Genomic DNA, 56,424 nt, shown 5'->3' on the forward strand with positions numbered 1-56,424 from the left:
CGTGGGAACGAAGCACGAATCGCCCGAGCGCATCCGCGAACGCGTGCCGGCGCTGGCGGAAGGCAAGGTGCCGGACTTCGACCAGGCACAGAAGGAATTGACTGCGCTGAACGAAGGGGGCCGCCGCCAGGTGATGCCGCTGGTGCGCGAGGGCCAGGTGCCGGGCACGATGGATGTGGACCTGCAGGTCGAGGAGAAGTCGCCGTGGCGCGCCAGTGCGGCGCTCAACAACGACCACAGCGCCGATACCGAGAAGCTGCGGCTGAGTGCATCGCTGGCCCATGACAACCTGTGGCGGCGTGGGCACAGCGCGAGCATCGGCGTGTTCATCGCGCCGGAAGACATGGACCAGGCAAAGGTGTTCTCTGCCTCCTACACGGTGCCCTTCGAGGGCACGCCGTGGAGCCTGGAGGCCTCGGGCTACAAATCCGACAGCCGCGTACTCAATGCGGGTGGTCAAGGCGGTGCAGGCGCGGGTACCGGCACCAATGTGATCGGTAACGGTCATTCGATCGGCCTCAAGCTCAACTACCGCCTGCCCGGCAGCGGTGCCTGGTGGCGACAGCTCAGTCTCGGCGTGGACTTCAAGGACACCGAGGAAGACACGCAGATGGGCAAGGACAGCCTGAAAACGCCACTGAAGTACGCACCGATCACCCTGGCCTTCGTCGGCGTGCGCCAGGGCGAGCAGGATCTGCTGAGCATCAACACCCAGCTGGTGGCTGGCACCCGCCGCCTGTTCGGCTACGGCAGCGACGCCATTGCCTTCGACCAGAAGCGCTACTGGGCCGACCCGAGTTTCGTGGCCTTAAAGGCCGATGTGGCCAACACCCACACCTTCGGCAGCGACTGGCAGTGGTACGCACGCGGCTCGCTGCAGGTGACCGATGCGCCCCTGGTGTCGGCCGAGCAGTTCGCCGCCGGTGGCATGTACACCGTGCGTGGCTACCTGTCGGCCGAGGCGATCGGCGACTACGGCGGCCTGGCCAGCCTGGAATGGCGCACCCCGGCGTGGTCGCTGTGGAGCGGCACCGACCTGCGTGTCTACAGCTTTGCCGACGCGGCCTACCTGCGCCTGCGCCAGCCGCTGCCCGAGCAGCGTGACAAGTACAACCTGGCCTCGGTCGGCCTGGGCGCGCAGCTGCGCCTGGGCGAGCACCTGCAGCTTCGCCTGGACTACGCCTGGCCCTACGCCGATGGCCCGGTCACGCGCAAGGACGACCCGCGCCTGCATTTCAACATCAGCACCAGCTACTGACCCTTCCCTTGAGATGCGTTCTCCGGAGACCCTTTGCATGGACCGTCTGCTTTCCCGAATGTTGCTGCTGCTGGCTGCGCTGATCGCGCTGCCCGCCGCCGCGGCCGATGCCAACTGGTGGCAGGCCGAATGGAAGTACCGCAAGCCGATCACCGTCGACGCCGGCCCACAGGGTGCGGGGTTGGCCGGTAACCCCGGGCGGACACCGCTGCTGCTGCGCCTGCATACCGGCAACTTCGGTTTTGATGGCACCCAGGAGGGCGGCAATGACCTGCGCTTCGTTTCTGCTGACGGACGCACCGTGCTAGCCCATCAGATCGAACAGTTCGACCCGAACCTGGGCCTGGCCCTGGTCTGGGTGGACGTGCCGGCACTGACCGCCAGCGCGCCGCAGACAATCTGGATGTACTACGGCAACCCAAAGGCACCGGCCAGCGGCAATGGCCAACAGGTGTTCGATCCGGACTACACGCTGGTCTACCACTTTGCCGAAGCCAATGCGCCGGCGCGCGATACCACGGCCTACGGCAACACGGCCGGCGCGGTGGTGCCCGCAGCGGAAAGCACGGTGATCGGGCGTGGCGTGCAGCTCGGGACCGGCCCGCTGCCGCTGCCGGCCAGCGCTTCGCTGGCACAGGAAGCGGGCGCGCCGCTCACCGTTTCGGCCTGGATCAAGCCGGGCGCGCTGACCACCGCGCAGGCGATCTATGCCCGGCGTGATGGCAGTGCCGAGCTGGTGGTGGGTATCGACAACCGTGTGCCGTTCGTGCAGCTCAACGGCCAGCGCAGCACGCCGGCACAGCCAATTCCGGAAGGGCAGTGGGCGCATCTTGCGCTTACCGCCGAGAAAGGTTCGTTGCAGCTGTATCTGAACGGTCGCGTGGTGGCCCAGCTCAGTGGTGAACTGCCGGCACTGACCACCGCAGCGGTGGTGGGTGCCGACGCACCGGGTGCGACGCAGGCGCTGGCCAACTTCGATGGCGCGCTGGATGAACTGCGGGTCTCACGCGTCGCGCGCCCGGCGGCACTGCTGTTGGCCGATGCCACCGCGCAGGGCGCCGACTCGCGCCTGATCAGCTACGGTGCCGACGAGCAATCGGCGGGGCAGAGCCACTTCGCCTTCATCCTCAAGGCGATGCCATTCGACGCCTGGGTGGTGGTCGCCATCCTTGGCCTGATGATGCTGCTGTCGTGGGCGATCATGATCGCCAAGGGGCGCCACTTCGGTCGAACCAGCAAGGCCAATGCAGTGTTCACCGAGAGCTTCAGCAAGCTTTCCGGCGTGCCGCTGCGCACCTTGTCCGAGATGAACCAGCAGGGGAAGGTGCCGACGGCGATGCACGACGGTTCGCTGTGGCGCATCTACCAGGTCGCCATCGATGAAATGCAGCAGCGCCACCAGCGCGATGGCAACAGTGGCTACCTCAGTGGCGCCACCATTGCGGCGATCCGCGCCTCGATGGATGCGGTGATGGTGCGCGAGCAGGAATCGATGGCGCGGCGCATGAACTGGTTGTCGACCACCATCGAGGGCGCGCCGTACGTGGGCCTGTTCGGCACCGTGATCGGCATCATGCTGGTGTTCGTGGTGGCGGCGATGGCTGGCGCGGTGGACATCAACTCGGTGGCGCCGGGCATGGCCGCGGCGCTGCTGTGTACGGCGGCTGGCCTCGGCGTCGCGATCCCGGCGCTGTTCGGCTACAACTATCTGGGTGCACGCGCCGAAGCGATAGGCGCGGACATGGCGGTGTTCATCGACGAGTTCGCCGCGCGCCTGGCCGAAGAGCAGGACGGGCGCGGCCCGGCCGCGGTCCAGGGCTGAGGGGCGCGCCATGGGCCAGAAGGCGAAGTTCGGCATCAAGAAGCGCGAGAAGGGCATCAACGTGACGCCCTTCGTCGACGTGCTGCTGGTGGTGCTGGTGATCTTCATCCTGACCAGCAACGCCTCCATCCCCGGCATCGAGGTCAACCTGCCGAAGGCCAGCAACAGCGTCGCGCTGGAGAAGCCGAAGACCAAGGCGATCACCATCGACCCCAGCGGCCAGGTGTTCCTGGATGCCTACCCGGTGACGATGGCCGAGCTGGAAGACCGGCTGCGCACCGAGCGCGCGACCACGCCGGATTTCCCGGTGATCGTGCGCGGTGATGCGCAGGTGCAGTACGCCCGCGTGGTCGAGGTGCTGGACCTGCTGCGGCGACTGGAGCTGGCCCAGGTCGGCCTGGTCACCGGCAAGGCGCAGGGCTGAGGCATGACGGCCCATCAACCCCCTCGGCCGGAGCCCGGCATGCGCGGCCGCCAGCTGTTGGTGACCGTCGCGCTGGTGCTGGCTGCGCTGCTGGTGCTTGGCATTGCCGTGTGGTGGATGCTGTTCAAGGACACCGCCAGCACCCGCAGGCCGGTGGTGCAGCCGCCGATGCTGGCATTGCCACCACCACCTCCGCCGCCGCCACCGCCGCCGGAAAAGCCGCCGGAGCCGGAGACGCCGCCGGAAGAAACGATGCCCGAACCGGAGCCGCTGGATCAGCCGACGCCCGCTGAAGAGCCCACACCGACGCCGGACAATGCAGACCCGGTAACGATGAATGCCGACGCGCAGGCCGGTGGTGACAACTTCGGCATCCAGTCCGGCAGCGGCGGCGGTTCATCCGGCGTCGGCCGTGGCGGCGCCGGCAATGCGACATATGGGCGCTACCTCGGCTACCTGATGCAGCAGGCGATCTCGCGCGACGACAAGGTCAAGCGCCTGGCCTTCCAGCTGCAGGTGAACGTCTGGCTGGCCACGGATGGCCGCCTGGAAAAGGTCGAGCTGGTGCGCGGCAGTGGCAACGAGGAGGCCGACGCTGCCGTGCTCGATGCGCTGCGACGCATCGGAAAGGTTGACCAGGCACCGCCACCGTCGCTCGATTTCCCCGCCCGCGTGCTGATCCAGGGCCGCCGTCCCGGCGCCTGATTCCCGACTTCCGTGATTTCCCTTCTTTGGATGAGAACCGTGATGAACGACCACGACCGCGCACAAACCGATTCCCGCCGCCCGCGGCCGGCCCGACGGGCGCTGCTGTGCTGCGCCGTGCTGCTCAGTCTGGCTGCCCCGACCGGTGCGATGGCCGCTGAAACCACCATGGTCAAGCTGATCAAGGGCCTGATCGCCAGCGGCGCGCTGAAGCCGGAAGATGGACAGGCACTTCTGGTGCAGGCCGAGGCTGAAGCAGCGGCCGAATCGCGCATCGCGACCACTGCACCTTCGGCCGCCAGCGGCGGCGTGGCTCTGGAAGCCGGCGACGTGCGCGTGCCGTACGTGCCGCAGAGCGTGCGCGATGGCATTCGTGACGAAGTGCGCCAGGACGTGATGGCGCAGGCCAAGTCCGAAGGCTGGGCTGCACCGAACGAAGTGGCCGAATGGACCAAGCGCATCAAGGTCACCGGGGACATGCGCGTGCGCAGCGAGTCGCGCTTCTATTCCGAGCGCAACAGCGACATCGTGAGCAATTGGGCGTCGATCAATTCCGGCAACGGCTTCGACACCAATACCAACACCAATCTGCAGTTGCCGCCCCTGCTGAACACCCGCCAGGACCGTCGCAACCTGTGGCGCATCCGTGCCCGCCTTGGCATCGAGGCAACCATCGGCCAGCACACCACGGCCGGCGTACGCCTAGCCAGCGGCAGCAGCAATGGCCCGGTGTCGACCACCGAGCAGCTGGGCGGTGGCCTGAGCAAGAAGGACGTGTGGCTGGACCAGGCCTGGCTGGCCTACAGCCCGGCCGACTGGGTGACAGTGCGTGGTGGCCGCTTCGGCAATCCCTTCTGGACCAGCGACACGCTGTTCTCCAACGACCTCAACTTCGATGGCCTGGCCGCGAACCTGAAGTACGACTTCAACGGGGGGGACGTCGACCTGTTCGGCAACCTCGCGGTGGTGCCGCTGGAGTACACCTCCGACAGCTCGCCCAGCCAGAGCCGGGTCAAGGCCCCGAACGAGAACAAGTGGCTGTCCGGTGCGCAGATGGGTGTGAACTGGCGCTTCAATGACCAGAATTCGTTGCGCGCTGCATTAGGCTACTACGACTTCAAGAACATCAGCGGCCGCCTGTCCTCGCCGTGCGCGCTGTACGCAGGCGCGGTCGGCTGTGACACCGACTGGTCGCGCCCGGCCTTCATGCAGAAGGGCAACACCCTGATGCTGATCCGCGACATCGCGCGCAATCCGCTGGACCCGGCCAACACGCCGACCCCGCAGTATGTCGGCCTGGCCTCGGCCTTCCGCCTGGCTACCTTGAACCTGCGCTGGGACACGCAGCTGGCCCAGGGCATCGCTCTGCGCCTGGATGGCGACTACATCCGCAACCTGGCCTACGACAAGCAGGCCATGTTCAGCCGCGCCAACAACGGCATCGTCAACAACTACGGTGCCGGTGGCACCGCCAGCATCGATACCTTCCGCAGCGGCGACACGGCCTGGATGGTGCAGGCCACCTTCGGCGCCACTGACCTGAAGGAGAAGGGCCAGTGGCAGGCGCTGCTGGGCTACAAGCACATCGAGGCCGATGCGCTGCCGGACGCTTACAACGACCCGAACTTCCACCTCGGCGGCACCAACGCCCGTGGCTACTACGTGGGCGGCGCCTACGCGCTGGACGCGCGCAGCTGGATCAGTGGCAAGTGGATGGCGGCCAAGGAAGTATCCGGTGCGCCGCTGTCGATCGATGTGTTCCAGCTGGAGTTCAACACCGGGTTCTGAGCGGCGGGCGTGATGCGGATCACGTCGTGCGTGGCGGGGGTGCAGCGATGCGCACGTCTAAGGAAAGGAGACCACGCGTTGCACATAAGGAGAAGTGGATGAGCCGTCGCAAGCTGTTCGAGAGTCCCGAACCGTCCAGTCAGTCGCTGGGCATCGGGCCGGCCTACGTCTCGGTGGAGGGGCTGCGCCAGCACCTGGCGGAGTTCCTGCTGTATGCGGGACGGCCGGTGGTGATCATGCGTGGGCGCAGCGAAGTGGGGTATTTCCTGCCGGCGCGCTTCTGGCGCCAGCGTGACGATGATCCGCTGGCAGCGGCTGCCGCCGACCAGCTGCTGGACGCGGCCGGTTTCCAGGCCGAGGACATCCAGCAGGTGGAGCAGGAGTTCAACGCGATGCGCCAGCGCACCGTGTTGCATTCACGGCGCTGAGCGGAATGTAGAGCCGAGCCCACGCTCGGCTGCATGCTGCGGAGCGGAGCATGGGCTCGGCTCTACAGTAGATCCACGCCATGCGTGGACGGGGTTACGCGGCGGCCCCGCGTTCACTGGTGATGCGCGCACCCTCGCGCATCACCAGCGTAACCGGGGTCTTCTCCACGACTTCCAGCAACCGATGCCACTGTGCATCGCTCAGCTCGGCGCTGGCATGCAGCACGCGGTGCACATGGAAGCGTCCATCCTCGTCACGGTCCGAGCGCAGCTCGGCATGGAACTCGCCCAGCTCCCAGCCCTTGCGCTGCGCGTACATGCGCAGGGTGATGGCAGTACATGCCGCCAGCGAGGCCAGATACAGATCGAACGGCGCGAAACCCTTGCCCTGACCGCCCAGCGAGGCAGGCTCGTCCGCATCCACCTCGAATGTGCCGTTGCTGATGTGGTGCAGGTAGTTGTCGGCGCTCGAAACAATGCGTGCGTAGGCCATCGGGATCTCCTGTTGTCTGTAGGGCCGAGTCATGTTCGGCCAATCCCACCGTAGCGTCGAGCCATGCTCGACTGCTTCCGAAGGCGGCGCCAGCCAGAACCGGCGCCGTCACGACGATCGTATGAGAACGGGATGCCGCAGCCTTGCAGGCCAGTACACGCGTTGATCGATTACCTGGTCGAGCGTTTCGATGCGTTGGACGAGCCGTAGCCTCCCATCCGCGCGTGGCGTGGATCCACTGTAGAGCCGAGCCGATGCTCGGCTGCCTTTGGCGCAGGCACAGCCGAGCATGGGCTTGGCTCTACAAGGCGTGGCTTGCCGCCTGCGGCTGCGCAGCCCACAATCCACGTCCGGACCGTCGCCATCACGCCCATCATTCCCCGGTCCGGCCTTGGCACCTATGTCTCCCAATGCCCTGGCGCTGGTCGAGCTGCTGATCCGCGAGCGCCGTGCGTTGTCCCGCTTCATCGCGCGCTACCTCGACCCAGCCAGTACCGAGGACACCCTGCAGAACCTGTACCTGAAGGCCAGCAGCGTACCCGGCGATCCCCCCATCCTCGAGCCGCGCGGGTATCTGTACCGGATGGCCTACCACCACGCGCTCAACCGCAGCCAGGCTGACGCCCGCGAGCGGCGCGCGATGGCCGAGTACGCCGTCGACATGGCCGATGCACGCCATGATGGCGAGGCCCAGGCGCTGGACCAGGCGCAGCTGCGCGAGATCACCCAGACCATCCTTGCCTTGCCAGCGCAGGTACGCGAGTGCTTCGTGCTCAACCGTTACCTGGGCCTGAGCGAGCGCGAGATCGCCGCGCGCCTCGGCATTTCCAAGAGTGTGGTGGGCAAATACGTACTGCGCGCGGCATTGCTGATCCAGCAGCACCAGCAGGGAACACGCCGATGAGGCGCGATTGCCGTGGGCAGATCGCGCCCGCCGTTGTCACAACAGGAAAGCGCATCCGTTCGCGGTGCGGCAGGCCACAACCATGACCACGTCCGAACCCTCGCCGCGTCAGGCCAGGCAGGCGTTGCGCTGGGTGATACGGTGCAGTGCGGGTCCGCTGCCGGATCGCCAGCAACGAACCCTGCAGCGCTGGCTGCAGTCCGATCCGCGCCATGCGCTGGCATGGCGCCGGCAACAGGCCTTCTGGCAAGGGTTGGATGGCGCTGGGCCCGACGTACTGGCCGCGTTGCCCGGGTTGACGGCTGATCGCGAAGGGCTGCGTCCGCTCGCGCCGCGCCGCCGGCTGCCATGGCTGCTGGCCAGCGCTGCGGCGGTGGTGCTGATGGTTGCCGCTGCGCCACACGCGCTGCTGCTGGCACGCAGTGACCTGCGCAGCAGCGATGCACCGCGCGTGGTGCAGCTGGAGGACGGCAGCACCGCTGTACTCGACGCCGGCGCCGCACTGGCGATTGAATTCAATGGCCAGCAGCGCCGCCTTCGCCTGCTGCGCGGCCAGGCCTGGTTCCAGGTGGCGCACGAGGCGCGCCCGTTCCAGGTGGAGGCGGCGGGCGGGCTGGTCCGTGATATCGGCACTGCCTTCAGCGTGTCGAGGCTGGACACCACGGTCACCACCCGGGTCAGCGAAGGCGCGGTCGATGTGCGTCCGGGCGATGGCAGCGTGCAGCGCCTGCATGCCGGGCAGGCGCGCATGTTCCGCGACGGTCGCTGGCTGCAGCCGGTGCAGCTGGAGGATCCCGAGGCCATGGCGCCGTGGCGGCGTGGCGAGGTGGTGATCGACGATCAACCGGCCGCGCAGGCCATCGCCGATCTGGCGCGCTACCGTCGTGCCCCGGTGTGGGTGCTGGGCGGGCAGGGCGCACGCGTGCGGGTGAGTGGCCTGTTCCACCTGCAGCAACCGGAGACCGCCATCGATGCGGTTGCCGCGCAGGCGGGACTGCGCGTGCAGCGCCTGCCGGGCGGGGCCATGGTGCTGTGGTGATACGGCCCTGGCGCATGGACGAACCGGCCGCATGAAAAAAACATGAAAAAACCGTGGGCAGCCACTGTGCCCTGCTGTCTATAGAGGTATAGCCAGAGCGAAACACCGTTTTTCCTCAAGCCAGACACACCACCGGCACCGGATGTGCCCGTGGTCCCGCCCCGCTTGAGGAGTTCCTGTCCATGCCGTCCACGGCATCCGCCTGTCATCGTCGCGCCACCGTCCTGGCCCTGTCCATCTCCACCGCACTGCTGCCGCTGGCCTGGGTGCCGGTCGTGCATGCGCAACCGGCGATCGTCGCACCGGTGCGCCAGTACGCCATTCCGGAGCAACCACTGGCCGACGCGGTGCGTGCCTTTGGCCGCCAGGCTGATGTGCAGGTGGTGTTCCGCAGCGACATTGTGGAGGGCCGCCGCTCCAGTGCGGTGAGTGGCGAGTACAGCCAGATGCAGGCCCTGCAGCAGCTGCTGCGGGGCAGCGGCGTGCGCGCGCAGCGCGGCATGGACGGCACCTGGAGCCTGCGGGCCGCAGCGGAGGCGGGTGAGGGGGAAGGGGTACGGGTGACCGAGACACTGGACGTGGCCGGTCGCCTGCAGTCGGAAGGGGGAGAGGCCCGTGATCGGCGCGGCTACGATGATGTGTTCGCGCTGGACCTGACCACGGCGTATTCGGGGCGCGACCGGGTAGAGCGTTACCGCGGCTCCAACCCGGCCGATGTGGTCAAGGATCTGGTCGGCGTGTTCAGTGGCGATGCGCGCAACAGCGGCGCGCTGGACATCAACATCCGTGGCATCCAGGGGCCGGGGCGGGTGCCGGTCAGCATCGACGGTGGCGAACAGGCGCTTACGGTCTGGCGCGGCTACAACGGCGTCAGCAACCGCAACTACATCGATCCCAACCTGATTGGTGGCATCCAGGTCATCAAGGGGCCAGGGCTGGTGCGCGATGTGCACAGCGGGATCGGTGGCGCGCTGGTGATCAAGACCATCGATGTCGATGACATCGTTGCGGCCGGCGAGCGCTTCGGCGGGGAGCTGAAGATCGAAGGCAGCAGCAATGCCGTGGCGCCGCGCCTGCCACGCCTGCACACCGGCGAGGACTACCGCATCGTGCCGGGATTCCCGCAGGGCTCGCCGAACTCGCCCTATGACGACCGCACCCTGGTGGTGCCGGTGAAGTCGCGCAGCGGCAACAACCCCTTCAACGGCGAAGACCAGGCCTGGCGCCTGGCACTGGGCTACCGCGGCGATACCGTCGACCTGATGGCGGCCTACGCCTGGCGCAAGCGTGGCAACTACTTCTCCGGCAGCAAGGGAAGTGGCTACTACGACCAGGATCCGCGCGAGCAGTTCGAGTACCAGGGCATCGATTACATCACCACGCTGGCACGCTACTTCAAGCCCGGCGATGAAGTGCCCAATACCTCCAGCGAACAGGAGTCGTGGCTGGTCAAGGGTGGCTGGCAGATCAACGACGACCAGCAGCTGAAGGCCACCTGGCGGCGCACGCTGTCGCACTACGGCGAGATCATGCCCTCGCGCATCCTGTCCGCGCCGGATTACGGGCGCATCCAATGGCCGCTCAGCCGCGTCGCCTCCGATGCCTGGAACCTGGAGTACCGCTTCCAGCCAGCCGACAGCCGTTGGCTGGACCTGTATGCCAATCTATGGCGCACCGAGACGGACAGCGACACCTACACCGCAGGCGGCTTTCCGAACTTCGCGCCAGGCAACCCGGCGTGGAACCCGGACGCCAGCCCGATCCTGCGCAACACCGCGTTGGCCAATGCGCGCAACGACCGCACCGGCCTGACCCTGAGCAACCGCTTCGCGCTGCATTCCACCCTCGACCTGACCGTGGGTGGCAACTGGCAATACGAAAAGCTCGGCTCGCGTGACCCGTACTTCGGTCCCTCCGATGGCTGGCGCATGTACCCGCGCGCCGGCCGCCGCCAGGAAGGCGAGGGCTATCTGAACCTGGAATGGCGCCCGGTCGATTTCCTCACCCTCAATGCCGGCGTGCGCTACAGCCGGTACTGGGCGTTCGACGACTTTCTGCAGGCGCATCCGGAGCTGCTGACCAAGGGCGTGGGCAGCAGGGAGGCGACCTACCGGACCAACGAGCTGCCCGAGCGGCCGGCCAGTCTGCAGGCGGAGATCGACGCGCTCGAGGCCGAACGTGAGTTCTGGGAGAGTATCGGCATGGGTTCGGTGATCGACGATGCATTGCATGGCCTGCTGGCGTACTACGAGACGCCGCAGGCGGTGGAACACCGCATCGCCTGGCAGCCTGATGCCAGCGGCAACTACAGCCGTGCCACCAACCCCTGCCTCAATGGCCATGTGGCGGCGATTCCCGGTGCGCTGCCGCTCTACGCGGGCAGCGACCTGGTCTGCAGCATCGGCAGCACTCTGCAGTCGCGACCGGTGGATGGACGCAATGAACGCCGTCGTGACCATGCCTGGCTTCCCAGTTTCTCGGCCACGGTGAACCTTTCGCCGGCCGCACGCGTCTACCTGCGCTACAGCGAGGCGGCGCGCTTCCCGAGCATGTTCGAAAGCACCATCGCCTTCTCCAGCAGCCTCAACCCGCTGTATGCGCTCAAGCCGGAACACGCCTACAACTACGAACTGGGCTACGTGCACAACCTTTCCGGCCTGTTCGGCAACACCGCCGATGCCGACGTCAAGCTGGCCTATTACGTGCACAAGACCCGCAACGTGATCGAGCGTGATGCGTATTTCATGTTCGACAACATCGACAAGCAGACCATTCGCGGCATCGAGCTGCAGGCGCGCTTCGACAACCGGCGCTTCTTCACCGACCTGGGCATCACCCGTACGCTGGAAAACGAGGTGTGCGACGAAAGTACGGCCGTGCTGCTGGACGCCAATCGTGGCCTGGTCCCGAACTGCGTGCAGGACGGCTTCGTCAGTGGCTACCTGCTGACCCAAGCGATTCCGAAGCTGTCGGTGAACCTGTCGCTGGGCACGCGCCTGTTCGATGAGCAGTTGGAACTGGGGAGCCGCATCGTCCACTACCAGCGCCACGAGAACCCCGATCTGCAGGCGTACCGCGACCGGCTGCTGGCCGGCGGCAGCAGCCTGCTGTGGCAGAACGTGCCGTTCACCTGGGGCAACATCACCACCGTCGACGCCTATGCGCGCTGGCGCTTCAACCAGCACGCCAGCGTCGAGCTGGTCGGCAGCAACCTCGGCAACCGCTACTACGTCGACCCGGCCACGCGCTCCACGCTTCCGGCGCCGGGCCGCACGATCAAGCTCGGCGTCACCGCGCGCTTCTGATGTATCCGTTTCACGTGTTGTACCCGTAGTTCCCTCAACCCAAGGAGCAATACCATGAAGATGATTTCCCGTTCGGTTCTCGCCGTTGCGGCAACCTTCGCCCTGGCCGGTTCCGCGCAGGCAGCCGATATCGTCGGCGCAGCCAGCCCGGTGACCGATGCCGAGCTGTACGTCGCCGTCGGTGAATCGCAGGTCAACGGCGGCCCGCACCAGGCTGGCAAGGCCGGCATCGGCGTCGGCACCGTCTCCGGCGCCCGCCGTGTCGACTTCCAGGGCCTGTCAGCGTACTCGGTGCCGACCACGGTCAACGGCACCACCGTGCGCACCGTGGCCATGCCGATCACCGGCGCGCCGGGCAGCCACTCGGGCATGGGCCACTTCAACTTCGTCAAGGTCGGCAGCGGCGATGTGTGGTTCGGCGAGTGGTCCAAGGATGGCGCCGCCGGTGGTTTCAACAACCGGCAGGTCTACTTCGTCGGTGATCGCGCCGGCACCACGCTGCCGGCCGGTGTGGCCACCTACAGCGTGGCGGGCCTGAACAAGTTCAACGGCAGCAACCTGCTGTCGGGCACCTTCCGCGCCAACTTCGGGAACGGCACGCTGCTCGGTGGCCTGACCGGTGGTGGCCTGGCAATCAACGTCAACGCCAACATCAGCAGCGCCAACGCCTCGTTCGCGGGCACCGCCACCGCCAACGGCAGCGTTGCCGGCACCACCCAGGGCCAGTTCTTCGGCGCCAACGCGGCCACCCTGGCCGGTATTGCCACCTTCAGCGGCAACAGCCAGTACGACACTGCCTTCGGCGGCAGCAAGAACTGATCGCCACGCCCCTGACGGGGCAGGGCAGGGACAAGCCGCGATCCGCCAGTCCCTGCTTCGGCCCGTTGCACGCCCCACCACGGATCGACCATGCGCCACCCCATCTTCCTACTCGTTCTGCTGCTGGCCGCCGCCGATGTGCGCGCCCAGCAGGACGATCTGCGCCGTGTGCTGGAACAGGGCAGCGAACTACGCCACCAGCGGCAGGACCAGCAACGCCTGCAGCAGGCCGAATCGCAACGGCCGACCATCACCATCGACGGTCAGACCCTGCGCGTGGAGCGCACCGTCGATGACCTCGGCCAGGCCTTGTACCTGTCGTTGCAGCACCAGCAATGGCAGGCCGCCGCCGCGTTCCTGGACGAATACATCGAGCTTTCCGGCCATGATCCACTGCTGCGCCACTATGCGCAGGGCGCGCTGGCCCGGGTGGCCGGCGATCATCATCGTGCGGCCCGTGAATACGAAGCGCTGTTGACCGCGCAGCCGGATTTTCTGCCAGCGCGACTGGAACTGGCGCGTGTCTTTGCCGAAGACCAGCGCGACCGCGAGGCCACGGGGCTGTTTCGCGCGATCGCCTCTGGCATCGATGGCGACGACCCTGCCACGGCCGGCGTGCGTGCGCGCGTCGACGGCTATCTGGCGGCGCTGCAGGCACGGCAACGCTGGAAGGGAGCGGTCGCGGCCGGGCCCGCCTGGAGCGACAACATCAACCGCAGTTCGGCCAGCCGCACCTGTCTGTTCGGCGTGGGCGACACCTGCATCATCCAGCGCAATCTGCCTGATGCCCAGCACGCAACGGGCCTGGACTACGATGGCAGCCTGGAACGTCGCTGGGCGCTGGCCGGCCACCATGGCGTGTATGTGCGCGCGCTTGCGTTCGGCCAGGCATGGCGCGGGCACAGCGCCTACAACGAACTCAATGCGAGCGTGCAGGCGGGCTACAGCTGGCGCAGTGCACGGCACACCGTGCAGATTGCCCCGAGCTATGACTACCAGGGCCTGGGCAACCAGACCCTGCAGGGCGGCAGCGGGCTGCATGGCGAATGGCAATATGCACTGGACGCGCGCAGCCTGCTCAAGCTGGAGGCCGACTGGAAGCGCCAGCGCTATCGCCAGCACGGCCTGGCCAGCAACTACGATGGCGAGCTGGCGGCGGTGTATGCCACCTGGTTCCGCGCGCTCAATCCGCGCTGGACGCTGTTTGCCGGCCTGGACCTGAGTGACAGCAGCGCCGCCAATCCGGCCAACGGTTACCGCCAGCACGGCCTGCGCCTGGGGGCGGCGCGGCAATGGAGCGGCACCACCGCCACCGTATTCGTCTCGTTGCGCGAGCGTGATTACGATGCGTTGAGCCCGCTGCTGGAAGCTCGTCGCCAGGACAGCGAGCAGAACCTGATCGCTATCGTCCGCAGCGAGCGCCTGGCCGTGGCCGGGCTGGTACCCAGCCTGAGCCTGCGCTACGCGCGCATCGACAGCAACGTCGGCTGGCTGTACAGCCACGACCGCAGCCTGCTCAGCCTGAAGTGGGAACGGGCCTTCTGAACGCGCCGTTGCAACGCGGCGGTGAACGTGCCGTGGTCGCGATCTTCATCCATCATCACGCGCTCTTGTAGCCCGGTTCGCGCATCCTGCGGGCGTTGCGGCAGAGGTGGGCCGCGTGTATCGAGGAGCGCCGGTCGTGCTGGAAGCGGGCAACAAACCAGAGGGCCTGAAAGGGCTGCGCGTACTGGTGGCGGAGGATGAATTCGCCATCGCGATGTTCCTGGTCGACTATCTGGAGCTTGAAGGCGCACAGGTGGTGGGGCCTGCCGGTGACCTGCAGGCGCTGGGGCAGCTGGTCGATACCCATCCCATCGATGTGGCATTGCTGGACATCAACCTGGGCGGTGAGCAGGTCTATCCGCTGGCCGATCGGCTGGCCGAGGCGGGTACGCCCTTCCTGCTGACCTCCGGTTACGACGACAACCTGCCCAGCCGCTTCGCCAGCGCGCCGCGCTGTACCAAGCCCTATCACATCGAAACCCTGGTGCAGCAGCTGGCCGGGCTGGTGGCGGCGCCGCAGGTCGCTGCGGGCATCGCCTGATTGCGCGGCATGTCGCGCCGTCCTGAAGGCATCCACGCCGCCAAGCTGCGTGGCCAGATGCCACCTGCACCGCAGCTGCATGTGCGCCACGATGGCATGGCCGCGCGCATCGCCCGCCACGACTGGTCATCCACGCCGTTGGGTGCCTGCGAGCAGTGGCCGCCCCACCTGCGCGCCACCGTCGACCTGATGCTGGCCCATGGTTTCCCGATGATCGTGCTGTGGGGTGAGCAGCTGGTGCAGCTCTACAACGATGGCTATGCCGAGATTCTGGCCGACAAGCATCCCGGCGGGCTCGGCCAGCCGACCCGCGAGTGCTGGCCCGAGGTCTGGCATATCAATGGACCGATCTACCAGCGCGTCTGGCAGGGCGAAACCATCACCTACGAGGACAAACTCTATCCCCTGGCGCGCCGCGGGCGGTTGGAGGATGTCTGGTTCACCATTACCTACAGCCCGATCCGTGGCGAGGAAGGGCGCATCAACGGCGTGCTCGTGACCATGTTCGAGACCACAGCGGCGCATGTGGCCCAATCGGCACGCGAGCGCGAAGAGCAGAAGCGGCGGGAGGCGGACCGGCGCCTGGCATTGGCCTTCAAGGTGCTGCCGGTGGGCGTCTGCATTGTCGACACCGAAGGGCGCCTGCAGCTGTCCAACGACCAGATGCGTGCCTATCTGCCCAGCGGCAAGGTGCCCTCCACGGATGAGGTGAACCTGCATCGCTGGCGTGGCTGGCATGCGGACGGCAGCGCCATCGGGCCGGAGGATTTCGCCATCGCCCGTGCGATGCGCGGCGAGACCGTGGTGCCGGGGCTGGAGTTCCAGTATCTGCATGATGATGGGCGCGCGCGCTGGACCCGGGTCGCGGCCGCGCCCCTGCGCGATGGCGACGGTGAGGTCAGCGGCGTATTTGCCATCGCCGTGGACATCGACGATCTCAAGCGTGCCACCGAGCGCCAGTCTGTATTGCTGGCCGAACTGCAGCACCGGGTGCGCAACATCATGTCGACCATCCATGCCATTGCCTGGCGGACCCGCGAGTCGGTCAGCAGCGTGGATGAATACGCTGAACGGTTGTGCGGGCGACTGATGTCGCTGGCACGCACGCAGAGCCTGCTGACCCGTGGCGCCAATGCCGGGGTCTGCCTGCGTGGCATGATCGATGAGGAGATCGCGGCGCTGAGGCCGGCAGCGGCCGCCTACCGCCTGCAGGGCGAGGACGTGTTGCTGCCGCCGAAGGCGGCCGAAGTGCTGTCCCTGGCGATCCACGAATTGGCGACCAACGCCCTGCGGCATGGCGCACTGAGCCATGAGGATGGCCGGATCGAGGTGACCTGGCACCTGCATGTGCAGGGCGGGCAGCCGTGGCTGGGGCTGCACTGGTGTGAACGCCATGCCGCTGTGGAAGACTGGGAGCTGCCCCGGCAGCGTGGGCTTGGCCGGGCGCTGATCGAGCAGCGCGTGCCCTATGAACTGGCCGGCAGCGGTGAACTGCGCTTCGACCCGCAGGGACTGGATGCCTGGATCCGCTTCCCGCTGCGCGAGCGTGACAGCCTGCTGCAGACCGATGCGCCGTGCGCTGCGGCGGACGGCTCCGGCAGGTAAAGGTTCATTTATATCCAATTTGACCAAATTGGGTATAGTGGCCATTATCCACCCTGCCCGGAGCCGTGCCATGACCCTGCCGCTGGATCTGCCTGGCCTCGAAAAGGCCCCCGCGTCGTCGGTGAAGACCCGTGGCTGGCCGAGCCTGATGCGCACCGTGCGCGAGAAGCAGGCGCTGGTCATCACCAACCACAACCACCCCGAAGCGGTGATCGTGGACATCCGCACCTACCAGGAACTGCTGGCCAAGGCCGCTGGCGGCGATGCCGGTGAGCGCAGCGAAGAACTGCTGCGCCTGCGCGGTGAGTTTGACCAGACCCTGGCCAGCCTGCAGCGCGGGGAGGGGCTGGGCAAGGTGCTGGGCCAGCCGATCCGCCGCGGTCGCAAGGTCACCCTCGGCCGTCCGCTCTGACCGATGGGGCGGATCCTGGTGCTTGCCGGCGTCAATGGCGCCGGCAAGAGTTCGCTGCTGGGTACCTGGCTGGAAGCCGAAGGGCTGGGCTGGTTCAACCCCGATTCGTTCACCCGGCGCCTGGTGGAGGCTGGCTGGCTGATGCCCGATGCCAATGCCGAGGCGTGGCAGGAAGGCACCCGCCGCCTGCGCCAAGCCATGGCCGAGGGCACCGACTTCGCCTTCGAGACCACACTTGGAGGAAACACCATTCCGCGCCTGCTGCGCGAGGCCTGCGCCCAGCACCAGGTGGCGATCTGGTTCTGCGGGCTGGCATCGGTGGAGCTGCACATTGCCCGCGTTGCAGCGCGGGTGGCGGCGGGCGGGCATGACATTCCGGTGGAGAAGATCCATGCCCGTTTCGACTCGGCGCGCGAGAACCTGCTGGACCTGCTGCCGCACCTGGCCGAACTGCATGTCTACGACAACAGCGCCCCGGCCGATGCCGAGGGCTGTGTCGAACCGCTTCCGGTGCTGGCGATGGTCAATGGCCAGCTGCAGTACCCGGTCTCGGTGGCCGAACTGCTGCACACCCCGGACTGGGCCAAGCCCATCGTGATGCGCGCGATGGAGTTGAACACCTCCCGGTAGATCCACGCCATGCGTGGATGGCGTATCGCCGCTCCCTTGCAGCGCCGAGCCCATGCTCGGCTGAGCCCCCCCAAGAGCAGCCGAGCGTGGGCTCGGCTCTACAGGGCCGGCTTCACCTGCTCGGGCTCGGCAACGTCCGGCAGCGACGGCAAGGTCGGGTCCACCGTCACCGGTACATCGCTCTTCAGCAGGGCGGCCGCTTCCTTGTCGCTGCCGACCGCCGGCGGTGAACCGCGCAGCGGCAGGCCGGCGGTTTCCTTCACGAACAGCATCGTCACCAATCCGATTACGGCCGCGCCCATCAGGTAGTAGGCCGGCACCAGCGGATCGCCGGTGCGCTCCACCAGCCACGCGGTCACCAGCGGCGTGGTGCCGCCAAACAGCGACACCGACACATTGAACGCGATCGACAACGCGCTGTAGCGCACCGGGGTGTAGAACAGCGCGGGCAGCGTGGACGGCATCGAGCTGGTGAAGCACACCAGCGCCAGGCCCAGCAGCATCAGGCCCATGAAGATCAACCCGTCGTTGCCGCTGCCGACCAGCAGCAGGCACGGAATCGGCAGCACCAGCAGTGCGATGCAGGCACCAATGATCATCGGTCGGCGGCCCAGCCGGTCACTGAACAACCCGCCGACGATGTTCAGCGGCATCATCACCAGCATCACGATGATGATCAGCAGCAGCCCCTTGCTCTCGGCATAGCCCATGGTGACGCTGAGGTAGCTGGGCATGTAGGTCAGCAGCATGTAGTCGGTGACGTTGAACACCAGCACCAGGCCCATGCATACCAGCAGCTGGCGGCCATGCACCTGGAACAGTGCGCCCAGCCCGGGACGATCGTGCTCGCGCTTCTCGGCTTCCTCGGCGAAGGCGCGGAACGCCGGGGTTTCCTCCAGTTTCATGCGCATGTACAGGCCGAGCAGGCCGAGCGGACCGGCCACCAGGAATGGGATGCGCCAGCCCCAGTCCAGCATCTGCTCGCTGTTCAGCACCATGTGCAGTGCGGTCACGGTGCCCGCGCCGGCGATGTAGCCGCCCAGTGTGCCGAACTCCAGCCAGCTGCCCATCAGGCCGCGGTTGCGGTCGGTGGAGTACTCGGCGATGAAGGTCGCCGCACCGCCATATTCACCGCCGGTGGAAAAGCCCTGCACTACGCGCGCGAGCAGCAACAGCACCGGGGCCCATATGCCGATGCGCTCGTAGGAAGGAATCAGGCCGATGGAGAAGGTGCCGAGCGCCATCAGGATCATGGTGAACGCCAGCACCTTCTGGCGGCCATAGCGATCGCCCAGCGGGCCGAATACCAGGCCACCCAGCGGCCGGACCAGGAACGCCACGGTGAATGTCGCGAAGGCAGCGATCACCTGTGCAGTGGGATTGCTGGACGGGAAGAACACCTGGCCGATGGTGACGGCCAGATAGCCGTAGACACCGAAGTCGAACCACTCCATGGCATTGCCCAGTGCGGCGGCACCGACGGCGCGCTTGAGCATGGGCTTGTCGACGACGGTGATCTCGTCGACCTTCAGGTGGCGGCGGCGCTTGAACCAGCCGAAATGGGCATGTGCCTCGGGCGTGTCCTGCATGGGGGCTCCCTTGGAGATGTGGAATGGGAAAGGCAGCACGCGTGGATGCACGCGCACGGCAAAGCACCGCCGTTGCGGCGGAAACATGGCAACGCGACTACGGCGGCGCAGTCAGCGGCCGGGAATCACAGCGATGCGGGAAGTGGCAGGCGAAGTGCCTGCGGGCGTCATCCGCCAGGATCCAGCGCGAGGCGGTGGATGGGCGGAGCAGAAACATGCGTGGCAAGCGAAGCGCCGGTCGGCAGTGCTTTCCACGTAACAGGTGCGCCCGTCACGTAGTGGGTCGTGTCGATCATCGGTTCATCATAACGGCACGCGCGTGAGCGTGCAGCGAAGCGGACTGATCTGCATGCTGTGTTCCACCGTGCTTGTTCATCTTCACGGCGGTGATGACATGCGTTGAACGGAATCTGGCCGCACTGCTCACACGTCGCCCTCTACGTTGGAGGCGAACGCAACAGAGAAGGAGCATCGCATGACCCGTCGCATTCCCGAAGGTACGCTCGTGGTTGTCGCCGATGGTGGCTCGGCCCGTGTATTCACCAACGTTGGCAGTGATCACCAGCTGGCCTTGAAGCAGGAGGGCGAACTGCGGATGCAGGACATCAGCGAGCAGGGCGTTTCCGGGCAGGGACCGGCCGGTGCGGTGCCGAAGGACATGTCCATCTCCCAGCTCAACGAAGCCACGTTTGCCAAGCAGGTGGCCGAGCAGCTCAACGATGATGCGTTGAACAACCGCTACGCACACCTGGTGCTTGTGGCCGACCCGACCACGCTGGGACGCATCCGCCCGCTGCTGCACAAGGAGACCCAGGCACGCTTGCTGGGTGATATCGCCAAGGACCTGACCAATGCACCGCTGGCGGATATCCAGAAAGCAGTTGCAGCCTGATCCTGCCGGTTCTGCCACAGCGGTTGTGGGGCCGAGCCCAGGTTCGGCCCCACGGTGAAGCGTTCACCAGCTGTAACTGACACCCAGCTGCGCACTGGTCTGGTGGAAGCCACTGGCCTTCTGCAGCGACAGACCGCCCCAGGCGCCCACGCCGTTGGCGAACTTCAACGACGCACCGGCACTGAACTCGCCGCGATTACGCGGAATGCGCGCGTCCACCACCTCATCGTCCATGCGGATCTGCGATTCGCTTCGGGTATGCAGCCAGTTGGCGGCCAGGTACGGCTGTACATCGGTGGTGCCGCTGCCCCATCGGGTCACCCCGGACAGGCGCACCCCCGCACGGCCGAACAGGCCATCGGCATTCTCGGCACTCACCACCGTACCGTTGGTTTCGGCGTGGCGGTAGCTGTCCCAGCGGCTGTAGCCCACCTGCAGCTGCGGCTCCAGATAGATGCCACCATGGCTGGCGCCACCCACGCGGAACGCATAGCCGGTCTCCACCGCACCCTGCCAGGCGCGGCTGGCATAGCGCTCGGTGTCCAGGCCGATGCCTTCCACACGGTTGCGGAACTGTGCACGCTGCACCGAGCCATCCACGTAGAAACCGGCATACGGGTCGCCATCGTTGCCGCCGCGCCAGGTGCCGTACACGCCCAGGGCTTCGCCCTTCACCTTGCCGCGCGCGTAGTAGCCGGTCAGTTCATTGGTGGAGGTGCTGGTGGCATTGCCGCTGGACAGCATCACGCCCACGCTGCTGCCTGAATCGTGACGCCATAGATCGGCACCGACGGTCAGCGCCTGGCTGTTACCGCGGATGTCAAGCTGGCGGCTGATCGCATCGAAGCCATTGCGGGAGCCATCCACGCGCGCCCAGGCACGGCCTGCGTTCTGGCCGGCATGGCGGTCGTGATAGCCAATGCGGAACATGGTCTGCGCGGCCTGCAGGTTGGCCAGGTAGGCGCCCGGTTCGGGACGCAGCACCGGGTCCGGATCCGGGCCGGGCAGCACCGGGTTGCATTCGGGCAGCGCCGGGTCGGTTTCGCACGGGTCCGGCTGGGTCGGAAGCTGCGAACGCAGGTACCAGTTGCCATCGGCCCCTGTGCCTTTGAACAGGAAGTACTCGTACTGCCCGCCCACGGCACGACCGGCCAGGTTGAACTGGCCATTGGAGGCGCCACCGACCGAGATCAGCTCGATGCCCTGGCGGGTCTGCGCACCGGCACCACCCACGTTGTTCACGCGCACGTTCGCAGTACCAACGGTGTCGCCCTCGATGACCAGCCTGTCAGTGGCGGCACTGTCATCGGCCAGCACGGTGTTGAACACGATCGTGCCATCGTTGCCGATGAAGTCTCCGGCCACGGTGAGGGTGTTGAACGTGCTGCCATCGCCCAGCGACACCGTGCCATTGCCCAGGTCCAGACGGCCCAGGGAGGAATCGCCGTTCATGACCCAGGTGGATGCATCCAGCGCGAGGCTGCTGACGTTGCTCATCGCCCCGGTCAGGCGTGCCTGGTTCTGCAGGCGAACGTGAGTGGTGGCTCCTGCGCCGTTGACGATGTCACCGGCCAGCACGCTGTCGTCCACGGTCAAGCTGACATCGACGTCACCGTTGGTGTCCAGCAGCACGCCGTTGCCCGCCGAGACCGTCGTACCATTGCGGAGCACGATGTCTGCGCCAAACTGCGCCGGGGTCACCCACTCGGTGACATGGATGGCCGAGCCGGTTGAGCTGGCCAGATGCGAGCCGTCGACCGACAACAGGCTCCTGCCCGGAGAAGGGCCGCCGAATCCCCGTGGGTCATTGGTGATGGTCACTGCGTGATCGTCACCCTGGACCAGGCTGCCGCCACTGACGCTTGCCTGAGCGGTACGACGGAAGCTGATCCCCGCTGAACCAAACAGGCTGGAGCCGGATGCCGTCACCCGGGAACCCACAAGACTGAGAATCCCTCCCTCGGTAAGGCGGATCGCATCGCCACTGCCGTTGAACTCGGAACTCGTGGCGTGCAGCTCTGAACCCGAGCCCACGATGGCTGCAGCGCCGGATGAGTTGTTAACCAGCGCACTATTGAAGGTTCCAACCGAGCCATCGCTCAGCTGTGCGGTGCCGCTGATGGACGCGCCGTTGACCTGCAGTCGGGAGCCGTTCGCTGCGGTTATGTCTTGTGTCGTCGCGCCCGGCGCGAGCATCAATGTGGCGCCGTTCAGTGTCCAAGCCTCTACAGGATCGCCCGAGTTCACCGTGGCGGACTCACCGGGGATGAGGTTTCCCGCCTGGGCGGACAGGGTGATGCAGAGTGCACTGGCAATTCCCAGGGCGAGCGAACTACGGACTGCAATGGACATGGCAGACTCCTGTTTGATGAGCATTGGAGGCGCGGCCGCATTCACGTTGCTGGGATGAATAAGACGCGCGCGGAGGGTGAAGGTTGTGTGACCGCGTGGGGCTGCGTGGCAGCGAGAAATGGATGAGACGGGAGGATCTCGGTCGGGTTCCGACCCGCCTGCCGCTTTCATCCTTGCTGTTCCATAACGGTCATGGCAGGAGTGTGCTGCCTGCCATTGGATCGATCCATGCAACTTGTTGCATACGATCCCGCCATAGGGCGTCGCTTTCGGAACCGTTCAGCTGCAGCGCAACATGCCGCCACGCAAGGCCGGTGCTAGGATCCAGTCACCATCTGAATCGATCCAAATGCCGATGCCCATGCTGGACCGTCGTCTCCTGATCGCCTTCGCCGCCACCGCGATGCTCGCCTCGGGTGCGGCCCTTGCGGCCACGCCGAAAACTGCCGCCGAACGTGCCTATGCCGCGGTCGATCCGTTCATCGGTACCGGCGGGGAGGGGCACACGTACCCGGGCGCGACGGTTCCGTTCGGCATGGTCCAGCTCAGCCCGGATACGCGCATCCAGCCGCGCGAGAAGGCCTATGGCTGGGCAGCCGGGTACCGCTACGACGACAGCAGCATCGTCGGGTTTTCGCACACGCATTTTTCCGGCACCGGCCATTCCGATCTGGGTGACATCCTGGTAATGCCGTTCACCGGCAACCCCGGGCTGGAGCGCGGCGACCCGGAAAAGCCGCGCAGCGGCTACGCATCGCGTTTCCACCATGACGATGAGAAGGCCGAGCCGGGCTACTACGCGGTCACCCTGGACGACTACAAGGTGCGCGCCGAGCTGACCACCAGTGCGCGCGTGGGCGTGCATCGCTATTCGTTCCCGAAGGGTGCCGACGCCAAGGTGCTGCTGGACATGCGCACCAGCATGTACGACTACCCGGGCAAGATCCTGTGGTCACGGGTGCGGGTGCGTGCCGATGGCACGGTGACCGGCTTCCGCGAAACGCGCGGTTGGGCGCCCGGCCGTCAACTGTTCTTCGCAATGCGCTTCTCGCGTCCGATGTCGGGCCACGAATTGCACAGCACCGAGCAGGACATCGTCTACAAGGGGTTCCCGCCGCCGGGCGAGAAGGATCCGGCGCAGCGTGCACAGATCGAGGGCCGGCAACTGGTCGGCACGTTCGCATTCGGCAAGCTGGATGCACCGTTGGTGGTGAAGGTGGCGATCTCGCCGGTCAGCGAGGCCGGCGCCATCGCCAATCTTGATGCGGAAGTGGCCGACTTCGATTTCGACCGCGTGCGCGTGCAGGCGAAACAGGAATGGACGCGGGCCTTGTCGGTACTCGATATCGATGCGCCCGAGCACGCGCGCCGCAGCGCATATACCGCGCTGTACCACACCCTGCTGGGCCCGACGCTGTTCATGGATGCCGATGGCCAGTACCGCGGGCCGGACAATGCGGTGCACAAGGCTGATGGCTTCACCCACTACTCCACGTTCTCGCTCTGGGACACCTACCGCGCGCTGCATCCGTTGCTGACCCTGGTGCAGCCGGAAAAGCGCAACAGCGACTTCATCAATTCGATGCTGGCCCACCATGAGCACAGCCCCTACGGCATGCTGCCGGTGTGGTCGTTCCATGGCCTGGAGGACTGGTGCATGATCGGCTACCACGCGGTGCCGGTGATCGCCGATGCCTACGTGAAGGGCATCCGTGGCTTCGACGCCGACAAGGCACTGAAGGCGATGGTGGAGACCGCCAATTACGGCCCGTATGACGGTATCGCGCAATACCGCGAATTCGGCTATGTGCCGATCGACGAAGAAGGCGAGGCCGCCAGCAAGACGCTGGAGTACGCCTTCGACGACTGGACCATCGCGCGCATGGCTCAGGCGATGGGCAAGACCGATGTGGCGGCGACCTTCGACAAGCGTGCCGGCAACTGGCGCAATGCCTTCGACAAGGACACCGGCTTCATGCGCGCGCGCAAGCGCGATGGCAGCTTCCGCACACCGTTTGATCCGAGCGCCAGTGGCTATGGCACCGACTACACCGAAGGCAATGCCTGGCAGTATTCGTGGTATGTGCCGCAGGACGTGGCTGGACTGGCTGCAGCACATGGCGGCAGTGACAAGCTGCTGGCGCGCCTGGATGAAGTGTTCAATGCAAAGGTTGATCCGTCCATCTTCGAGCACATGGAAGACATTACCGGCCTGATCGGCTGGTATGCGCACGGCAACGAGCCAAGCCACCACGTGGCCTACCTCTATTCGTACGCCGGTCAGCCCTGGCGCACGCAGGCGCGCCTGAAGCAGATCATGGACACCCAGTACGCCGATCGCCCCGATGGCCTGGCCGGCAATGACGACGTGGGCCAGATGTCGGCGTGGTACGTGTTCACCGCGCTGGGTTTCTATCCGGTGGCGCCAGGTTCGGGCGAGTACATCCTGGGCCGTCCGTTCCTGCCGAAGACCGCGATGCGTCTTCCGAACGGGAAGACCTTCACCATCGTGGCCGAGGGGTTGGACGACGCGCATACCTATGTGGGCAGTGTGAGCCTCAATGGCAAGCCGCTGCAGCGCACGTTCCTGCGCCATGACGAGATTCTGGGCGGTGGCGAACTGCATTTCACCATGCAGGCCGAGCCGAACAAGGATTGGCCGGGGCAGGGCGCACAGGCACCGTATTCGATGAGCCGGTGATGCGATCCTGGCAGGTGCCAACCTTGGTTGGCACACGGGACGTCAACGGCGCCAAACAAGGTTGGCGTCTACCCAAGCACCGCGCCAACGGCAGCCGAGCGTGGGTTCGGCTCTACAGGGCAGGTTCGGCAACGGTCAGGTGAACCGCAATCCCACCCGCGCGCCACCGATCGGTGCCGTATCAATCACCATAGCCGCGCCGTGCCGTTGCGCGATCTCGGCCACGATCGCCAGCCCCAATCCACACCCATCGCCTTCGCTGCTCACGCGGTAGAAGCGTTCCGTGACACGGCCGCGCTCGGCCTCGGCGATGCCGGGGCCATCATCGTCCACCCACACTTGCACGCGGTCGGCATCCTGCTGCACACCCAGCGTGATCACGCCGCGCACTGCGCCATAGCGCAATGCGTTGTCCAGCAGGTTGCCCAGTGCCTCGCGCAACAGCTGCGGGTCACCCTGCACCGGCACCCCGTCATCGGGCCCGTCGTAACCCAGGTCCACGCCTGCGGCCAGTGCCCGGTCGGCGTAGCGCTCCACGACGCCACGCGCCAATCCGGCCAGTTCCACCGCCTGCAACGGCAGCGCACCGCCGTGCGAATCCTCGGAACGGCTGAGCATCAACAGCTGGTTCACCAGATGCTGCAGCCGCGCCAACCCCGCCAGCGTGCCGGACAAGGCCAGTTGCTGCGCCTGCGGATCATGCTGGCGCAATGAGCTTTCAAGTTCGACCTGCATCGCCGCCAGGGGCGTGCGCAGCTGGTGCGCGGCATTGCTGACGAAACGTCGCTGCGCAGCCTGCATGGCGTCCAGGCGTTGCAGCAGCGCGTTGTAGGCCTCCACCGCAGGCCACAGTTCGCGCGGCGCTTCCTGCGCCGGTTCCAGCGGCGCAAGCGGATCCGGCCGCGGGCTGGCCAATCGCCGCGCGACCTGGTTGGCGTGCCGGGCGGCGGCGCCGGTGCCCGACCAGGCCAGCCATGCGGCCAGTGCCAGGATCGCGGTCTGGAACGGGATGCTGGTCATCAGCAGCTTGCGTTCAAGGCGATGGCGCTTGCGCAGCGTTTCGGCCACGCGCAGGCGGATGTCATGGCCTGGCCCGGCGCTGACCACCACTTCCACCATGCGCACCGCCTGGCCGCGCAGGCGTGCGTCGTAGTAGACCGCGTCGTTGCCATCGGCGGCGACCGTTGGGCGCGGCAATGCTCCGGGCAGATCGCCATACAGGCGCCCGCCCGCGGCGTCGACTACCTCGCCATGCACTTCGTCGGCGGTGTCCCAGGTGAACATGCGCGAGACCGCCGGCGTGATCTCGATGGAAACTTGGTCGTCCTGCACCTTCACCAGTTCGGACAACGACATCGCCGAGTCCAGCAGCCAGCGGTCGTAGACCTGGCCGGCATAGAAGCGGGCCAGCGCGAACGAGCCGACCGCGCTGCACAGCATCAACACCAGCAGCGGCAGCCACAGGCGACGCAGCAGCAGGCCGCGAAGGCTGTGCACTCGCTCAGTCACCACCGGCCTCCAGGCGGTAGCCGAGGCCGCGCAGCATGCGGACGCCAACGCCGGCACGCGCCTGTTCCAGCTTGCGGCGCAGGCGGCTGACATGCACCTCGATCACCGACAGGTTGGCTTCGTGGTCCCAGCTGTACAACGCATCGAACAGGCGCTGCTTGGTGACAGTGCGACCGGGATGCTGCATCAGGGCATCGACCAGCGCCAGCTCGCGCGCGGTCAGTTCGATGCGCTGGCCATCCACCTGTACTTCATTGCGGATGCTGTCGAAGCACAGGCGCCCGAGCCGCTTCTGCGCCGGCGCGTCGCTGCGCCGGCGTGACAACGCGCGCAGGCGTGCTTCCAGCTCACCCAGTGCGAACGGCTTGGCCAGGTAATCGTCGCCACCCCGGTCCAGCCCAAGGATGCGGTCCTCCACGCCGTCGCGTGCCGTCAGGATCAGCACCGGCAGGGTGACGCCATCGTTGCGCAGCCGCGACAGCAGGTCCATGCCATCGACGTCGGGCAGCGAGAGGTCCAGCACCATCACGTCATACGGTGCGCTGGCCAACGCTGCGGGCGCGTGCAACCCGCGCGAAAGGTGGTCGCATAGATGACCGGCGCCCTGCAGGGCGCGGATCAGTCCATCGGCCAGAGCGGCATCGTCTTCGATCAGCAGGATTCGCATTGCAAGCTTCGTGCAAGGTTGGGGCAAGTTTGGCGCAAGTGCATCACCTTACCGTGACGCGCATGAACTTCACCTCTTGTCTCGTGGCCGTACTCGCCACTCTTTGGTGCGCGCCCTCGGCTTCGGCGTTGTCCCTGCAGGAAGCACAGCGTGCAATGGAAGCACACAACCCGGACCTGCGCGCGGCGGCGCTGGAACTACGCGGGGCGCAGGGCGATGCGCAGACAGCGGCATTGCGCCCGGCCACCGAGCTGTCGATCGGCACCAGCAAGATCAGCCCCAAGCAGGGCATCGGCCCCGGGCGCTGGCAGGACAAGCGGATGGACAGCACCGTGGGCCTGGGCTGGACCTGGGAACGCGGTGGCAAGCGCGCGTTGCGCGTCCGCCAGGCTGATGCGCTGCTGGAAGTGGCCGGGCTGGAGATGCTGGATACCCGGCGCCGACAGCAGGTGGCGCTGCATGAAGCCTACTTCGGCCTGAAGGGCGCACAGGAGCGGGCGCAGATTGCCGAGGCCAACCGCCAGAGTTCGGCCGAACAGATGGCCGCTGCCGACAAGCAGGTCGCAACCGGAGCGATGGCGCCGGTGGATCGTGCGCGGCTGGCGGTGGACGACCTTGCCGTAGCCGACGCGGCGCGCGAGGCGGCGCTGGATCTGCGCGATGCGCGGCACACGCTGGGCCTGTTGCTCGGTCGCGATGACAGCGGCGAGCTGAGTGCCGATGACGCGTGGCCGGACGCCGCCGGTGTGGCCGGTACGCCGGCATTCGATCCGCAGCAGCGCGCCGATCTGCGCGCGGCGCGCTCGCGCCTGGCCGCCGCCGATGCCGGCGTGGCGCTGGCACGCAGCGAGCGCCACCGCGATATCCAGCTGGGCGTGGAGGCGGAGCGGGAGCCGACCGATATCAACGGTGTCACCTGGGGCGTGTCGTTGACCATTCCACTCGGCGGCCCATCGCGTGCGCGCGGTGCCATCCAACGTGCCGAAGCCGACCGTGACAGCGCGGCGCTCGAGCTGCAGGTGCGGCAGCGCGAAGCGCGCGCCGAGCTGGACCAGTTGCTGGCCAGCGCGCAAGCCGCCACGCAGCGCCGCACCGACTATGAAGGCCTGCACGCCGACGCCGCGCGCAAGGCGGTGCAGGGCATCGAGCTGGCGTACCGCCGTGGCGCCGCCAGCCTGACCGACCTGCTGGATGCGCGCCGTAGCTGGCGCGACTTCGAGGGCGCGCTGATCGAAGCACGCGCCGACCATGCCATTGCCCTGGCGCGCTGGGAAGCGGCCACATCCGTTGCTGAAGGAGAATCCCGATGAAGTCCACTGTCGCCCATCGCCTGCGGGCGCGACATGCCGTGCTGCCGGCGTTGCTCGCGCTGGCCCTGCTCAGCGGCTGTGGTCGTGAGCCGGCCTCGTATACCGAGGATGCGCCGCAGGTCAGTGCCGGGCAGATCCAGTTCCCGGCCGACAGCCGCCAGTTGGATGTGCTGCGGAGCGAGGCGGTGACCGCTGGTGCCAGCGCCAGCCTGCAGCTGCCGGGCCGGGTGGTCTGGGATGAAACCCGCTCCAGTGCATTGCGTACGCCGCTGCCGGGGCAGGTGGCGCGGATCGAGGCGAAGCCGGGGCAGCAGGTGAAGGCCGGCCAGGTCATCGCCTGGATCACCTCGCCGGAATTCGGCCAGGCCCAGTCCGAAGGCGCGCGTGGTCGCGCCGAACTGCAGCAGGCGCGCAAGGAGCTGGAGCGCACCCGCGAGCTGCACGCCGCGGGCGTAGCATCCGGCCGCGAACTGGATGAGGCCGAGGCCAACTTCGCCGGCAGCCAGGCCGATCATGCGCGCGCGACCGCCTTCGCCAAGGCCTATGGCAATGGCCAGCATGTCGACCAGCGCCTGCCGCTGCGCGCGCCCATCGACGGCGTGCTGGTGGAGCGGCGGATGAGCCCGGGCATGGCGGTCAGTCCCGACAGCGAGCAGCCGTTGGCGGTGATCGGTGACCCGGATCGCCTGTGGCTGTTGCTGGACATTCCCGAAAGCCTGGCCGGGCGACTGAAGGCCGGCATGCAGGTGAGCGTGCGCGGCGCCGACGGCACGCCCCTGCAGGCCACGCTGCAGCACGTGGACGACTTCGTCGACAGCGAGCGCCGCGTGGTGCAGGCACGCGCTGAGCTGGACAACCGCACCCGCGGATTCAAGGCCGGGCAGTACGTGCGCGCACAGGTGGCGTTGCCGGCGGAGGGCGGCGTCAGCCTGCCGGATGCGGCGGTGCTGCTGATCGATGGCAGGCAGGTGGTGTTCGTGGAAGAGGGCAAGGGGCGCTTCGTGCGCCGTGCCGTGCATGCCGAAGAACTCGGTGACGGCCGCCTGTGGGTACGCGATGGCCTGGTTGCTGGCAGCCGGGTGGTGGTCGAGGGCGGGCTGCTGCTGCAGCAGCTGGTGGACAGCGCACCGATTGCTGCAACCACCGGCAGCGGCACGGGGCACACCGCGCCATGATCGATCGCCTGATTGCCTATTGCCTGCGCCAGCCGTTGATGGTGATGCTGGCGTTGCTGTTGTTCATCGGCGCCGGCATCGCCGCGTTCCGCGTGTTGCCGGTGGAAGCCTTCCCGGATGTGTCCGACACCCAGGTGACGGTGGTCTCGCTGCATCCCGGTCGTGCTGCCGAGGAAGTAGAACGTGAGGTGACGATGCCGTTGGAGGTGGCGTTGTCCGGTATCCCGCATTCGGTACGGGTGTTCTCGCATACGCAGTTCGGCCTGTCGATGATCATCCTGACCTTCGATGACAAGGCCGATGACTATTTCGCGCGCCAGCAGGTGCTGGAGCGGCTGCAGGGCGTGGAACTGCCGGAAGGGGTGACGCCGGAGCTGGAGGCGATGAGCTCGGCGGTGGGCGAGATCTACCGCTACGTGCTGAAGGGACCGCACATGACGTCCACCCAGCTGCGTACCACCCAGGAATGGGTGATGGAGCGCAGCCTGCGCACGGTGCCGGGCGTGGCCGATGTGATCAGCTTTGGTGGCTTCGCGCGCACGTTCCAGGTCAAGCCGGATCTGGACAAGTTGCGTGACCGCGGTATCAGCCTCGGCGAGTTCGCCGAAGCGCTGGAGAAGGGCAGTTCGAATGCGGGCGGCGGCTACGTGGAGCGCGGCCAGCAGCAGTTCCTGATCCGCGGCGTGGGCCTGATGCGCTCGCCGGCCGACATCGGCAACGTGGTGGTAGCGCAGCGTGGCGGAACGCCGATCCTGGTACGCGATCTTGCCGGCATCACCGACACCGGCCTGCCCCGGCAGGGCCTGGTCGGCCAGGACGACAACGACGACGCGGTGTTCGGCATGGTGCTGATGCGCAAGGGCGAGAATCCGTCCGATGTGCTCGACGCCCTGCATAAGCGCATCGCCGAGATCGAAGCGAACCAGCTGCCGGCCGGGGTCAGCATCGAGCCGTTCTACGACCGCTCGTGGCTGGTCTCGACCACATTGAAAACCGTGTTCCGCAATCTGCTGGAAGGCGCGGTGCTGGTGTTCCTGGTGCTGTGGCTGTTCCTGTACAACGCCCGCGCGGCGCTGATCGTGGCGGCGATGATGCCGCTGGCGTTGCTGTCCACCTTCCTCGGCCTGCACCTGTGGGGCGTGCCGGCCAACCTGCTGTCGCTCGGTGCGATGGACTTCGGCATCATCATCGATGGCGCGGTGATCGTGACCGAGCACATCGTTTCGCGACTATCGAAGCTGCCGCCCAACGCCGACAGGAAGACACGCTTCTCGACCATCCTGTCGGCGGCATCCGAAGTGGGGCGACCGACGTTCTTCTCGATGATGATCATCATCGCCGCGCACATCCCGATCTTCACTCTGCAGCGCCAGGAGGGTCGCATGTTCGCGCCGATGGCGTACTCGGTGACCTCGGCGCTGATCGGTGCGTTGATCCTGGCGTTGACCGTGGTGCCGCTGTTCTGCTTCTGGTGGCTGCGGCGCGACCGCATGCGTGACGGCAATCCGCTGATGGACCGCCTGACCGGTTGGTACAAGCCGGTGCTGGAGCGCGCCCTGGCGCGACCACGTGCAGTGGTGCTGACTGCGGTGGCGCTGCTGGTCGCCACGCTGGCGCTGGGCACGCGGCTGGGCTCGGAGTTCCTACCGGAGCTGGACGAGGGTTCGATCTGGTTGACAGCCACGCTCGACCCCAGCACCAGCCTGGCCGAGGCGCAGCAGCAGTCGCGGCGCATCCGCGAGCTGGTCGGCACCTTCCCGCAGGTGTCGACGGTGGTGGCCAAGCTCGGCCGCCCGGAAGACGGCTCCGATGCCAAGGGCGCCAACCAGATCGAGGCACTGGTAGCACTGAGACCAGAGAAGGAGTGGCCGAAGGGCGTGGACAAGCGGCAGCTCGTGAGTGACCTGCAACGCACCTTGGAGCAACGCATTCCGGGCCCGGAGTTCTCGATCTCGCAGCCGGTGCGCGACAACATCCTGGAGAGCATTTCGCAGATCAAGGGCCAGGTGGTGATCAAGGTCAGCGGCTCGGACCTGGAGGTGCTGAACCGGCAGGCGCAGGCCATCCTGGCCCAGGTGCGCGGCGTGGAGGGCGTGGAGAGTGCCTTCATCGACCGTGATGGCTCGCTGCCGCAGCTGCAGATCGAGATCGATCGCGACCGTGCCGCGCGCTACGGCCTGAACGTGCGGGACGTCGACGAGGTGATCGAGACCGCGCTGGGCGGACGTCAGGTGGGCGAGCTGTGGGAGGGCGACCGCAAGTTCCCGATCACGCTGCGACTGGACGACGCCGACCGTGACCTGCAGCGCCTGCGCACGGTGCCGGTGGGCATCGGCGATGGCCATACGGTGACGCTGTCCGACGTGGCCGACTTCCGCATGGCCAGTGGCGCGATCAATATCTCGCGTGAGAACGCACAGCGGGTAAAGGCGGTCAGCATCTTCATCGCCGGGCGTGACATGGGCAGCGTGGTGGCCGACATGCGCAAGCGCGTGGATGCGAACGTGCAGCTGACGGAGGGTTACCGGCTGGAGTGGTCCGGTGAATTCGAGAACCAGCAGCGCGCGATGAAGAGGCTGGGTTGGGTGATTCCGTTGTCGGTGCTGCTGATCTTCGTGCTGCTGTTTGATGCCTTCAAGGACATCAGCAGTGCAGCACTGATCCTGGCCAACGTGCCGCTGGCGATGATCGGCGGCATCCTGGCGCTGTGGCTGACCGGCATTCCGCTGTCGGTGTCGGCGGCGATTGGATTCATCGCCTTGTTCGGGCAGGCGGTATTGAACGGGGTGGTGATGCTCAGTCGATTTGCACAGCTGCGCGAACAGGGCATGGATCTGCTGCAGTCGGTGGTGCAGGGCTCGCTGCAACGCCTGCGCACGGTGCTGATGACCGCGCTGCTGGCGATGTTCGGCCTGCTGCCGATGGCCACCTCGCACGCGATCGGTGCCGAGACCCAGAAGCCGCTGGCGGTGGTGGTGATCGGCGGCCTGCTGTCGGCGATGCTGCTGACCCTGCTGGTGTTGCCCACGCTGTACTACTGGGTGCATCGCCGCCGTGAGGCCCGTTCCGCCTGACCACACTGTAGAGCCGAGCCCGAGCTCGGCTGCTTCTGGTCTTCGCGCCACGAGCAGCCGAGCACGGGCTCGGCTCTACAGGGGCTCCACGGGCTGCGTGGATACGATGGGCTGCCACGGGTTCCCAGCCAGATCCACGACATGCGTGGATGCCCTCCGCGCGATCTACACCATCCCACCGTTGGCGCGCAGCACCTGGCCGTTGATCCATCCGCCTTCGGTACCGGCCAGGAACCCCACTGCACCGGCAATGTCCTCCGGCGTACCCAGCCGTTCCAGCGGGTTCATCTTCGCCAGCCGCTCGATCAGCTCCGGCGATTTGCCATCCAGGAACAGCTCCGTGGCGGTCGGGCCAGGTGCCGCTGCGTTCACGGTGATGTTGCGCCCTCGCAGCTCCTTGCTGAGGATCGCCCCCATCGTTTCCACGGCTGCCTTGCTGGCGGCATACACGCTGTAGTTCTCCAGCTTGATGCCGACCACGCTGGTGGACAGGGTGATCAGCCGGCCACCGTCGCGCACGCGTCGCGCGCTTTCACGCAGCACATTGAAGGCGCCCTTGAGGTTGATGCCGATCACCCGCTCGAACAGGGCGTCGTCGGTGTCGGCCAGTGGTGCCAGCTGCAATACGCCGGCGCTGTTGACCACCACGTCGATGCCGCCGAAACGGGCCTCGATGGCGTCGAACAGCTGGTTGACCGCCTGTGAATCGACCACGTCGGCCTGCAACGCGATGGCCTGCGTGCCGGCTGCGTTGAGTTCGGCCGCCAAGGCTTCGGCGTCGTCGCGGCGCCCTGCATAGTTGATCGCGACGGAGTGGCCATCGGCGGCCAGGCGGCGGGAGATGGCGGCGCCGATACCACGGGAGCCGCCCGTGACCAGGGCAACGCGGCGGACGGGGGAGGTAGGCATGGTGGATTCCAGCGGGACACGCCGGAGCGGCGCAGGACCATCTTCGCCACATCGCGGGCCCGGATAATCCTGCATAATCCGCCAACATTATCCGGATACGCGAACAATGGACCGTTTCACGGCAATGCGCGCCTTCGTCCGTATTGTCGAGCGCCGCAGCTTCACGCGTGCCTCCGAAGACCTGGGCCTGCCGCGCGCCACGGTGACCGATGCGATCAAGGCGTTGGAAACGCGGCTGGGCGTGCGCCTGTTGCACCGGACCACGCGGTTGGTGGTGCCGACGATGGAAGGCGAGGCCTTCTACGGCCGTTGCCTGCGCCTGATCGCCGACATGGACGACGCTGAAGCCGCGTTCCGTGACGTGCCTCCGCGCGGCCCGCTGCGAATCGAGGTGCATGGCACGCTGGGGCGCCATCTGCTGCTTCCACACCTGCCGGCGTTCCTGCAGCGCTACCCGGAGATCGAACTGGAGATCAGCGAGGGCGACCGCTATGTGGATCTGCTGCGTGAGGGTGTGGACGCGGCGCTGCGGGTCGGCGCGCTGGCCGACAGTGATCTGGCGGCGCGGCGGTTGACGATGCTGGGTGAGGTCACGGTGGCCTCGCCAGGCTACGTGCAGGACAGGGGCCTGCCGGGCAGCATCGAATCCCTGCTGCAAGGCCACGAAATGGTCGGCTATCGCTCCAGTGCCACCGGCCAGCTGATTCCGCTGGAGTTCCAGCAAGGCATGCAGGTGCGTTATGTGCCGCTCCCCGCACGGGTGCGTGTTTCCGGCGCGGATGCGTTCCTGGGCGCCGCGCTGGCGGGGCTGGGAATCATCCAGGCACCGCGCTACCGGATGGACCCGTACATCGCGCGTGGGCAACTGCTCGAACTGCTGCCGGAGGTGCCGCCGACGCCGAGTCCGTTGAACTTGGTCTACCTGCGCAGCCGCACACCATCGCCACGCCTGCGGGTATTCATTGATTGGGTGGCCGGTGTGTTTGACCCGACAGGGGTTGCGGGCCAGCGGCCGGCACTACCGGGCTGAGGTGCTCGGCAGCACCAGCTCGAAAAAGGTGCCGGTGTCATCTGACGCAACACTCACGCTGCCGCCGTGCGCCTGTGCAATCGCGCGGGTGATCGCCAGGCCTAGTCCGGCACCTTCATGGCGGCCACGTTCGGTGCGGTAGAAGCGATCGAACAGGCGCGGCAGCGCTTCGGCGGCGATCGGCGTGCCAAGGTTGTGCACACTGACCCTGCACACGCCATCGGCCACGACCAGCCGCACCCGCACTTCGCTGCCCACGGCTGCGTGCTTCAACGCGTTGGACAGCAGGTTGGCAATCGCCCGGTGCAGCATCAAGCGGTTGCCTTCCACGCTCGCCACACCTTCGCGGCGCAGGGTCAACTGCCGGTCCCCGGCCAGAAGCTCGTAGAACTCCAGCAGCGAATCCACCACCCCATCCAGCGCCACTGGCTCGCGCGAGGGCAGTGCACCCGGCGCTTCGGCCTGCGCCAGGTACAGCAGGTCACCCACGGTCTGCGCCAGCTGCTGCAGTTCCTCGGCGCAGGACGCCAGCGTCTCGCGATAGGCCTCGTTGCTGCGCGGGTGCGCCAGCACCACCTGCACCTGGGTCAGCATGTTGGTGATCGGTGTGCGCAGTTCATGGGCGAGATCACCGGAGAACTCGGTCAGCCGCGCGAAGTCCTGCTGCAGGCGCGCCAGCATCCCGTTGAGCGTCTGCGCCAGCTGTTCCAGTTCGGCCGGTGCACTGCGTGCACTCAGCCGGTGCTGCAGCCGGCCGGCGGTGATCTGCCGGGCCTCATCGGCCAGCGCGCGCAGCGGCCGCAGCGTGCGCCGAACCACGTAGCCGCCGAGCAGGCTGCTGGCCACCGCGGCGCCAATGATGGCGATTGCAAGAAGATGGCGGAAGCTCTGCAGGAAATCGGCATGGCGGTCGTCATCGATGGCCAGCAGGGTGACCAGCCGGCTGCCGTCGGCCAGGGTCTGGCGCAGGTGCAGAGCATGCATGCAGCGGCCATCGGCGAGGATCCAGTCGTGTCGTCGTGGCGCGGCGTCGATCGGCTGGCTGCGTGCATGCTCGCGCAGCAGTGCCGGTGCGGTGGAAAACAGCACCGCGCCGTTCCCATCAACAATGTGGAAGGCGATATCCGGATGGTGGCCCAGTGCCTCCGCCAATCGCTGCCCGCGTGCGGATGCAGGTCCGTTGCCGGCCAGGTCACGGATCAACGCTACCTTGTTCTCCAGTTCGCTGAAGTCCTGGGCCACAAGGTCGTGGCGGGCGCTGACATAGATCGCCACGCCCAATGCGGCCAGCACCAGGGTGGCCACGATGGCGAACAGCAGCGTCAGCCGTAACGCAATGGAACGGCGCAGGCTCATCCGTTGCTCACAGTGCCGTCGTCCGGTGCCTCGAGCACGTAGCCCATGCCGCGCACGGTGACGATCAGCTTGGCGTCGAAGTCATCGTCGATCTTCGCGCGCAGGCGGCGGATCGCCACGTCGATCACGTTGGTGTCGCTGTCGAAGTTCATGTCCCATACCTGCGAGGCGATCAACGAGCGCGGCAGCACTTCGCCGCGCCGCCGCGCCAGCAGTTCCAGCAGGGTGTATTCCTTCTGGCTGAGGGGGATGCGCTGGCCGCCGCGTTCGACCCGGCGGCGCAGCGTGTCTACCACCAGGTCGGCGATGACGATGCGTTCGGCCTGCGGCAGCGCCTGGCCACGACGCAGCAGGGTGCGCACGCGCGCCAGCAGCTCGGCGAAGGCGAACGGCTTGGCCAGGTAGTCATCCGCGCCCAGCTCCAGGCCCTGCACGCGGTCGGCGATGCTGCTGCGCGCGGTGAGGAACAGCACCGGCACCTGCCATCCGGCCTCGCGCAGCCGCGACAGCACGTTCCAGCCATCCAGGCCGGGCAGCATCACGTCGAGGATGACCAGCTGGTACTCGCCGCTGCCGGCCAGGTGCAGCCCGTCGACGCCGTTGCAGGCGAGGTCGACCACGTAGCCGGCCTCGATCAGGCCCTGGCGCAGGTAGTTGCCGGTCTTGGGTTCGTCTTCGACGATCAGCAGTTTCATGGTGTGCCCATCATCGCAGCTTGAGCCCGTGCTGGAACGGATGAATCATGCCAATGGGTCCAGCGTGCCGAGTACCGCTACGCAGGCCAGCACCAGCACGGCCAGCACCGATTCGCAGGCCAGGCTGTGGCGAAGTGAGCGCAGCGGCCTGGCTTGCCAGCCGCCGCGGATGGAGCTGGCCAGCGCTGGTACCAGCCGCCAGCGATGCAGCCCGGCAAGCCCCAGCATGCCGCCCACCAGCGCCAGCTTGAGCAGCAGCCAACGCCCATGCGCGGCGCCGGTCAGGGTCTGTATGGAACCGCCGAGATCGACATAGGTATAGGTGCCGGTCATCGCCAGCAGGGCGACGATGATCGTGCCCGGCACGGCGAAGCTGTGCGCGGCCTGCCACAACTCGTAGGTGCGTTCGCGCAGGCGCAGGCCCTGGCGTCGCAGTGCCAGCTGCAGGATGGCGGCGATCGCACCGACCCAGGCGCCGGCGGCCAACAGGTGGACGATGCCGGTAGCAAGACGCAGCCTGCCAGCGAGCCCATCGCCAGCAGCGGCGTGGCCATTCCAGGCGAGGCTGGCCAGGGTCGCCGCCGAGAATGCCAGCAGCGCCAGACGGCGCAGGCCCTGCACCGGGCGTTTGACTGCCAGCAGCGGCAGCATTGCCAGCAGGGCCAGGATGCGCAGCAGCCCCGCCTCACCCACCGGCGTACCGGTAAGAAACCAGCGCGCCGTCTCGCCATCGATGTCGACCGGTGATATGCCAAGCACGCTGGACAATCGGCTGGCCGCATCGGTGACGACCAGGATCAGCGCAACCACGGCGAGTGCCAGCGAGATGCAGCGTGGCAGCCCGGGTCGGACGAACAGCAGCCGCCCGAACAGCAGCATCAGCACCAGGTACAACGCCAGCCGCAACGCATACGGTGAGAGCCCGGCCACGACGACAGCCTTACTTCACGGTGAAGCGGTAGCTGCCAGTAATCGGATGAGTGTCCTGGCCGACCGCGCGCCATTGCAGTGCGTAGCTGCCTGCGGGCAGCGGCTTGGCGAAACGTGCGCGCAACGTGTGGCCATCTTCGGAAATGTCCTGTGCGGTGGTGGCCATGGCCATCTTCATGCGGCCATGGTCCATGCTCAGTTCGATGCGGGTGGCACGCGGCATCACCTTCTCACTGAACTGCAGCGTGATCTCGGTCGCCGGGGCTACGGTGGCGTCGGCGGCAGGCGTCGAACTCACCAGGCTGGGATGCGCCAGCGCCAGCGGCGCAGCCGCGAGGCCGGACAGGAGAAGAACAAGGGAAACGGAGCGGATCGGGAAACGGGTCATGCGCGGGACACCTGTGGGAGAACTGGCTCTCAGGGTGAAGAGTGGCGCCTTTCGCTGCCCTGACGCGGACATTACCGCCTTGTAATGTTCGTTGGCTGCCGGCCCGCGGCCGGCACTACCGGGTACGTGACTGCGCGATCCATGCAGACGGCGAACAGCCGAGCACGCGGCGGAATGCCGCGCTGAATTTGCTGGGACTGGCATACCCGCTGGCCAAGGCAACATCGGTGACACGGCGGCCCTGCGCGAGTTCGGTGCGCGCCCAGTGCATGCGGCGCTGGGTGAGGAATGCGTAGGGTGGCAGGCCTGTGGCCGCGCGTAGCGCCCGACTGAACGTTGCGGTCTCCATCTGCACTGCAGCAGCCAGCTGTGGGACCGTCAGCGCCCGACCGTGCTGCGCGTCGATGTAGGCCTCCAGTTGTCGCAGCCGTCGTGCCGACAGCGCGGACGTGGTGCCGCGTGCCTCGCGAGGTTGGCCGGCAAGCTGGCGCAGGCGGTGCAGCAGCACCCGCGCGCCATGCTCAAGGAAGCCGGGCAGGCAGGCATCGGCCTGCGTGCTGCACCACAACGCGGTCAGCACCGCGGACACCACCGGATCGCGGTGCAGCCGTGCAGCCAGCGGCTGCAGGGGATGCAGCGTCTGCACGTTACACCGGCTATCTGGCCGCACGCTACCAGTTCGAGTCTGGACTTTACGCGCGGCTGGAATCGCAGTTCACCGGCTCCAGCGCACTTGACGAGCGCAACCGCGCCTTCCAGCCGGCCGCCGCCGTGCTGGGTGCGCAGCTGGGCTACGAAACCGGGCCGTGGAGTGCACGGCTATTCGTGCAGAACCTGACCAACAAGCGTCGCATCAACGGCCTGATCTTCGACAATCTGGCTTTTGGGCGTGATGGCAACTACTACGGCCCGGTCGACAGCCCGCGCATCTTCGGCGCGGAACTAGGCTACCGCTTCCGATGATAGGTAGTGCCGGCCACTGGCCGGCATTTTCGGGGCGCTGACTAGCGGCCGGCACTACCGTTTGCGCAGCGCCCGCCGGTTGCCGATGTGAGCGAACGCCAGCAGCGCGCCACCACTGGCGGTCGCTATGCCATGCCAGAGCAGCGATTCCTTCAGCGGCAGGTACAGGGAGGCCGACAGCAGCAGGATGGCGCCGGTGCAGGCCAGCTGCACAGGCCGCCAGCGCCCATGCCGATGCACCCCGGCCGAGGTACTCGCCAAGGCCAGCGAGGAGGCCAGCAGCGCGAACAGCCACTCCCAGCGCGACATCAGCAGCAGCAGCGTCATTACGCCATGACCGGGGTGCTGGAACGAGCGCAGCGCCATCACTGCCGCTGGCATGAACGCAAGCAGCAGGGGCAGGGCGATGCAGTGCGCGGCGCAGGCCAGCGACAGCCAGGCGCCGGCGAGGTCGATGTGGGGGTGCCAGCGTGCCGAAGTTGGCGGCTGGGCTGGGGCCCTTGCAGGCGTCGTGGGGATGTGGTCCATAATGTTACATAGTAACAACTGGAGTCTCCCCCCATGAAGCTTCCTGCTGCTCTTTTCCTGCTGCTGGCCGCCAGCGCCGCGCAGGCCCACGACATCCGTCAGCACGCACCGCACGTGCATGGCCAGGCGACCGTTGATGTTGCCCTCGATCAGGGCACTCTGGATGTTGCCCTGCAGGCGCCGGGCATCGGCATCCTCGATTACGAGCGACCGCCGGCCAGTTCAGCCGAGCAGGTCGCGCTGGCACGCGCTACGTCGCTGCTGAAGGGCGGCAGCTGGGTAACCCTGCCCACCGCTGCAGACTGCCGTCTGATCAGCAGTAAAGCCGATGCCGAGGGCTTCGATGCGCCTGCCGCCGCGCCATCGGCAGGACAGCATCTACACGCGGGTTTCACTGCCACGCTGCAGTACCGCTGCACGAATCCGGCCGCGTTGCGCGCCATCGTCATGCGGTTGCCCGTGCTGTTCCCGGGCCTGCACGAAGTCATCGTCAACAGTGCGACAGCCAACGGCCAGAACCGCAACGTGCTGACCCCCGACAACCTGCGCGTGGTGCTGGCCCCGTGAGCGCGGCCCCGGTGATCGCCCTGGAAGACGTGCAGTTCGGATACGGCATGCAGCTGGTGCTGGATATCCCGCGGTTATGGGTCGAGCAGGGCAGCAGCGTGCTGCTGCGCGGAATCAGTGGCGGCGGCAAAAGTACCTTGCTGGGCCTGCTGGCTGGTGTGCTGCTACCCGGCAAGGGTCGTGTCGAGGTGGCAGGCCGGGCACTGCAGGACATGGGAGGGGCGGCGCGGGATCGTTTCCGAGCCGACCAACTGGGCGTGATCTTCCAGCAGTTCAATCTGCTGCCGTTCCTCACGGTGCGCGACAACATCGCATTGGGCCTGCGCTTCTCGCGCCTGCGCAGCGCGCGCATCAGTGGGCCGCTGGATGCCGAGATCGCACGCCTGTTGTCAGCCCTGCAGCTGGACCCGGCGTTGATGCAGCGACGCGCGGGTACGCTCAGCGTTGGCCAGCAACAACGCGTGGCGGCAGCACGCGCCCTGATCGGCCGGCCAGCGTTGCTGCTGGCCGATGAGCCCACCTCAGCGCTCGACCGTGAAGCGGCGACCGCCTTCCTGCGGCTGATGTCCGCGCAGTGCCAGGCGGCCGGCACCACGGTGCTGGTGGTCAGCCATGATGACAGCCTGGAGCCGTTGTTCGACCGCACGATTGCCCTGTCGCAGATCAACCAGGCAGGTGCCGGCCATGCTTGAGCTTGCCTGGGCCAGCCTGCGCAGCCGCGCATTGAGTGTCGGCTTGACCGTACTGGTCATCACCCTCAGCGTGGTGTTGCTGCTGGGCGTCGAACGTGTGCGCACGCAGGCGCACGAGGGGTTCGCCAGCACCGTGTCGGGCACCGATCTGATCGTCGGTGCGCGTTCGGGGCCGGTGAACCTGCTGCTGTATTCGGTGTTCCATATCGGCGACCCGACCAATAACGTGTCCTGGCAGTCCTACCAGGAGCTGTCCGCGTTGCCACAGGTGCAGTGGGCGGTGCCGCTTTCGCTGGGCGATTCCTGGCGCGGCTACCGCGTGGTCGGCACCAGCGGTGGCTATTTCGAGCATTACCGCTACGGCGCCGGGCACGCGCTTGCCTTCGCGGACGGTCGGCCGTTCGTTGACCTGTATGACGTGGTGATCGGCGCGGAGGTGGCACGCGCGCAGAAGGTCGGTCTCGGCGACGAGATCGTACTGGCCCACGGTACCGGCGCGGTCACCCTGGCTACGCATGCCGACAAGCCGTTCCGCGTGGCAGGCATCCTGCAGCGCACCGGCACGCCGGTCGATTCATCGGTGCTGGTTTCGTTGCCGGCCATCGAGGCGATCCATGTCGACTGGCGCTCAGGCATGCAGCTGCGCAGCCAGAGCGTCAGTGCCGAGCAGGCGCGCCACCTGGACCTGACCCCGACCAGCATCACTGCCTTCATGCTCGGCCTGAACTCGCGCATCGCCACGTTCTCGGTGCAGCGCAGGATCAACGAATACCCGGACGAGGCGATGCTGGCGATCCTGCCCGGTGTGACCCTGCAACAGCTGTGGCAGTCACTGGGCACCGCCGAGCGGGCGTTGCAGCTGATCAGTGCAATGGTGGTGCTGCTGGGCATGGTCTCGCTGGTGGCGCTGCTGGTCTCGACCCTGCAGGAGCGGCGGCGTGAGATGGCCATCCTGCGTGCCACCGGCGCGCGACCGGGCTACATCGCCGGCCTGCTGGTGGTGGAAGCGGTGGCGACCAGTGCGGTGGCCTGCGTGCTGGCCCTGTCGCTGCTGGCGGCCGCCAGCATTGCCGGTCGCGGCTGGGTGCTGGCCACCTTCGGCCTGTCGATCACCCATGCCTGGCCGGATGGCCGTGAACTGGCATGGGTTGCGGGCGTGCTGCTGATCAGCGCCGTGGCCGGGCTGGTGCCGGCATTGCTGGCTTACCGGCGCACCTTGGCCGATGGCCTTTCATCGGGAGGTTGAGCATGCGCTGGATGCAGGCATTGCCGATGCTGTTGGCGCTGGCCGCCTGCGAGCGGCCGGTGGATACCGGTGTGCAGGCATTGCCTCCCTCGCCGGCGGTCGACCGCGCCGACCCTGCGGATGCGGCAGAGCAGGAACTGGACTGGCTGCAGATGATGCCCAAGGACGAGCTGGCCGCGCTGGAGCGGGGCGAGGGCCCGGAGGTCGAGCACAACGGCAACCGGCGCATGCCGCAGTTCGGTACGTTCCGTACGGTGGAGACGGTGCTGCAGCGACCGGTGCGCCTGCCGGGCTACGTGGTACCGCTGGCCAACGCGCAGGACGGGCGGCTGACCGAATTCCTGTTCGTGCCGTACTACGGTGCCTGCATCCACGTGCCACCACCACCACCGAACCAGATCGTGCACGTGGTGCTGCCCCGGCCGATCGAGATGCCGGACATGTACTCGCCATTTTTCCTGGCCGGCACCCTGCGTGCCGAACGGTTGGATGACGATCTGGCTGGTTCGGCCTACACCATGCGTGACGCACAGCTGAGGCCCTATGAACCGTAGCCACCTGCTGCTCCTGCTGGGATGCCTGTGGTTGGCGGGCTGCACCTCGCCGGGCAGCGATGCCGTGGTGGCCACGCCGCAGGACAAGCCGGCACCCTTGGCCATGGCCGAAGCGCCCGTCGACCGCTGGGATGCACTGCGGCCCGACGAAGTCACCTACCAGCGCCCGCCGCCGCAGATCGGCCTGTCACGCGATGGCATGGACGGCGTGGGCGGCCTGATCGACGACACTGGCTCCGGCACGCCACCGGGGCAGGAGATCGACCATTCCAGCCCGGATCGCGCCAAGCAGTTCGGCTCTTCGCGTGTGGTCGATGCCGTAGACGGCCGCGCAGTGGACCTGGACGGTTACATGGTACCGCTCGGCACCAACGATGCCGGCCTGGTCGATGAACTGCTGTTCGTGCCGTTCTATGGGGCGTGCATCCACGTGCCGCCACCACCGCCGAACCAGATCATCCATGTGACCCTGGCGACACCGATCGCGCTGGGCGACCTGTGGGATCCGTACCGGCTTGCCGGCCGCCTGCAGGTGAAGCGTTTCGATGCGGATATCGCCAGCGCGTCCTACGATGTGGCGGCGGCCACGCTCACGGCGATCCACAACTGATGCGCAGGCGCTGGATCATTGCTGCCGGGGGACTGCTGGCGGCGCTCGCGCTGCTGGTGTGGTGGCAACGGCAGTCTGCACCCACCGCGCCGCCGGCGGTGGCGTTTCCGGCACCCGCGCCGGATGCCAGCCAGCGCATCGAACAGTACCTGGGTGACGACAATGCATTCCGCAACGACGTGCTGTTCCTGCTCGCGGCAACCCTGCGTGATCGCTGCCAGCCGGCGCAGGCGGGATTGCTGGCGCGCATGGCCAATCGTGCATCACTGCCGGTGCTGGCGGCGGTCAGCGCGGTGACCCAGCAGGATCCATCGCTGGACCGGCCGATCTACCAGTACATCCAGCATCGCGCCGATGCCACGCAGTGCGGCCAGCCGCTGCAGATGCCATTGGGTGGAGGACGCAGCATGGCGGTGGACATCGAGCAGTACGCGCGCACCTTCCCCGACAGCTATTTCGACCCGCAGCGCAGCAGCGAGCCACGCGATTTCGGTGGGCTGTCGTTGCAGCAGCGCGCCGGCAACGCCTGCAACAGCGTGGTGTACTCGGTGCTGCCGCTGGGTGGTGCCGACTGGCGTTGCAGCAGCCTGCGGGCGAATGCGCGTTCGCGGGTGCGCGGGCTATGCGAAGACGAGCTGCGGCGCCAGCATGGGGGGACTGGTGGGGAGCTGGACATGGCCGTGGGGCAGGGCATGCAGGGGGCGGTGGTATCGGCGATCGCCGCGTTGCCGCAGGACTGCCAATGAAGGTTCCATTCCGCGGAGCGTGGCCCGGCGAGACGTACGCGGGAAGATGAACATTTCCCGCCGGGCAACCTGAATTGCTGCCCGGACAGCCATAACTATACAGGACATCCGGTATAGTTATGGCCGTACTTCACCCCATCAGGTTGTCCCATGGCTCTGTCCCAGCCTTTGGCCGGTGCTCCGGCCCTGTCGCGTGCCCGTCGCTGGGCACTGTTGTTCACCGTCGCTGCCGGCCTGTTGCTGGTCACGCTGGACAACTCCGTGCTCTACACCGCACTGCCCACGCTGACCGAAGAACTCTCGGCCAGTGCCGGCCAGGCGCTGTGGATCATCAACGCCTATCCGCTGGTGATGGCCGGCCTGCTGCTGGGTGCGGGTACGCTGGGCGACCGCATCGGCCACCGCCGCATGTTCCTGATCGGCCTGGTGGTGTTCGGCGTGGCCTCGCTGGCGGCGGCGTTCGCCGACACCGCAGCGCAGCTGATTGCCGCACGCGCGTTCCTGGCGGTCGGCGCGGCAGCAATGATGCCGGCCACGCTGGCGCTGATCGGCCTGAGCTTCCATGAGGAGCGCGAGCGCAACATCGCCATTGCGATCTGGGGCTCGGTGGCCATCGTCGGCGCGGCGCTTGGCCCGATCATCGGCGGCTGGTTGCTGCAGCATTTCTGGTGGGGCTCGGTGTTCCTGATCAACGTGCCGGTGGTGGTGGTCGCCTTCGTGGCCACGCTGCTGCTGGCGCCGGAAGGCCAGCGTGACACCTCGCGGCCCTGGGACCTGGTTTCGTCGCTGCTGGCATTGGCCGCTCTTTCCGGCCTCGTGCTGGCGATCAAGTCGCTGATCGCCACGCCGCCATCGTATGGACTGGGCGCTGGTGCGCTGCTGTTGGCCATGGTGACCGGCGCGGCGTTCGCTCGTCGCCAACAACAGCTGCCGTACCCGCTGCTGGACTTCGCGATCTTCCGCAACCCGGCGTTCCTGGCCGGCACGTTGTCGGCGGTATTCACCCTGTTCGCGATGGCCGGCCTGCAGCTGGTCACCACCCAGCGCTTCCAGCTGGTGGCGGGCTTTACGCCGCTGCAGGCGGGGCTGCTGGTATCGGTGGCAGCACTGGGCAGCCTGCCCAGTGCGCTGCTGGGCGGCAGCATCCTGCATCGGGTCGGCCTGCGTCCGTTGATCTGCGGCGGCCTGGCTGCGGGTGCGCTGGGTGTCGGCGTGGTGGCGTTCGGCTTCCCGCACGGGCTCGGCTGGGTGGTGGCAGGCATGGCGATCACCGGTTTCGGCATGGGTTCGGCCATCTCGGTGGCGTCCACCGCCATCCTCAACAATGTGCCGGCACACCGGGCAGGCATGGCCTCGTCGGTGGAAGAGGTGTCCTATGAGTTCGGCGGCCTGCTGGCGGTGGCGATGCTGGGCAGCCTGAGCGCCGCGATGTACAGCGCATTCCTGCCGGTCTCGGCCGACATGCCTGTACTTGCCCGGGAAGGCTTCACCCAGGCGCTGCATGCCGCGCGCGAGAGCGGGCAGGGCGAGTGGTTCGCATTGGCTGCGGCGGCGTATGACCGTGGCTACCAGATCGTGCTGCTTGTGATCACGGCGGTGCTGGCGCTTGGCGCGACGATCCTGGCGCGCCTGCTGCGCGGCCGCGTTGGCAGCCGCGAGGGCGCGGCCGATCGCGTAAAATGACGCGATGAGAACCAGCAAGCGCGACCGCATCCTCGACGCCGCCGTCAACGTGATCAATCGTGACGGCGTGCGTGCGGTGACCTTCGAGTCGGTGGCGGCCGAGGCCAAGCTGACCCGTGGTGGCCTGCTGTATCACTTCCCGTCGCGCGAGGCGCTGCTGCGCGGCATCGACGAGCATCTGGTGCAGGCCTGGGAGACGTCGATGGAAACGCTGTTGGGCAAGACTGCCGAGCAGGCCACTGCGCTGGAGCGTTACCAGACCTTCGTGCGCGTGTCGGCCCAGAGCGCCACCCGTGCCGAGCTGATGTTCATGCTGGAATCGGCCGACCCTGAAGCGGGCGAGCGTCCGTGGGGCCCGGCGGTCCAGCGCTGGGCACCGTCCGCGCCGGAGGCCGGGAATGTCGACCCGACGACGCTCGACAATTTCGTGGCGCGCTTGGCGGCTGATGGCCTGTGGATCTATGAGGCGATGTACGAAGGGCAGCTGGATGAAGATGTGCGCGCCCAGGTTGCCGAGCGCATCGCCGGGTTGCTGGCGAAGTCTGATGGGTCGCCGCACTTGTAGAGTCGAGCCATGCTCGACTGCTCTTCGGTCAGGCAACGAAACCCCCGCGCTACCCAGCCGGCGCTACGCTCGCGGCCAACCACGCCCGCGGCGAGGCCCCCAACCGCTTGCGGAACGCCTTCGACAGCGAGGCGGTATCGGCAAACCCCACCTCGATCGCCACCTGCTTGACCGCCATGCCGGCCCGCAGCTGCGCGCAGGCCAGACTCAGCCGCCAGTCCAGCAGGTAGCTGGCCGGCGTGGCCTGCATCACGTCCTTGAACACCGCTGCGAACGCACTGCGCGACATGCCGGCGGTCGCGGCCATGCGCGGCAGCGTCCATTCGTCCTGCGGCGCCTGGTGCATCGCCACTAGTGTGCGTGCCAGCCGTGCATCGGACAGGCCGCGCATCAGCCCATGGCTGACGCCTGCTGCATCCGGGTGATCGACCACCCAGCGCAGGATCTGGATCAGCGCCACCTCGAACAGGCGATTGGTCAGCAGCCGGGAACCGCAGCGCTGGCGATCGGCCTCGGCAAACAGCAGCTGCAGGGTGTCATCCAGTTCGCCGATGGCCGCCAGCGGCACCACCATCACCGGTGGCAGCGACTGCACGATCGGATTGCGCGCACCGCCATCGAAATCCAGCGTGGCGCAGGTGAAATCCGGGCCATCCAGCGGTGCGTTGAAGAACACGTGGTGCAGCGGCTGCGGATACAACAGCAGGCTGGGTGTGTCGATCTTCAACCGGGGCAGCGCGATATCGCCGCCGGGATGGCGGACCTCCATTTCACCCTGGCGCAGGATGTGCAGGAAGGCACGACCGGGCTGCGGCTCGAAGACATGGCGCCCGCACAGCGGACCGCTGTGGAACAGCGCGGCCTGCACCCGGAAGCGCTCCAGCAGGGAGGAGAGGCGGTCGGGTGGGGAGGTGTCGGCGGGCGTGCTCATGGATGAATGGACAACAGGTATGGCTGATTTAGCCTGATTCGTCCGGCGAGTCTACCTAGGATGAGCGGGTCGTCCAATCCCGGGCGCTTTCCCAAGGAAATCCACCATGTCCCGTGTCCCCCTGATCGATGCCGCCAACACCACCGCCAACCGCCAGGCCCTGCTGGGCCAGGTCCACGCCGCTTTCGGCGCCACCCCGGCAATGTTCCGCGCCGTTGCCAATTCCCCTGCCGCTCTGCAGAGCATGTGGGGTTCGTTCGGTGCGCTGGGCGGCGGTCGCCTGTCACCGCTGCTGGGCGAGCAGATCGCTGTGGCCATCGCCAATCGCAATGCCTGCGAGTACTGCCTGGCGGCGCACACCGCGCTGGGCCGCAAGGCCGGTGCCAGCAGCGAGCAGATGGCCGCCGCGCAGATCGGCCAGTCCAGCGATCCGGTTACCGCAGCTGCGCTGGACTTCGCGCTGAAGGTGGTCGAGCAGCGTGCGCGGATCACCGATGGCGATGTGCAGGCGCTGCGGACGGCCGGCTTCGACGACGAGCAGATCGTCGAGATTCTCGCCCACGTGGCGCTCAACCTGTTCACCAATTACGTCAACGTAGCATTCGACGTGCCGGTGGACTTCCCGAAGGTGGCGTTGCGCTGAGATTCGGTTCGGCCCGGGCGGCAGTGGTCGCCGGGGCCGGTCTGAATGGAGCCGGCCGGGTAGAGTCGACTGTCAGTCGACCATCGCGCGCAGCGCGGGGTTTTCGCGGGTCTGAACGAAGAGCAGTCGACTGACAGTCGACCCTACCCGGTCGATTCTACCCAGTCGATGCTACTTGTCGTTTGCCTGCAGTCGCTCGGGATGGGTATACACATTGAACCCGCTTTCCCGTGCGAACCCGACCAGGCACAGGCCTGCACCACGGGCCAGGTCGATCGCCAGCGCGGTCGGTGCCGAGACTGCCGCCAGCACGCTGGCACCGGCCCGCACGGCCTTGCTGACCATCTCGTAACTGGCCCGGCTGGAAATCACCAGCAGGCCGCCCTCGATCGTGTGTTCGTTGTGATGCAAGGCGCCGATCAGCTTGTCCAGCGCGTTGTGGCGACCGACATCCTCGCGCACCCAACCGATGCGGCCGCTGGCATCGGCCCAGGCCGCGGCGTGGGTCGAGCCACTCACCGCATTCATCGGCTGATGCTGCACCAGCGTGGCCAGCGCCCGTTGCAGGGCTGCCGGTGAATAGGTCCGGCGCTCACGCACCTCGGGCAGTGGCCGCAGCACCTCTTCCAGTTGGCGCGAACCGCACAGGCCACAGCCGCCGCGGCCGGGCAGCAGGCGCCCATTTGCCGGATCCAGGCCGGCGCCGGGCGCATCGCCGGTCACCGCCATCTGCAGTTCGATGCCCTCCAGTTGCGGGTGGATGTCGATCGACAGCAGCTGCGAGGGCGTAGCGATCAGACCCTCGCTGAGCGAGAACCCCAGCGCGAAGTCCTCCAGGTCGCAGGGCGTGGCCATCATCACTGCGAAGGCGGCGCCGTTGTAACGCAGCGCCACCGGCACTTCTTCGGCCACCACATCGACCAGCGGCTGTTGCCCCTCGCTGCGCCAGCGCTGCAACGGGCGCTGGGCCGTGCCGGCAGGCGGGGTGTGCGATGTGGGCGAATCAGGCATGCAGCGCGTCCGGACAAGGGAGATACGCAGGTGGTGGACCACCCACGGCATCGAGAATAGCGCAGCGGCCACGCGCTGACGCAGGTGTAACCGTTGTCATGGCAGGCTGCGCTGAAAACAGCGTGCACCCACTGGCGAAGCGGCGTGGGCCGTGCTTGACTGTGGGGCTGGCCGTGCCATCGAACGCGCCGCCGGACCGCGTTGTGCCGATTGTTGCTGCGTTCCTCCCGCCAGGTTCCCGAACATGTCCGAGCAGAAACCGCCGCGTTACAAGCCCTACAACCAGCCCGCCGGTGGCTGGGGTGCCGCCGGCGCCACCGCCAAGGTGCTGCTGCAGCAGAGCGTGATCGGCAAAGGCTCGAAGGCGCTGCTGGCGATGAACCAGCCCGGTGGCTTCAAATGCCCCAGCTGCGCGTTCCCCGATGCCGACGAACGCAAGAAGCTGGAGTTCTGCGAAAACGGTGCCAAGGCGCTGGCCTGGGAGGCCACCCAGTTCCGCGCCGGCCGTGAGCTGTTCGCGCAGCACACCGTTGCCGAACTGATGGCGCAGACCGACTACTGGCTGGAGATGCAGGGCCGGCTGACCGAGCCGATGCGCTACGACGCGGCGACCGACCACTATGTGCCGTGCAGCTGGGACGATGCCTTCGCGCTGATCGGCCGCCATCTGCAGGCGCTGGACAGCCCGCACCAGGCCGAGTTCTACACCTCTGGGCGCACGCCCAACGAAGCCGCCTTCCTCTATTCGATCTTCGTACGCGAGTTCGGCACCAACAACTTCCCGGACTGCTCGAACATGTGCCACGAGCCGACCAGCCGCGGCCTGCCGCCGGCCATCGGGGTGGGCAAGGGCACCATTGTTCTGCAGGACTTCGAGCACGCCGAGGCGATCTTCGTGATCGGCCAGAACACCGGCACCAACTCGCCGCGGATGATGAGCAACCTGGTTGAGGCGCGCAAACGCGGCATTCCGATCATGGCGGTCAACCCGATGCCCGAGCGTGCGCTGATCCGCTTCGCCGAGCCGCAGGACGTGGTGCAGATGGCCACATTCGGTTCGACCGAGATCACCAGCGAGTTCGTGCACATCCGCATCGGCGGCGACCTGGCGCTGATCAAGGGCATGATGAAGGTGATGTTCGAGCGCGAAGCGCAGGGCGAGCGCGTGCTCGACCATGATTTCCTGGCCGAACACACGGTGGGCCTGGAGGCGCTGCGCGAGGACGTGATGGCGCAGGACTGGGACGAGATCGTGCGGGTCTCCGGCATCACACAGGCGCAGATCCGTCGCTGTGCGGAGATCTACATCCGCTCCAATGCCACCGTGATCTGCTACGGCATGGGGCTGACCCAGCACCAGTACGGCTCGCGCCTGCTGCAGCAGGTGGCCAACCTGCTGTTGCTGCGGGGCAACTTCGGCAAGCCCGGTGCTGGCATCGGGCCGATCCGCGGCCATTCCAATGTGCAGGGCGACCGTACCGTCGGTATTGACGAGAAGCCCAAGCCGGCCTATCTGGACCGCGTGCAGCAGGTGTTCGGCTTCGATCCGCCGCGCGAGCACGGGCACCACGTGGTCGAGTCGATCGAGGCGATGCTGGATGGCAGCGCCAAGGTATTCATCGGCCTGGGCGGCAACTTCATCCATGCCGTGCCTGATACGCCGCGCGCGTACGAGGCCATGCGCGGCCTTGAGCTGACCGTGGGCATCGCCACCAAGCTCAACCGTGGCCACCTGGTGCATGGTCGCGATGCGCTGATCCTGCCAGTGGTGGCGCGCTCGGAGCGCATCGTTACGCCGGCCGGCGAGCAGTTCGTCACCATCGAAGATGCGATGTCGAATGTGACAGCGTCGCGCGGCGTGCTGGAGCCTGCCAGCGCCGACGTGTTGCCCGAGGTCGAGATCGTCTGCCGCATGGCGATGGCAACCCTGCCGCACAGCAGGGTCGACTGGGCAGGCTGCATGCACGACTACGGCCCCATCCGTGATCTGATCGCTGCTGTATACCCGGAGATCTACACCGGCTTCAACGAGCGCATCCAGCAGCCGCATGGTTTCCACCTGGACATCCCGCCGCGCCGCCGCGCATGGCCCACACCCAATGGCAAGGCCAACATCCTGGTGATGCCCGGCCTGGACGTGGACGATCCCGTGCACGACCCGGACATGCTGCGCCTGGCCACTGTCCGTTCGCACGACCAGTACAACACCACCATCTACAGCTACAACGACCGCTATCGTGGCGTGTACAACGATCGTATGGTGCTGTTCATGAACATCGAGGACCGGCTGGCACGAGGCCTGGAGAAAGAGGCGCTGGTCAGCCTGGAGACGATCAGCGGCGATGGCGTGCAGCGGCGCATCGAGGGCCTGACCGTACTGGACTACCCGATGCCGCGCGGCGCGCTGGCCGGCTACTACCCCGAACTGAACCCATTGCTGCCGCTGGACTACTACGACCGCATCAGCGGCACGCCCGCAGCCAAGTCGATCCCGGTGCGGATGAGTGCGATGGCGGCGGCGATTGCGTGAGGCGCGCATCGGCTATCATCCGCATGTGAACCTGCCTGGCCTGCTGCTGCGATGGATGCTGCTCGTTGCCCTGGTGCTGAATGCACCGGCGCTGGCGCTTGCTGCAACTTCGTACAGCGGGCCGGCCAGCCAGGACCAGTGCACAGCACCGCACCCGGCCGCGATGGCTGCAGCGGGCTGCTGCGATGATGCAGCCCCGGCAGCCTGCCAGGGCGGTGAGTGCGAATGCCCGCCGGCCAGCCTCGGCATGCTGGCCTCCCTGGGCGGAACGCCCGCCTCGCCATGGCGGGAGGCGCCTTTGCCAGCCAGCGCCCAGCAACGCGCACCGCCGCCGTTGCCGGATCCGCTACGGCCTCCCATCGTGTGATTCCCTGCAGGCATCAAGTGCCTGCCATTGCTGCTCGACTCATTCTCGACTCTGCCTGTGCCTTCGATGCGCAGGCAGCGGGCCGCGTTGCCCGCATCTGCAAAGGAATCACTCAATGAACCGTATTCTCTCTCTTGGCCTGCTGCTGGGCACCGTACTGGCCACGGCTGCCTGCGCGCGTGCCGCCGAAGAATCGCCTGCCACGCCGGTTGCCAGCGAAGCACCGGCGGTGCCGGCCCAGGTCAGCCCGGCCAAGATCGATCCGGCCTTGCCGGTGGCCATCGTGCACAAGACCGCCAGCTGCGGTTGCTGCGGCATCTGGGTCGATCACCTGAAGGCCGCCGGCTTCCAGGTGGATGTGCGTGACACCGACGACATGAACCCGATCAAGGTCCGCCTGGGTGTACCGGTCGGCAAGGCGTCCTGCCACACCGCCGAGATCGGTGGTTACGTGGTTGAAGGCCACATCCCGGCCGAGGACATCAAGCGACTGCTGGCCGAGCGGCCCGCAGCGCGCGGCCTGGTGTTGCCGGGCATGCCGGCCGGTTCGCCGGGCATGGAAATGCCGGATGGCTATGTGCAGCCGTACACGGTTGAGCTGGTACGTGCCGATGGCAGTACCGAGCCGTTTGCCCGGCATGGGCAGGGCGGCTGACACCCAGTGGCGGTGCCGGTCGGCCTGATCGGCACCATCCTACGCGGCCTGTGTAGAGCCGAGCCCACGCTCGGCTGTTTTCTTCCGGCAAGCCGAGCATGGGCTCGGCTCTACAGGATCAGCGGTGTGCCGCAGATTCCTTGGCCAGCTGCGCCTCGAACTTCTTTTCGGCGGCATCCGCGTAAGCCTTGCAGGTCAGTGCGTTGGCACTGGCCTTGCTGCCGGCGGCATAGCTCCAGTTGCTGGCACCCGGATGCGGGGTCAGCAGCAGGTCGCAGGGAAGGCCGCGCACCGTGGCGAAGGTGCGCTTGTAGTCTTCGATCAAGCGCGGATAGCGGGGGTTGTCCTTGAGCTGGTAACCCGGCGCGCTCAAGCTGTCGGCGTAGGCGATGCGCACTGGCTTGCCATCGCGGGTATCGGTCCAGGTCCACGCAGTGCTTCCCGGCGTGTGCCCCGGCATGAAGTGAGCGGTGAAGTCGATGCCGCCGATGGAGACCACTTCGCCATCCATGATGATGCGGTCGGCGCTGGCCGGCGGATAGGTGATGCCGTCGCCAAAGTGCAGGTCGTCGCTGCCACCACGCGCCAGCAGCACGGCCGATTCGGCGTTGGCCACCACTTTCGCGCCGGTACGGCGCTTCAGTTCCGCCACCGGCCCGGCGTGATCGGCATGCGCATGACTGAGCAGGATCAGCCGCAGATCCTGCGGTGCCACCCCGCGTGCCTTCATGTTGTCCAGCAGGTGACCGGCCATCTGTGGCATGCCGCCATCCAGCAGCACTGCGCCCTCGGCGGTCTGCACCAGCAGGGCGGTCAGCTCCTGCGTGCCGATCTGCCAGGTGTGGTCGGCAATCTGCAATGGTGCCATTGGCTGCAGCCAGGAGGCATCTACGGTGTAGGCGCGCAACTGCGGTAGCGGCGCTTCGGCGGCATGCGCCTGGGCGAATGGGAGCGCGGCAGCAAGGGCGAAGGTGAGCAGGGAACAACGCATGGTTCACGTCCGTTTGAAGGAGGCCCAGAAACTAGCATGGGCCTCCTTCAGCGCGTCTCGCATAGATTTCATGACTCCCATAAGGGCGCAGATGGCTCAGTAGCGGTACTGCCAGCCCAGTGTCAGCACCCGGCCGCGGCCGGAGAAGTAACTTGGGTTCGACGGCGTGGTCTGCGAGTAGTAGCTGATGTACTGCTTGTCCGCCAGGTTCTGCACGCCCAGCGTGAGCGCGTGCTTGCCCAGCGTGTAGCGCGCGACCAGGTCCACCGTGGTGTAACCCTTGAACTCTGCCACTCGTGCGCCGCGCAGGTCGAAATCGCGGTCGAAGGCATGGCTGGCCTGCAGGCGGGTGCTGAACTGCGGCGTCCAGCTCTGTTCCCAGAACGCGGTCAGCCGGTTCGGTGCGATGTTGACGCCGGCCAGGTCGCTGTCGAGGCGGCCGTCGATGTCGGCGTCGTAGCGACCGTTGGCACGGGCGTAGCCCAGGCCGAGCCGGCCTTCGCCCAGACGCAGCCGCAGGTTGCTTTCAAAGCCCTCCACGCGGGTCGCCTGGCGCTGCACGGCGTAAGCATCGATGCCCGGGTCATAGACCAGCACCGAGCCCAGCTTCGATTCGGAGGTGTAGTAGGCGATGTCGCCGCTGAAGCGGCCATCGTCGTACTCCAGCCCGATCTCGCGGTTGTCCGACACCACCGGCGACAGGTCGATGAGGCTGTCGACGCGCTGGCCGTCGCGGTTGATTGCGCGCAGCACGCGGCCGACATCGGCCACGGTGTATCCCTCCGAGTAGGAGGCATAGGCGCTGAGGCGATCGTTGATGTACCAGACCGCGCCGAAGTTGGGCAGGGTCTCGCTCATGGTCGGCTTGCCGCCGGCCACCTTGCGCGCGCCATAGCGCGGCAGGGTGGTGTAGTCGCCCACCTCCAGCTCACCCTTTTCGTAGCGCAGGCCGCCGGACAACATCAGATGGTCGGTTGGCCACCAGTGCAGCTGCAGCAGCGGCGACAGGCTCTGGTAGGTGGTCAGCGGTACCCAGTTCATGCCGCTGGCCAGCAGCACCTGGTGGGTGCGATCACGCAGGCCATCCAGGCCCAGGGTCACATCCAGCGTGGTGTCGGCGATGCGGCTCCAGCTCTGGGTCAGCTTGAAGCCGCGCTTGTCCGATTCGTTCTGGGTCTGGTCCCAGGCGGCATTGGCGCCGGTATTGCCCCACGGGTCCCACTGGCTGGCGCCATAGCGGCCCTCGAAGTCGACCGCGAACGCCTGCGCCTGGAAGCGGCCACCGAGCAGGTCTGCGGCGCTGTAATCCACGGTCAGGGCACGCGAGCGGTTCATCGGTGGGTCCAGCGGCGTGTCACCGCGCACCGAAATCGTCGGGCGGCCGGTGCGGAAATCGCCATTCACCGCGAAGTAGTTGTCCAGCCCGCGCAGCTCGTAGCGGTTGGCCATCACCTGCAGGCGCTGGCCTTCGGCAATGTTCCAGCCCAGCTTGGCGAACACGTTCGATGAGGTCGAGTCCATCAGCTCGCCCTGCGCGTTGGTGCCGATCGATCGGCCCTCGCCGTCGTGGTACAGGCCCTGCTTCTCATAGGCCAGGCCGGCAACCAGGTCGAACTGTTCGCCGCGCACGCCCACCAGGGCCGAGCCGCGCTGGCCATTGTCGTCGTGGCGGCTGGGCAGGGCGGAGCTGTAGCTGACATTGGTGTCGAGCAGGAAGGCACCCGGCTCGCTGGGCGCGCTGCGGGTGATGATGTTGACGATGCCACCGGTACCGCCGATGCCCTGCAGCGCGTTGGCGCCGTGGATGACCTCGATGCGCTCGATCATCGCCGGGTCGATGGTGTGCGAATCCCGTGAGCCGTCACGCAGGGGGGTGGACTGTGGCACGCCGTCGACCATGTAGAGGATGCCGCGGCCACGCATGGTTTCGCCGTAGTTGGACATCTTCTCGCGCGCCGGGGCAAACGCCGGGATCTGTGACGAGAGCACCCGCGACACATCCGAACCCAATGCCAGCTGCTGGGCGATGTCCTCGCGGGTCAGCACCGTGATGGTGTTGGGCATCGCCGTCTCGCCCTGCGGCATGCGAGCGGTCGAGGCCGAGACCGTGACACGGGCCAGCGAGGTCGGATTGGCCGGTGCGGCGGGGCGTATCGTTGCGTCGGGCCTGGCCTTGGTCTGTGCGGCAGTTGCACTGACCACGAATACCCCGGGGACGCGTTCCTGCAGGGTCAGGTCGTGGCCCTGCAACAGGCGTTGCAGCGCATCGCGCGGTGCATAGCGCCCATCCAGTGCCGGCGCGCTGCGGCCACTCACACTGTCGGCGGCGAACAACAGCTGGATGCCACTCTGGCGCGCGAGCGCATTGAGCGACGCATGCAGCGGGCCGGCGGGCAGGTGAAGCTCGACGAGCGCGGATGCAGCGCTCTGCGCCATGGTAGGCAGGGCCGTGCACAGGCAGGCGGCGAGCAGGGCAGGGGCCAGCCGGCGCAGGGCGGCAGGTGGGACAGGGCGGGTCATGCAGGGTCCTTCGGAGGGGTTCAGGCAGCTGCCGGATGGGACGACGTGCAACCCACCCTCGCGTGCGCAATCAATCGCGTGCGCGCAGATGCAGGCTGCCATCGCTGGCCGTGTGCACCTGCACCGGCAGGATCTCCGGCAACAGTGCAACAGCGGTCTCGGCGTGATCGGCATCGAACACGCCCGAGACCCGTAACGGTCCCAGCTGCGGGTCATCCAGCACGATCGGGCGGTCGTGATACCGCTGCAGGATGCGCAGCACTTCGGCCAGCGGCAGGCGATCGAACTGCAGGCGGCCATGGGTCCAGTCGGCCCGGTCCGGGCTGA

The 56,424-nt window shown here is 67.0% G+C and carries 51 protein-coding genes (2 of these 51 running past the window's edge); 34 read left to right on the forward strand and 17 right to left on the reverse strand.

The features are described from left to right. The 6 genes from ACZK0Z_RS10530 to ACZK0Z_RS10555 all read left to right on the forward strand — a co-directional run. Positions 1-1,258: the 3' portion of a ShlB/FhaC/HecB family hemolysin secretion/activation protein gene (locus ACZK0Z_RS10530; RefSeq protein WP_197631887.1), read on the forward strand. 365 nt of this gene lie to the left of the window's left edge; 1,258 of the gene's 1,623 nt are visible here — the last part of the coding sequence; the start codon falls outside the window, past its left edge; its stop codon occupies positions 1,256-1,258. A gap of 37 nt (positions 1,259-1,295) precedes the next feature. Then, the gene (locus ACZK0Z_RS10535) at positions 1,296-3,080 is read left to right on the forward strand and encodes a DUF2341 domain-containing protein (RefSeq protein WP_049431576.1); all 1,785 of its coding nucleotides are present in this window, start codon (positions 1,296-1,298) and stop codon (positions 3,078-3,080) included. 10 nt (positions 3,081-3,090) lie between these two features. Then, positions 3,091-3,504, forward strand: coding sequence for an ExbD/TolR family protein (locus ACZK0Z_RS10540; protein ID WP_005409874.1), 414 nt, complete (start codon positions 3,091-3,093; stop codon positions 3,502-3,504). 39 nt (positions 3,505-3,543) lie between these two features. Further along, positions 3,544-4,209, forward strand: a complete 666-nt coding sequence (gene tolA, locus ACZK0Z_RS10545; RefSeq protein ID WP_106548636.1) for a cell envelope integrity protein TolA — start codon at positions 3,544-3,546, stop codon at positions 4,207-4,209. A gap of 42 nt (positions 4,210-4,251) precedes the next feature. Then, the gene (locus tag ACZK0Z_RS10550; RefSeq protein ID WP_197631888.1) at positions 4,252-5,997 is read left to right on the forward strand and encodes a putative porin; all 1,746 of its coding nucleotides are present in this window, start codon (positions 4,252-4,254) and stop codon (positions 5,995-5,997) included. A 98-nt stretch (positions 5,998-6,095) separates the two neighbouring features. Continuing rightward, a complete protein-coding gene (locus ACZK0Z_RS10555; RefSeq protein ID WP_049430241.1) occupies positions 6,096-6,425 on the forward strand; it encodes a hypothetical protein in 330 nt (109 codons plus the stop codon). 94 nt (positions 6,426-6,519) lie between these two features. Here the strand turns inward: ACZK0Z_RS10555 and ACZK0Z_RS10560 are convergent, their stop codons facing one another. After that, entirely contained in the window at positions 6,520-6,918 is a 399-nt protein-coding gene (locus ACZK0Z_RS10560; RefSeq protein WP_049430243.1) for an OsmC family protein, read from the reverse strand. A gap of 400 nt (positions 6,919-7,318) precedes the next feature. On the opposite strand from ACZK0Z_RS10560, the gene ACZK0Z_RS10565 reads away from it, so the two are divergent. The 9 genes from ACZK0Z_RS10565 (at position 7,319) to ACZK0Z_RS10605 (ending at position 17,718) form a co-directional block, all read left to right on the forward strand. Beyond that, the gene (locus tag ACZK0Z_RS10565) at positions 7,319-7,822 is read left to right on the forward strand and encodes an RNA polymerase sigma factor (RefSeq protein ID WP_049430245.1); all 504 of its coding nucleotides are present in this window, start codon (positions 7,319-7,321) and stop codon (positions 7,820-7,822) included. Positions 7,823-7,904: 82 nt separating this feature from the next. Next, positions 7,905-8,861 carry a FecR family protein gene (locus ACZK0Z_RS10570; RefSeq protein WP_197631889.1) on the forward strand — a complete coding sequence of 319 codons (957 nt, stop codon included), beginning with the start codon at positions 7,905-7,907 and terminating at the stop codon, positions 8,859-8,861. Between the two features lie 182 nt (positions 8,862-9,043). Continuing rightward, positions 9,044-12,166, forward strand: coding sequence for a TonB-dependent receptor (locus tag ACZK0Z_RS10575; RefSeq protein WP_197631890.1), 3,123 nt, complete (start codon positions 9,044-9,046; stop codon positions 12,164-12,166). Positions 12,167-12,220: 54 nt separating this feature from the next. Next, positions 12,221-12,985 carry a Slam-dependent surface lipoprotein gene (locus ACZK0Z_RS10580; protein ID WP_049430250.1) on the forward strand — a complete coding sequence of 255 codons (765 nt, stop codon included), beginning with the start codon at positions 12,221-12,223 and terminating at the stop codon, positions 12,983-12,985. Positions 12,986-13,075: 90 nt separating this feature from the next. Beyond that, complete coding sequence (locus ACZK0Z_RS10585) at positions 13,076-14,530, forward strand: surface lipoprotein assembly modifier (protein ID WP_197631891.1); 1,455 nt, start codon at positions 13,076-13,078, stop codon at positions 14,528-14,530. 136 nt (positions 14,531-14,666) lie between these two features. After that, positions 14,667-15,071 carry a response regulator gene (locus ACZK0Z_RS10590; RefSeq protein ID WP_049430253.1) on the forward strand — a complete coding sequence of 135 codons (405 nt, stop codon included), beginning with the start codon at positions 14,667-14,669 and terminating at the stop codon, positions 15,069-15,071. A 9-nt stretch (positions 15,072-15,080) separates the two neighbouring features. Further along, on the forward strand, positions 15,081-16,676 hold the full coding sequence (locus tag ACZK0Z_RS10595) for a sensor histidine kinase (RefSeq protein WP_049430256.1): 1,596 nt from the start codon (positions 15,081-15,083) through the stop codon (positions 16,674-16,676). Positions 16,677-16,746: 70 nt separating this feature from the next. Then, the gene (locus ACZK0Z_RS10600) at positions 16,747-17,088 is read left to right on the forward strand and encodes a type II toxin-antitoxin system prevent-host-death family antitoxin (RefSeq protein WP_005413623.1); all 342 of its coding nucleotides are present in this window, start codon (positions 16,747-16,749) and stop codon (positions 17,086-17,088) included. A 3-nt stretch (positions 17,089-17,091) separates the two neighbouring features. Beyond that, positions 17,092-17,718 carry an ATPase gene (locus ACZK0Z_RS10605; protein ID WP_197631892.1) on the forward strand — a complete coding sequence of 209 codons (627 nt, stop codon included), beginning with the start codon at positions 17,092-17,094 and terminating at the stop codon, positions 17,716-17,718. Between the two features lie 98 nt (positions 17,719-17,816). Here ACZK0Z_RS10605 and proP read toward each other — a convergent pair whose 3' ends face one another. Then, positions 17,817-19,307: a glycine betaine/L-proline transporter ProP gene (gene proP, locus ACZK0Z_RS10610; protein ID WP_197631893.1), complete on the reverse strand. Its 1,491-nt coding sequence runs from the start codon at positions 19,305-19,307 to the stop codon at positions 17,817-17,819. Positions 19,308-19,782: 475 nt separating this feature from the next. Between proP and ACZK0Z_RS10615 the strand changes: the two genes are divergently transcribed. Then, complete coding sequence (locus tag ACZK0Z_RS10615) at positions 19,783-20,199, forward strand: host attachment family protein (RefSeq protein WP_197631894.1); 417 nt, start codon at positions 19,783-19,785, stop codon at positions 20,197-20,199. Between the two features lie 63 nt (positions 20,200-20,262). On the opposite strand, the gene ACZK0Z_RS10620 is transcribed toward ACZK0Z_RS10615, so the two are convergent. Continuing rightward, complete coding sequence (locus ACZK0Z_RS10620) at positions 20,263-22,551, reverse strand: autotransporter family protein (RefSeq protein WP_197631895.1); 2,289 nt, start codon at positions 22,549-22,551, stop codon at positions 20,263-20,265. Between the two features lie 349 nt (positions 22,552-22,900). Between ACZK0Z_RS10620 and ACZK0Z_RS10625 the strand changes: the two genes are divergently transcribed. Continuing rightward, positions 22,901-25,252 (forward strand): GH92 family glycosyl hydrolase, encoded by a 2,352-nt coding sequence (locus ACZK0Z_RS10625; protein WP_197631896.1) that lies wholly within the window; start codon positions 22,901-22,903, stop codon positions 25,250-25,252. A gap of 135 nt (positions 25,253-25,387) precedes the next feature. Here ACZK0Z_RS10625 and ACZK0Z_RS10630 read toward each other — a convergent pair whose 3' ends face one another. Together ACZK0Z_RS10630 and ACZK0Z_RS10635 are read right to left on the reverse strand one after the other, a co-directional pair. Then, on the reverse strand, positions 25,388-26,761 hold the full coding sequence (locus ACZK0Z_RS10630) for a sensor histidine kinase (RefSeq protein WP_049426856.1): 1,374 nt from the start codon (positions 26,759-26,761) through the stop codon (positions 25,388-25,390). Beyond that, positions 26,754-27,428, reverse strand: coding sequence for a response regulator (locus tag ACZK0Z_RS10635; RefSeq protein WP_197631897.1), 675 nt, complete (start codon positions 27,426-27,428; stop codon positions 26,754-26,756). Before ACZK0Z_RS10635 ends, ACZK0Z_RS10630 begins: the two co-directional genes overlap by 8 nt. Positions 27,429-27,490: 62 nt before the next feature. On the opposite strand from ACZK0Z_RS10635, the gene ACZK0Z_RS10640 reads away from it, so the two are divergent. The 3 genes from ACZK0Z_RS10640 to ACZK0Z_RS10650 are packed head-to-tail and all read left to right on the forward strand — an operon-like array spanning position 27,491 to position 32,987. Next, complete coding sequence (locus ACZK0Z_RS10640) at positions 27,491-28,738, forward strand: TolC family protein (protein ID WP_197631898.1); 1,248 nt, start codon at positions 27,491-27,493, stop codon at positions 28,736-28,738. After that, on the forward strand, positions 28,735-29,913 hold the full coding sequence (locus tag ACZK0Z_RS10645) for an efflux RND transporter periplasmic adaptor subunit (RefSeq protein WP_197631899.1): 1,179 nt from the start codon (positions 28,735-28,737) through the stop codon (positions 29,911-29,913). Before ACZK0Z_RS10640 ends, ACZK0Z_RS10645 begins: the two co-directional genes overlap by 4 nt. After that, positions 29,910-32,987, forward strand: a complete 3,078-nt coding sequence (locus ACZK0Z_RS10650; protein WP_197631900.1) for an efflux RND transporter permease subunit — start codon at positions 29,910-29,912, stop codon at positions 32,985-32,987. Before ACZK0Z_RS10645 ends, ACZK0Z_RS10650 begins: the two co-directional genes overlap by 4 nt. A gap of 165 nt (positions 32,988-33,152) precedes the next feature. Here the strand turns inward: ACZK0Z_RS10650 and ACZK0Z_RS10655 are convergent, their stop codons facing one another. Further along, on the reverse strand, positions 33,153-33,896 hold the full coding sequence (locus tag ACZK0Z_RS10655) for an SDR family oxidoreductase (RefSeq protein WP_478449610.1): 744 nt from the start codon (positions 33,894-33,896) through the stop codon (positions 33,153-33,155). A gap of 106 nt (positions 33,897-34,002) precedes the next feature. Between ACZK0Z_RS10655 and ACZK0Z_RS10660 the strand changes: the two genes are divergently transcribed. Then, a complete protein-coding gene (locus ACZK0Z_RS10660) occupies positions 34,003-34,926 on the forward strand; it encodes a LysR family transcriptional regulator (protein WP_197619271.1) in 924 nt (307 codons plus the stop codon). Here ACZK0Z_RS10660 and ACZK0Z_RS10665 read toward each other — a convergent pair. The 5 genes from ACZK0Z_RS10665 to ACZK0Z_RS10685 all read right to left on the reverse strand — a co-directional run bounded on the left by ACZK0Z_RS10665 (position 34,915) and on the right by ACZK0Z_RS10685 (position 38,941). Continuing rightward, a complete protein-coding gene (locus tag ACZK0Z_RS10665) occupies positions 34,915-36,282 on the reverse strand; it encodes a heavy metal sensor histidine kinase (protein ID WP_049426825.1) in 1,368 nt (455 codons plus the stop codon). The genes ACZK0Z_RS10660 and ACZK0Z_RS10665 overlap by 12 nt on opposite strands. Then, positions 36,279-36,977 carry a heavy metal response regulator transcription factor gene (locus ACZK0Z_RS10670; RefSeq protein WP_049409535.1) on the reverse strand — a complete coding sequence of 233 codons (699 nt, stop codon included), beginning with the start codon at positions 36,975-36,977 and terminating at the stop codon, positions 36,279-36,281. Before ACZK0Z_RS10670 ends, ACZK0Z_RS10665 begins: the two co-directional genes overlap by 4 nt. Positions 36,978-37,022: 45 nt before the next feature. Continuing rightward, positions 37,023-37,907 (reverse strand): copper homeostasis membrane protein CopD, encoded by an 885-nt coding sequence (gene copD, locus ACZK0Z_RS10675; protein ID WP_197631902.1) that lies wholly within the window; start codon positions 37,905-37,907, stop codon positions 37,023-37,025. A 10-nt stretch (positions 37,908-37,917) separates the two neighbouring features. Next, positions 37,918-38,295 (reverse strand): copper homeostasis periplasmic binding protein CopC, encoded by a 378-nt coding sequence (gene copC, locus ACZK0Z_RS10680; protein ID WP_049426823.1) that lies wholly within the window; start codon positions 38,293-38,295, stop codon positions 37,918-37,920. Between the two features lie 115 nt (positions 38,296-38,410). After that, the gene (locus ACZK0Z_RS10685; protein ID WP_414489301.1) at positions 38,411-38,941 is read right to left on the reverse strand and encodes a helix-turn-helix transcriptional regulator; all 531 of its coding nucleotides are present in this window, start codon (positions 38,939-38,941) and stop codon (positions 38,411-38,413) included. Here ACZK0Z_RS10685 and ACZK0Z_RS10690 point away from each other — a divergent pair. Beyond that, on the forward strand, positions 38,905-39,258 hold the full coding sequence (locus ACZK0Z_RS10690; RefSeq protein ID WP_414489300.1) for a hypothetical protein: 354 nt from the start codon (positions 38,905-38,907) through the stop codon (positions 39,256-39,258). The two genes, ACZK0Z_RS10685 and ACZK0Z_RS10690, sit on opposite strands and share 37 nt — an antisense overlap. Positions 39,259-39,312: 54 nt before the next feature. Here ACZK0Z_RS10690 and ACZK0Z_RS10695 read toward each other — a convergent pair whose 3' ends face one another. After that, positions 39,313-39,786: a MerC domain-containing protein gene (locus ACZK0Z_RS10695; protein ID WP_197631903.1), complete on the reverse strand. Its 474-nt coding sequence runs from the start codon at positions 39,784-39,786 to the stop codon at positions 39,313-39,315. 33 nt (positions 39,787-39,819) lie between these two features. On the opposite strand from ACZK0Z_RS10695, the gene ACZK0Z_RS10700 reads away from it, so the two are divergent. The 8 genes from ACZK0Z_RS10700 to ACZK0Z_RS10735 all read left to right on the forward strand — a co-directional run bounded on the left by ACZK0Z_RS10700 (position 39,820) and on the right by ACZK0Z_RS10735 (position 46,449). Then, positions 39,820-40,353, forward strand: a complete 534-nt coding sequence (locus ACZK0Z_RS10700; RefSeq protein ID WP_049426820.1) for a ZrgA family zinc uptake protein — start codon at positions 39,820-39,822, stop codon at positions 40,351-40,353. Then, the gene (locus ACZK0Z_RS10705; RefSeq protein WP_049426819.1) at positions 40,350-41,045 is read left to right on the forward strand and encodes an ATP-binding cassette domain-containing protein; all 696 of its coding nucleotides are present in this window, start codon (positions 40,350-40,352) and stop codon (positions 41,043-41,045) included. Before ACZK0Z_RS10700 ends, ACZK0Z_RS10705 begins: the two co-directional genes overlap by 4 nt. Then, complete coding sequence (locus ACZK0Z_RS10710; protein WP_197631904.1) at positions 41,038-42,291, forward strand: ABC transporter permease; 1,254 nt, start codon at positions 41,038-41,040, stop codon at positions 42,289-42,291. The genes ACZK0Z_RS10705 and ACZK0Z_RS10710 overlap by 8 nt, the downstream gene beginning before the upstream one ends. Before the next feature lie 2 nt (positions 42,292-42,293). Next, positions 42,294-42,845 carry a DUF3299 domain-containing protein gene (locus ACZK0Z_RS10715; RefSeq protein WP_197631905.1) on the forward strand — a complete coding sequence of 184 codons (552 nt, stop codon included), beginning with the start codon at positions 42,294-42,296 and terminating at the stop codon, positions 42,843-42,845. Then, positions 42,835-43,455: a DUF3299 domain-containing protein gene (locus tag ACZK0Z_RS10720; RefSeq protein ID WP_049426816.1), complete on the forward strand. Its 621-nt coding sequence runs from the start codon at positions 42,835-42,837 to the stop codon at positions 43,453-43,455. Before ACZK0Z_RS10715 ends, ACZK0Z_RS10720 begins: the two co-directional genes overlap by 11 nt. Next, entirely contained in the window at positions 43,455-44,201 is a 747-nt protein-coding gene (locus ACZK0Z_RS10725; protein WP_197631906.1) for a hypothetical protein, read from the forward strand. Before ACZK0Z_RS10720 ends, ACZK0Z_RS10725 begins: the two co-directional genes overlap by 1 nt. 150 nt (positions 44,202-44,351) lie before the next feature. Next, positions 44,352-45,884 (forward strand): MFS transporter, encoded by a 1,533-nt coding sequence (locus tag ACZK0Z_RS10730; RefSeq protein ID WP_049426814.1) that lies wholly within the window; start codon positions 44,352-44,354, stop codon positions 45,882-45,884. Positions 45,885-45,888: 4 nt separating this feature from the next. Then, positions 45,889-46,449, forward strand: a complete 561-nt coding sequence (locus tag ACZK0Z_RS10735) for a TetR/AcrR family transcriptional regulator (protein ID WP_049426813.1) — start codon at positions 45,889-45,891, stop codon at positions 46,447-46,449. 49 nt (positions 46,450-46,498) lie between these two features. Here the strand turns inward: ACZK0Z_RS10735 and ACZK0Z_RS10740 are convergent, their stop codons facing one another. Continuing rightward, a complete protein-coding gene (locus ACZK0Z_RS10740; RefSeq protein WP_197631907.1) occupies positions 46,499-47,380 on the reverse strand; it encodes an AraC family transcriptional regulator in 882 nt (293 codons plus the stop codon). Between the two features lie 106 nt (positions 47,381-47,486). Between ACZK0Z_RS10740 and ACZK0Z_RS10745 the strand changes: the two genes are divergently transcribed. Then, positions 47,487-48,023 carry a carboxymuconolactone decarboxylase family protein gene (locus tag ACZK0Z_RS10745; protein ID WP_049426811.1) on the forward strand — a complete coding sequence of 179 codons (537 nt, stop codon included), beginning with the start codon at positions 47,487-47,489 and terminating at the stop codon, positions 48,021-48,023. 171 nt (positions 48,024-48,194) lie between these two features. On the opposite strand, the gene fdhD is transcribed toward ACZK0Z_RS10745, so the two are convergent. After that, positions 48,195-49,034 (reverse strand): formate dehydrogenase accessory sulfurtransferase FdhD, encoded by an 840-nt coding sequence (gene fdhD / locus ACZK0Z_RS10750; protein ID WP_049426810.1) that lies wholly within the window; start codon positions 49,032-49,034, stop codon positions 48,195-48,197. A gap of 244 nt (positions 49,035-49,278) precedes the next feature. Between fdhD and ACZK0Z_RS10755 the strand changes: the two genes are divergently transcribed. From ACZK0Z_RS10755 to ACZK0Z_RS10765, 3 genes are all read left to right on the forward strand, one after another. Next, positions 49,279-51,564, forward strand: a complete 2,286-nt coding sequence (locus ACZK0Z_RS10755) for an FdhF/YdeP family oxidoreductase (RefSeq protein ID WP_197631908.1) — start codon at positions 49,279-49,281, stop codon at positions 51,562-51,564. A 25-nt stretch (positions 51,565-51,589) separates the two neighbouring features. Further along, complete coding sequence (locus ACZK0Z_RS10760; protein ID WP_197632018.1) at positions 51,590-51,931, forward strand: hypothetical protein; 342 nt, start codon at positions 51,590-51,592, stop codon at positions 51,929-51,931. Between the two features lie 115 nt (positions 51,932-52,046). Beyond that, entirely contained in the window at positions 52,047-52,586 is a 540-nt protein-coding gene (locus ACZK0Z_RS10765) for a DUF411 domain-containing protein (RefSeq protein WP_197631909.1), read from the forward strand. Positions 52,587-52,704: 118 nt separating this feature from the next. On the opposite strand, the gene blaL1 is transcribed toward ACZK0Z_RS10765, so the two are convergent. The 3 genes from blaL1 to ACZK0Z_RS10780 all read right to left on the reverse strand — a co-directional run. Beyond that, a complete protein-coding gene (gene blaL1 / locus ACZK0Z_RS10770; RefSeq protein ID WP_049427757.1) occupies positions 52,705-53,577 on the reverse strand; it encodes a L1 family subclass B3 metallo-beta-lactamase in 873 nt (290 codons plus the stop codon). Between the two features lie 96 nt (positions 53,578-53,673). Continuing rightward, entirely contained in the window at positions 53,674-56,097 is a 2,424-nt protein-coding gene (locus tag ACZK0Z_RS10775) for a TonB-dependent receptor (protein WP_197631910.1), read from the reverse strand. A gap of 70 nt (positions 56,098-56,167) precedes the next feature. Then, positions 56,168-56,424, reverse strand: partial view of a FecR family protein gene (locus ACZK0Z_RS10780; RefSeq protein WP_049427753.1) — the end only. The gene runs 595 nt beyond the window's last position; only the last 257 of its 852 coding nucleotides appear in the window; the start codon falls outside the window, past its right edge; its stop codon occupies positions 56,168-56,170.

The organism is Stenotrophomonas sp. 116085_Sma, assembly GCF_056479585.1.

Coding starts and splice junctions, on each gene's coding strand:
- ACZK0Z_RS10755 (WP_197631908.1), top strand. CDS start 49,279: ATGTCCGAGCAGAAACCGCCGCGTTACAAGCCCTACAACCAGCCCGCC.
- ACZK0Z_RS10600 (WP_005413623.1), top strand. CDS start 16,747: ATGACCCTGCCGCTGGATCTGCCTGGCCTCGAAAAGGCCCCCGCGTCG.
- ACZK0Z_RS10740 (WP_197631907.1), bottom strand. CDS start 47,380: ATGAGCACGCCCGCCGACACCTCCCCACCCGACCGCCTCTCCTCCCTG.
- ACZK0Z_RS10745 (WP_049426811.1), top strand. CDS start 47,487: ATGTCCCGTGTCCCCCTGATCGATGCCGCCAACACCACCGCCAACCGC.
- ACZK0Z_RS10710 (WP_197631904.1), top strand. CDS start 41,038: ATGCTTGAGCTTGCCTGGGCCAGCCTGCGCAGCCGCGCATTGAGTGTC.
- ACZK0Z_RS10735 (WP_049426813.1), top strand. CDS start 45,889: ATGAGAACCAGCAAGCGCGACCGCATCCTCGACGCCGCCGTCAACGTG.
- ACZK0Z_RS10565 (WP_049430245.1), top strand. CDS start 7,319: ATGTCTCCCAATGCCCTGGCGCTGGTCGAGCTGCTGATCCGCGAGCGC.
- ACZK0Z_RS10540 (WP_005409874.1), top strand. CDS start 3,091: ATGGGCCAGAAGGCGAAGTTCGGCATCAAGAAGCGCGAGAAGGGCATC.
- ACZK0Z_RS10560 (WP_049430243.1), bottom strand. CDS start 6,918: ATGGCCTACGCACGCATTGTTTCGAGCGCCGACAACTACCTGCACCAC.
- ACZK0Z_RS10660 (WP_197619271.1), top strand. CDS start 34,003: ATGGACCGTTTCACGGCAATGCGCGCCTTCGTCCGTATTGTCGAGCGC.
- ACZK0Z_RS10625 (WP_197631896.1), top strand. CDS start 22,901: ATGCCGATGCCCATGCTGGACCGTCGTCTCCTGATCGCCTTCGCCGCC.
- ACZK0Z_RS10585 (WP_197631891.1), top strand. CDS start 13,076: ATGCGCCACCCCATCTTCCTACTCGTTCTGCTGCTGGCCGCCGCCGAT.
- ACZK0Z_RS10775 (WP_197631910.1), bottom strand. CDS start 56,097: ATGACCCGCCCTGTCCCACCTGCCGCCCTGCGCCGGCTGGCCCCTGCC.
- ACZK0Z_RS10715 (WP_197631905.1), top strand. CDS start 42,294: ATGCGCTGGATGCAGGCATTGCCGATGCTGTTGGCGCTGGCCGCCTGC.
- ACZK0Z_RS10640 (WP_197631898.1), top strand. CDS start 27,491: ATGAACTTCACCTCTTGTCTCGTGGCCGTACTCGCCACTCTTTGGTGC.
- copC (WP_049426823.1), bottom strand. CDS start 38,295: ATGACCCGTTTCCCGATCCGCTCCGTTTCCCTTGTTCTTCTCCTGTCC.
- ACZK0Z_RS10655 (WP_478449610.1), bottom strand. CDS start 33,896: ATGCCTACCTCCCCCGTCCGCCGCGTTGCCCTGGTCACGGGCGGCTCC.
- blaL1 (WP_049427757.1), bottom strand. CDS start 53,577: ATGCGTTGTTCCCTGCTCACCTTCGCCCTTGCTGCCGCGCTCCCATTC.
- ACZK0Z_RS10635 (WP_197631897.1), bottom strand. CDS start 27,428: ATGCGAATCCTGCTGATCGAAGACGATGCCGCTCTGGCCGATGGACTG.
- ACZK0Z_RS10580 (WP_049430250.1), top strand. CDS start 12,221: ATGAAGATGATTTCCCGTTCGGTTCTCGCCGTTGCGGCAACCTTCGCC.
- ACZK0Z_RS10605 (WP_197631892.1), top strand. CDS start 17,092: ATGGGGCGGATCCTGGTGCTTGCCGGCGTCAATGGCGCCGGCAAGAGT.
- ACZK0Z_RS10645 (WP_197631899.1), top strand. CDS start 28,735: ATGAAGTCCACTGTCGCCCATCGCCTGCGGGCGCGACATGCCGTGCTG.
- ACZK0Z_RS10620 (WP_197631895.1), bottom strand. CDS start 22,551: ATGTCCATTGCAGTCCGTAGTTCGCTCGCCCTGGGAATTGCCAGTGCA.
- ACZK0Z_RS10650 (WP_197631900.1), top strand. CDS start 29,910: ATGATCGATCGCCTGATTGCCTATTGCCTGCGCCAGCCGTTGATGGTG.
- ACZK0Z_RS10615 (WP_197631894.1), top strand. CDS start 19,783: ATGACCCGTCGCATTCCCGAAGGTACGCTCGTGGTTGTCGCCGATGGT.
- tolA (WP_106548636.1), top strand. CDS start 3,544: ATGCGCGGCCGCCAGCTGTTGGTGACCGTCGCGCTGGTGCTGGCTGCG.
- ACZK0Z_RS10725 (WP_197631906.1), top strand. CDS start 43,455: ATGCGCAGGCGCTGGATCATTGCTGCCGGGGGACTGCTGGCGGCGCTC.
- ACZK0Z_RS10535 (WP_049431576.1), top strand. CDS start 1,296: ATGGACCGTCTGCTTTCCCGAATGTTGCTGCTGCTGGCTGCGCTGATC.
- ACZK0Z_RS10720 (WP_049426816.1), top strand. CDS start 42,835: ATGAACCGTAGCCACCTGCTGCTCCTGCTGGGATGCCTGTGGTTGGCG.
- ACZK0Z_RS10550 (WP_197631888.1), top strand. CDS start 4,252: ATGAACGACCACGACCGCGCACAAACCGATTCCCGCCGCCCGCGGCCG.
- fdhD (WP_049426810.1), bottom strand. CDS start 49,034: ATGCCTGATTCGCCCACATCGCACACCCCGCCTGCCGGCACGGCCCAG.
- ACZK0Z_RS10570 (WP_197631889.1), top strand. CDS start 7,905: ATGACCACGTCCGAACCCTCGCCGCGTCAGGCCAGGCAGGCGTTGCGC.
- ACZK0Z_RS10700 (WP_049426820.1), top strand. CDS start 39,820: ATGAAGCTTCCTGCTGCTCTTTTCCTGCTGCTGGCCGCCAGCGCCGCG.
- ACZK0Z_RS10595 (WP_049430256.1), top strand. CDS start 15,081: ATGTCGCGCCGTCCTGAAGGCATCCACGCCGCCAAGCTGCGTGGCCAG.
- ACZK0Z_RS10575 (WP_197631890.1), top strand. CDS start 9,044: ATGCCGTCCACGGCATCCGCCTGTCATCGTCGCGCCACCGTCCTGGCC.
- proP (WP_197631893.1), bottom strand. CDS start 19,307: ATGCAGGACACGCCCGAGGCACATGCCCATTTCGGCTGGTTCAAGCGC.
- ACZK0Z_RS10695 (WP_197631903.1), bottom strand. CDS start 39,786: ATGGACCACATCCCCACGACGCCTGCAAGGGCCCCAGCCCAGCCGCCA.
- ACZK0Z_RS10670 (WP_049409535.1), bottom strand. CDS start 36,977: ATGAAACTGCTGATCGTCGAAGACGAACCCAAGACCGGCAACTACCTG.
- ACZK0Z_RS10730 (WP_049426814.1), top strand. CDS start 44,352: ATGGCTCTGTCCCAGCCTTTGGCCGGTGCTCCGGCCCTGTCGCGTGCC.
- ACZK0Z_RS10555 (WP_049430241.1), top strand. CDS start 6,096: ATGAGCCGTCGCAAGCTGTTCGAGAGTCCCGAACCGTCCAGTCAGTCG.
- ACZK0Z_RS10765 (WP_197631909.1), top strand. CDS start 52,047: ATGAACCGTATTCTCTCTCTTGGCCTGCTGCTGGGCACCGTACTGGCC.
- ACZK0Z_RS10665 (WP_049426825.1), bottom strand. CDS start 36,282: ATGAGCCTGCGCCGTTCCATTGCGTTACGGCTGACGCTGCTGTTCGCC.